A 57671-nucleotide genomic window follows, 5' to 3' on the forward strand; every position below is an offset into this window, starting at 1 on the left:
CGGCGCCGCTCGGGACGAACGGGTTGGGGTCGGCACCCCGTTCGTGTCCTTCGATGCGCTTCGCTTACTCAGGATGCTCGGATAGCCGGTGAGGAACGAGCCGAGTCGAACCACGGCCTCACCACCACCGCTCGGGGCGAACGGGTTTACTGATCCGTCCATGCCGGTACGCCCTAGGGCTTAGTGTCTTCCGCTCCGGCTGCCGGTGCGCGGTCCGGCCAGAACCGTATGCCGGGGCGGGCAAGGCCGCCGCCCAGCGCTGCAACGGTACCGTCGGCACGCCAGCAGGCGGCACCAGTCATGCCGCCGTCCTCGTCGAAGGCGATCGCGTTCATCCCGCCGCCGATGTGCGGCATCACCTTCACTTGGTGCCCGCGAAGCTCGAGCGCGCGCTTCGCGCTGCCATAGCCGCTTTCGATCTCGACCTCCTGCCCTTGCGTCCATATCCGCGGCGCTTCGACCGCTTGCTGCAGGCTCATGCCGTGGTCGATCAAGTTGACGATCGCCTGGAAGGCGGAAGGAAAGATCCGCAGGCCTCCGGGGAGGCCGAGGGCGAAGACCACGCGTCCCTCCTTCAGCACCATCATCGGCGCCATCGAGGTGGGCACCCGTTTGCCGGGCACCACCGAAAGCGCCTTGCCTGGATGGGGATCGAAGTTGCTCATGTAGTTGTTGGGAATGATCCCAGTGCCGGGCACGATGAAGCGGGCGCCGAAGAGTCCGTTGATCGTATGAGTGGCCGAAACGACGTTGCCATCGCGATCGGCCACGGTGATGTGGGTGGTATCACGGCTCTCCCTGAGCGGGTCGGGGCCGCCGACGCTGCCTCCGGCCTGCCGGATCAGCGCTCGACAGTGCGCGGCATGGTCTTTCGAGATCAGCCTTTCGACCGGCACGTCGACGAAGGCGGGATCGCCGCTATGCGCCCTGCGATCGGCGAAGGCGATGCGGATGATCTCGGCCAGCAGGTGCAGGCTCTCGGGCGTGCCGAACCCTAGCCCGCGCACATCGAAGGCCTCGATCATGTTCAGCATCTGCGTGACGTGCACGCCTGACGAGGCCGGTGGCGGCGGGCCGACGATCTCGAAGCCGCGGTAGCTGCCAATGATCGGCGCGCGCTCGATCGCCCGATAATCGCGCAGGTCCTCGAGCGTCACCCAGCCGGCGTCGGGTCCGCCGGTGGCGATTCGCTCGGCCAGCGCCGCGCCGAGCTCGCCACCGTGCAGCGCCGCTGCACCTTGACTTGCGATCAGCCGCAGGCTTTCGGCGTAGTCGCCCTGGATCAGCCTTTCGCCCGGCGCTGGCGCTCGGCCTCCGGGCAGCAGCACGGCGGCCATCGCGGGATCGAGGGCAAGCTCCGCCGCCGCCTCTCCGATCGCACCGGACAGGTAGTGGGTCACCGCGAAGCCCCGCGAGGCGAGGCGGATCGCCGGCTCGACCACATCACTCCAGGGCAGCCGGCCGAAACGCGCCTGCATATCGCACCATCCAGCGAGGTTCCCCGGTACCGCCACCGACGAGGCGCCGATCGCATTGCGCCGATCCTTGGCCTCCATGTAGTCAGCAGGCGCAGCCGATAGCGGCGTGTAGATTTCCGGGTTCATGCCCTTCGCCGCACAGGAGAGCGCATCGATGACCACGTGGCGGCCGTCGGCCAGCCGCAGGTGCGATAGCCCGCCTCCCGCGATGCCGACCATCATCGGCTCCACTACGGTCAGCGCGAGCAGCGCGGCCGCCGCTGCGTCTATGGCGTTGCCGCCCGAGGCGAGGATTTCCGACCCGGCCGCAGAGCCGAGCGGGTGGTTGGTCACGACGACGCCACCGGCACCGGAGGCGGGACGTTTTTCGCAGCTGAAGGGAAAAGGCGTGGCCATGGAGGGGTGGCGCGGGTCCATCGTCGAAGCTCCTCGGCAATCGAAGACCCCAGCATACCTCCCCGCCGGGCATTTCGGGTATCGACGCTCAGCGCGAGCGCACGCCGATCGGCGCGGCTAGCGGTAGGCGCTGCCTTCGACGTAGCGGTCGTTGAGCGCGTAGTCGCCGATCTCGAGCAGCTTGTAGGCCACCGGATCGTGCAGGGTATGGGTGCGGATATCGCGCCAGAAGCGGTCGAAGCCATAGCGGTTATGGGTGGCGCGCGCGCCCATCAGTTCGAAGATCCGGGTGCAGATCTCGAGCCCACTACGAGTAGCGTGCGCCTTGGCGATCGCCACCGCGGCGGCGGCCTCGCCGCGCTGCTCGGCCGTGAACGCCTCGCCTGCGGCGAGCAGCTCGGCCATCCGCTCGGCGGCTCGGTCGGCCAGGGCGATCATCGACTCGAGCATGATCCAGAGTTCACCGAACTGGGTTCGAATCAGTACATCCTCGCTGGCCGACGCCGCATCGGAATGCAGCCACGGCCGGGAGGAGTGATGAATGAAACGCTTGGCGGCGCGCAGGGCGCCGAGCGCGAAGCCGATGTAGAAGTTGGTGAACAGCGACTGGTTGACCGGCCCGCGAATGGTGGTGACGAAGCGCCCTCGAGAATCATCGCGCTCGAATACCAGCTCATCAGCGGCGGCGAGTACGCCCTCGAGTCCAACGCTGCCGCTCTCGCTGCGCTCGAGCCCGATCGCGTCCCAGTCCCCACCGAGGGTGATCCCCTCGCGATCGACCGGCAGCAGTGCGAAGCCCGCCTGCTGGGAGTCGCGATGCCTGACGCTAAAGGTAAGCAGGTCGGCGAACCCGCTGCCGGTGCAGAAGTGCTTGCGTCCGTCGAGCACGAAACCATCGCCTTCGGGCCGCGCCAGCACATCGTCGTCGCGAGGATTGACCACGCCGGCGAGCCACAGCCGCTGTTCGGCGATGCGCCGTTCGAGCGCATGCCAGCGCGGTGTCGGCTCGCGGCGCAGGTGAAAGGTCTGCATCAGATGATAGCCGAGCACCGCGCCCACCGAACCGTCTCCGGCGGCTACCTCGCGCACCACCCGGCAGAGTGCGGGCCAGCCCAGCCCAAGCCCGCCCCTGGAGGCCGCGATCCCGGCAGTGGACAAGCCACTGTGCTTGAGTCGCTCGATCGCCTCGAACGGCAGGCGATCTCGCGCCTCGCGCTCGCCAAGCCCCGCGGAGAACTCGGCGGCGAGCGATCGGGCCGTCTCCAGCGCCTGGGACTCGATCCGCGCCTGGTCTGTGGCATTACGCTCGATGCGATAGCCGACTTCGTCACTGCCTCGTTCGCTCATCGCGCTCCCCTTAGGATGCATACGCTGTACAGAGCGCCACCATAAGCAAAGCAGCCGCGGGTTTGAAATTCCCTTGAAGGATTACCTGATTCCATTTCCGAGCATGAACCGATAGCGGATCACGATACGATCAGACTGGAGGCGGCCGTCGGAGCCCTGCGCCTGCGCTGGTCGACGGCACTTTCGGATCGCTAGACCAAGCGCTTTTCCAAAATCTCGAAACGCAGGTCGTCGCGCAGCGGAACGCCGAAGCGCTCGTCACCGTAGGGAAAGGGCTTGTAGACACCGCTGCGGCGAAAGCCGCGGCGCTGGTACCACTCGATCAGCTCGCCCCGCTGCTCGATCACGCTGATCCGCAGCCACTCGACGCCGAGCCAATCACGCGCCAGGCACTCGGCCTCGCCGAGCAGCAGCCGGCCGATGCCCTCCCCTTGCAGGCTCGGGCGTACGGCGAAGGTGCCGAAATGGCCTTCGCCATCCGCCAAGGCCAGGTGACCACAGCCGAGCAGACGCCCATCGCGCTCAGCGACGATCACCCGGCTTCGCGGACGCTGGATGTCTCGACGCAGCAGCAGCGGGTCGAGGCGCGGGCCACCGAGCAGCGAGGCTTCAGTGGTCCAACCGCCAGCGTCGATCAGGCGATAGGCCTCGGTGACCAAGGCGACCAGCTCGGTCACATCACCCTCGGCCGCATCACGAAAGCGTGGCGCGGCGGCGCTCATTACTCTTTGACTTCCATGTACTCGCGCGCCCAGATCCGGTACTCCTCGAGCGTCGAGTACTTGGTCGAGAGCTCGGAGGCGGAGAGCTTGGAGGCGGTGACGCCGCGCTGTTCGCGCAGGCAGTCGTAGGTTGCCTTGATCGCGGCGAAATAGGCCGCATGGCCGTTGACCACCACCCGCACGCCGAGTTCGGCGAGACGCTCGAGATCACGCAGTTCCGGGTTGCCGTAGGCGATCAGCATCATCGGAATGCTCAGATGCTCCGAGACCCTGGCGAGATGGTCGATATCACGGATGCCTACCATGCAGATGCCGTCCACCCCCGCCGCCTGGTAGCGCTTGACCCGCTGGATCAGGGCGTCGTCGTCGAGCACGCCGGCATTGGTACGAGCGAAGATGGAAAGCTCAGGATCCACCCGGGCCTCGATCGCAGCGCGCAGCTTGCCGACCATCTCATCGACGCAGATCAGATCGGTGGACTTGTGGCCGAACTGCGCCGGCAGCAGGGTATCCTCGAGGGTCAGCATCGCGATGCCCGCGCGCTCGAGCTCGGTGACCGTGCGCATCACGTTGAGCGCATTGCCGTAGCCGTGGTCGGCATCGACGATCACCGGCAGCTGCGCGACGCGGCCGATCCGGGTCGCCTGTTCGACGAACTCGCTCAGGGTGATGAGCGCGAAATCAGGCGCGGCGAGCACCTGCAGCGAGGCAACGGAGCCACCGAGGATGCCGACTTCGAAGCCAAGATCAGCGGCGATGCGCGCAGACATCGGATCGAACACCGAGGCGGTGTCGTAGCAGGCATTGGAGGCAAGCAGCTGGCGGAACTGGACCCGCAGCTCGCGCTGGGAAGTGGTGGACATCTAAACCCTCCATGGAAAGGAGTGGATGCACTGCGACGCAAAGCGCAGTACGCGGGGAGCGACACTTTCCACCCGACGGTGAAACGCCATCGAACGGACGCGGGCGGAGGATGCCGGGAGGAAGCGGACGGAATCGAGTTCGAGCCCGATAGGGCGGCGGCCAGGGAACGCCCTCTGCGCGAGGCCATCCAACGCTTACCACCCCCGTCCGCCAAGCCGGATTCATCGCGCCATGATAGCTCCACGCGATGGAATCGGCGACCCGCAGGCGCCGGGATGCCACGCCCAAAACCTGACGATGCGGACCTTGGATGAAGAAGAGCGCAAGCCTGGGCAACGACGCTCCGGCGAGGAGCGAGGCTCACTCCCGCCGGAGGTCGACTGCGAGCAGCAGGCGCTCGAGCCTTTGATCTCGAATCGCCAACCGATGCAGGTCGTTCACCGTGTTGTGCAGGTACTCGCGGCAGCTGCCGAGCACCCCGCGGCCGGTACTGAGCAGTTCGACCATCTCGGCGTCGGTGAGCCGGGGGATGTAGCGCGGATGATGGGGATTGCCGACGAAGGCGATCGCCCAGGTAGGGCCCTGCTCGGTGACCAGCCGGACCCAGCGCGGCTGGTAGGCGCCGGTGAGCATCTCCCTGCGCCAGACCAGCAGCAGTTCGTGCTCGATGCCGGCCTCGGGCACGCGGATCGCCATTCCCCGGCAGGAGCCGCCGGGGACCAACGCCAGCATCAGCCCCGGCCACTGCTCGGAGCCACGGCCATGGGTGAGCTTGAGACGAAAATCGCGATGATAGCCGTAGAGCCGCGAGGTGCGGTGCTCGACCACCTCGACGCAGGGGTTCCAGATCAGCGAGCCGTAGGCGAACAGGAATACCCCATCGACCCCGCGAGCTTCCTCGGGCCGTCGCTCGAGCATGGCGCGGATCGAGTCGCGCAAGGCATCATCGTCGAACAGCGCTATATCGGGGTAGTGGCGCTCGAAGTAATGCCTGATCAGGTTGTGCTCGAGCGTCTGCCGGGTCATCGGAATGGTTTCACTCGTCGCCACGGCGGCGCTACAGCTGGTTTCTTCTCTCATCGATTGACAGCCCGGCTTGCCGGCATGCTCCTCCAAGTGACCAGGCGGAGCAGGACTCCGCGATCGCCTTCGCCATGCATGTTAGACGAAAGGCGACATGGTTCGGGCGACGAATCATTCTACGCCTAGAGACCAAGCCACCCAAGCCGCCGCGCTAGACGCGCGATCGCCGCACCAGGATCAGGTTGAGCAGGATCGCGGTGAAGGTGGCGGTGCCTATCCCATCGAGGGTGAAACCACCGATCGCCAGATGAAAATTACCGGCACCGAGCACGAGGGTCGCGGCAATCACGATCAGGTGCTTGGTATCGCCCAGGTCGACTCCGTTCTGCAGCCAGATCCGCGCGCCCGCCACTGCGATCAGGCCGAACACGACGATCGAGGTGCCGCCGAGCACCGGTCCCGGAATGGTCTGGATCAGCGCGCCAAACTTGGGTGAGAAGCCAAGCAGGATCGCGAGCAAGGCCGCCGCAACGAAGATCAGCGTCGAAAACACCCGGGTCACCGCCATTACCCCGATGTTCTCGGCATAGGTGGTCACCCCGGTGCCGCCCACCGAGCCTGACACCATCGTCGCCACACCATCGCCGAGGAACGCACGGCCGATCCAGGGGTCGAGATTACGCTCGGTCATCGCGCCCACCGCCTTGATATGGCCCAGGTTCTCCGCTACCAGGATCACCGCCACCGGGGCGATCAGCGCGATCGCGCCGAGCTCGAAACTCGGCGAGGAGAACACCGGCAGCCCCAGCCACGGCGCTTCGAACACCGGGGAGAAATCGATCGGCGTCCCCAGCCCGAAGCCGTTGGCGACCACCGCATAGACCAGATAAGCGCTCAGCAGCCCGAGCAGGATCAAAAGCCGCTGGGCGAGCCCGCGACTCCACACCGCGGCGAAGCCGATGCACAGCACGGTGACCATCGCCATCCAGCTTTCGAATGCGCTGTTCGAGACGCTCGCCACCGCCACCGGCGCGAGGTTGAGCCCGATCATGGTGACGATCGCGCCGGTCACCACCGGCGGCAGCAGTCGCTCTATCCATCCCGTTCCCAGCGCCATCACCACCAGCCCGATCAGCGCATAGACCAGGCCACAGACGATGATCCCGCCGAGCGCCAGGCCGATCTGCGGATTGGCGCCGCTGCCGGCATAGCCGGTCGCGGCGATCACCACGCCGATGAAGGCGAAGCTGGAGCCGAGATAGCTCGGCACCCGGCCACCGACGATGAGAAAGAAGATCAGCGTGCCTACACCCGACATCAGGATCGCGAGGTTGGGATCGAACCCCATCAAAAGCGGCGCGAGCACGGTCGAGCCGAACATCGCCACCGCATGCTGCACCCCCATCACCCCGGTCTGGAGCAGCGAGAGCCGCTCGTCGGGGGCAACGATCGCGCCCTCCCCGGCCCCTTTCAGCCGCCATTTCGGAAACCATCCTTCGGCCACGCCGCTTCTCCCTGATCGATTGAATATGGTGCGCCCCGATCCGCGCCTCGCATGCTCCGACGTATCTACTAGCCTGATATCCATGCGCCGCGCAGGACCATCGGGCAGGAGGCCCGCCATCGCGCGCGGCGCCTCGTGACCAACGCCAGACGATGAATGGAGGCCAGGATGCGCCACGACTACGATTATCTGATCATCGGTGCCGGCATGGTAGCCGACGCTGCCGCGCGTGGGATCCGCGAACTCGACGCCGAGGGCACCATCGGCGTGCTCGGCGAGGAGCAGGATCCACCGGTAACCCGCCCGGCGCTGTCGAAGAAGCTCTGGACCGACCCTGAATTCGGCTACGACCAGATATTCCCGGATACCAGCGGCGATACCGGGGCGGCGTTGCGCCTCGGCGTTCACGTCAGCCGTATCGACCGTGCGGCCAAACGGGTCGAGACCAGCGATGGCGGCAGCTATGGCTACGGCAAACTGCTGATCGGCACCGGCGGCGCGCCCAAGCGCCTCGAGCTGCCGGCAAGCGAAAGAGTACTCTACTATCGCACCGTCGAAGACTACCGCAAGCTGCGCGAACTGGCGGGCGAGCAGCGGCACGTGGCGGTGGTCGGCGGCGGCTTCATCGGTACCGAGCTCGCAGCCGCCCTGGTTCAAAACGGCGCCAGGACCACCTTGATCCTGCCCGAGCGGACCCTTGGCGAGTCGCAGTTCCCCGCGGCGCTGGCCGAGCGCCTCCACCAGACCTTCCTCGACCATGGGGTGGAGCTGATCGGCGGGCACGAGGTCGTGGACGGCGAGGAGCGCGGCGGCAAAGTGGTGGTGCGGCTCGACGATGGGCTCAGCATCGAAGCGGACGCGGTCGTGATCGGGCTCGGCATCACTCCCAACCAATCGCTCGCCGAGCAAGCGGGGCTTGCGGTCGATGAAGGCATCATCGTCGATGCGCGGCTCGCCACCGAGGATCCCGACATCTTCGCCGCCGGCGACGTGGCCAAGTACCCGGATGCGATCCTCGGGCGCCAGCGGGTCGAGCACGTCGACAACGCCAAGCGGATGGGCCGCTGCGCGGGCAGGATCATGGCGGGCTCGGACGAGCGCTACACCTATACGCCCTATTTCTATTCGGTGCTCTTCGATCTGGGCTACCAGGCGATCGGCCGGCTTTCGAGCCAGCTGCAGATGGCTGAAGAGTGGCTGCAAGCGCCAGCGCAAAAGGGCACGGTGTACTACCTCGACGACCACCGCTTGGTCGGCGTGCTGCTGGTCGGGTTCGACGCCGACGAGCAGGCGGAAAAACTCGATCACGCCCGGGGGCTTTTGGCCGACAAGGGCCCATTCGACCCGGACACGCTGGTCGGCAGAAAAACCGACTAGCGCTCGAGCGGCGGCCATCGGTCGGGCAATGCCTCGGCCAGCAGCCGGTCGCGCAGCCAGCCGCCGGCGATGCCCAGGCCGCGCTGGCGGTGCCAGCCGAGCTCGAGCTCCACCCAGCGCTCGAGACCGGGCGCGATCGGCGTGACCAGCTCGGGCCTTGCGGGCGAGGCGGCGATCACGTGGTCCGACATCAGCGTCCACCCCACCCCGTGCTTGACCAGTTCGAGCATCACGAAATGGCTTTCGACCCACCAGACGTCCGGCGCGATGCGCTCGGCCTGGCGCGAGCTGCGCTGCCCGCGAGTGGCGACGATCAGCTGGCGATACCGCTTCAGGTCTTCACGCTCGAAGCCCCCCGCGGCGAGCGGATGATCACGCCCACAGACCAGGCGCAGCGGCACCCGGCCGATCGGCCGGGTCTCGAGCGTGGCCAAGGGTTCGGACGGTCGGCACATCACCCCGAGATCGGCGCTGCCGGCATCGATCATCCGACCGACATCGTCGAGCAGCGGGAAGTGCAGCTCGACCTCGACGGTAGGGAATCGCGCGGCGAAATCATCCATCAAGCCGCCGATCAGCCGTTCCGGATAGAACTCGTCGATCGCCAGTCGCAGCCGTGGCTCGATCCGCTGGTCGAGCCGCCGTGCCACGCCGAGCAGATGCTCGCGCTGCTCCAGCAGGCTGAGCGCCTCGGCCAGCATCCTTCGGCCGTTGGCGGTCAGTACCGGCAGCCGCTTGCTGCGATCGAACAGCGCGAAGCCGAACTCGAGCTCCAGGTTGGCGACATGGGTACTGACCAACGATTGCGCCTTACCGAGACGCCGGGCCGCAGCGGAGAACGAGCCTGCCTCGACCGTGGTGACGAAAGCGACCAACTGCTCGTGGGTAGGATTCATCCACCGACCTTCTATCTGGATTACAGATGGATTCCAACTTTAATTCAGCTCGATGATAGATGATAGTGCCGCGCACCGCCCATCCAGGAGAGCCCGATGCGCACCACCCTCGACCGCCTGCGCCACACCCTGCTGTTCGAAGCGATCGGCATCCTCATCGTGCTGCCGCTCGGCAGCTACGCCTTCTCCCTCTCCCCCGGCCACATGGGCGTGGTCGGGATCGTAAGCGCGGTGATCGCGGCGGTCTGGAACTACCTCTACAACCTGGGCTTCGATCATGCGCTGCGCCGCTGGCGCGGCAGCCTGCACAAGGGAGTGACGATGCGGATCTTCCACGCTTTGCTGTTCGAAGCCGGCCTGCTCTCGATCCTGCAACCGCTGGCAATGCTCTATCTCGGCACCGATGCGCTCGCCGCCTTCTCGCTGGTCGCTTCGCTCGCGGTGTTCTACGTCTGCTACGCCTTCATCTACAACTGGGCCTACGACCGCCTCTTTCCGCTGCCTGCCACCGCCGCCGCCGTGCCCAGCGCCATGGCGCAGCGGCCCTGACCTCCAGCCGAGCCGAGAACGTCGCGGATCGCCAAACCTTTTTTCAGATTTAAGCCCCTCTGGTAATGCTCCTCGCCCTGATTAATGTGGGCCGCTTCTTGTCCGCCGACGAGCAGCAGCTCGCCCACCAACAACGAGGAACGACACCGCATGTCAGCTCCCGCTCCGGGTAACGCACCCGCCAGCGCCGGCTTTCGTTTGGCACTCTGGCAGCAAATCATGATCGCGCTGGCGCTCGGCCTGGTCACCGGCCAACTGCTCGGCGAGGACGCGCAGTACCTCAAGCCGATCGGCGACTTGTTCATCAACGCGATCATGATGCTGATCGTGCCGCTGATTTTCGCTTCGCTGATCCAAGGCATCACCTCGATGAGCGACCCGGCCAAGATGGGGCGGGTCGGCGGCAAGACCGCGGCGATCTACATGCTCACTACGGTGTTCGCCATTTCACTCGGCATGTTCGCGGCCTGGCTGTTCCAGCCCGGCGCCGGTACCGGCATGAGCTTCGCCGCGCAAGGGGGAGAGGCCGCCAAGGAGGCCCCCTCGCTGGCCCAGATCCTGATCGACCTGGTGCCGCGCAACCCGCTGGCGGCGATGGCCGAGGGCAACATCCTCCAGATCATCGTCTTCTCGCTGATCCTCGGCATCTCGCTGAGCCTGATCGGTGATGCGGCGGCCCCGATGGTGCGAGGCATCGACAGCCTCGCCCAGGCGATGTTCAAGATGACCAGCCTGGTCATGGCCTGCGCACCGATCGGCGTGTTCGCCCTGATCTCCTACGTGTCGGGACGCTACGGACTCGAGGTGCTGGTGCCGCTGGCGAAGATCATCGGCGTGGTCTACGTCACCTGCATCTTCCACGTGCTGGTGGTCTACTCGGGAATGGTCGCGGTATTCACTCGGCTCAATCCCTTGCGCTGGCTGCACGGCAGCATCGATGCGCTGATGGTCGGCTTCTCGACCACCTCGGGCGCCGCCACCCTGCCGGTGTCGCTGCGCTGCGCCACCAAGCACCTCGGGGTATCGAAGGGCGTCGCCAGCTTCGTGCTGCCGGTGGGCGCGACGATCAACATGGACGGCACAGCGATCTACCAGGGCGCGGTGACACTGTTCATCGCCCAGCTGATCGGCGTCGAACTGACCACCATGGACTACCTGATGATCGTGATCACCGGCACCCTGGCGACGATCGGCACCGCCGGGGTACCCGGCGCGGGGCTGATCATGCTGTCGATCATCCTGGTCCAGGTCGGGCTGCCGCTCGAGGCGGTGGCGGTGATCGCCGGCATCGATCGCATCCTCGACATGGCGAGGACCACGGTCAACGTCGCGGGCGACCTGATGACCAGCGTGGTGGTCGGTCACAGCGAGGGCGAACTCGACCGCGAAGTCTACGATACCCCGCGCATCTCCTGAGCCTCGCGGCAACCCGTCGCGAATACCGTCGTCGATGCGAGGCGGGCGTACGAAAAGGGGCACCCGTCGATCGGGTGCCCCTTCAGATTAATGACAAACCCCTTTTAGACCCAGCGACACTTTCGATCCTGGCGAGTCGAGAACCGTTTTCGCCCCAACGAACCTATCGCTCGTTTAGATGCGAGGGGCGGACCCCTCGCGCTCCCCCTTTGGGGGACGCGCCGCCACAAAAGCGCGAAACCCTGGCCGATCAATCGCTTGCCCTCGGGTCGGCGCGCATGGACGTCCCTGTCCGGGCGCGCCTTTTGCGACATCCATGTCGCAAACCCCGGTGCAATCGATTGCCGGCCAGCGCGCTCTTGGAGGCGGCTACAAAGCATCGTGGCATCTTCAAATACTTTGTCGGCAGTCTGAAGGGGCACCCGTCGGTCGGGTGCCCCTTTCAGTTGCCGTCTTCGTTGCCATCTTCCTGCGGCAGGAGAACGACCCAGTCAGACGTTGAGATAGTCGAGAATGCCTTCGGCCGCCTTGCGCCCCTCGTAGACCGCGGTGACCACCAGGTCCGAGCCGCGCACCATGTCGCCGCCGGCGAAGATCTTCTCATTGCTGGTCTGGAAGGCGAAGTGCAGCTCTTTTTTCAGGTCCTGCTCGGCGGCGACCACCCGGCCGCGCTCGTCGATCTCGACGCTGTGGTCTTCGAACCACTCGATCTCGGTCGGCTGGAAGCCGAAGGCGACGATCACCGCGTCGGCATCGAGGATCTCCTCCGACCCCGGCACCACCTCGGCGCGACGACGGCCGCGCTCGTCGGGCTCGCCCATCCGGGTGCGCACCAGCTTGACGCCGGTGGCGCGCCCTTGCGAGTCACCGATGATCGCGATCGGCTGGCGGTTGAAGAGGAACTCGACTCCCTCCTCGCGCGCGTTCTTCACCTCGCGCCTGGAGCCGGGCATGTTCTCCTCGTCGCGCCGGTAGGCGCAGGTGACCTGGGAGGCGCCCTGGCGGATCGAGGTGCGGTTGCAGTCCATCGCGGTGTCGCCGCCGCCCAGTACCACCACCCGCTTGCCCTGCATCGACACGTAGTCGGCCGGGTTGGCGTTGAAGCCGAGGTTGTAGTTGACGTTGGAGATCAGGAAGTCGAGCGCCTTGTGCACGCCGGCGAGGTTTTCGCCGGGGAAGCCACCTTCCATGTACTTGTAGGTGCCCATGCCCATGAACACCGCGTCGTACTCCTCGATGAGCTCCGCCATCTGCACGTCGCGGCCGATCTCGACGTTGAGCCGGAATTCGACCCCCATCTCCTCGAACACGCCGCGACGGCGCTTCATCACGTGCTTTTCGAGCTTGAACTCGGGAATCCCGAAGGTCAAAAGGCCGCCGATCTCGGGGTAGCGGTCGAATACCACCGGCTTGACCCCGTTGCGCACCAGGATGTCGGCGCAGGCCAGTCCCGCGGGGCCTGCGCCGATCACCGCGACCCGCTTTTCGGTCCAGACCACCTGGGACACGTCGGGGCGCCAGCCGAGCGCGAAGGCGGTATCGGTGATGTACTTCTCGATCGAGCCGATGGTCACCGCGCCGAAGCCGTCGTTGAGGGTGCAATCACCCTCGCAGAGCCGATCCTGCGGGCAGACCCTGCCGCACACCTCGGGCAGCGAGTTGGTCTTGTGCGACATCTCGGCGGCTTCGAGGATGTTGCCCTCGGCGACCAGCTTCAGCCAGTTCGGGATGTAGTTGTGCACCGGGCACTTCCACTCGCAATACGGGTTGCCGCAGTGGAGGCAGCGATGGGCCTGGCTCGCCGCCTCGGCCGGCCGGTAAGGCGCATAGATCTCGGTGAACTCGCGCGAACGGGTGCGCGCGTCCTTCTTCTCAGGGTCCTGACGACCTACGTCGAGAAACTGGAAGTCGTTTGCAAGGCGTTCTGCCATGGGAAGACTCTCCCTCATCGGTCAGGGTCCGGCGCACCGCCGCATGGCGCGGCGGTGCCGACGAATCATTCTGGGCTGCGGCTCGACTGGGCGAGCAGGCTCTTCAAGTTCGCGGCCTTCGGCTTCACCAGCCAGAAGTTGCGCAGGTAATCGTTGAATTCGTCGAGGATACGCAGGCCCCAGGCGGAGCCGGTCTCCATCACGTATTCCTGGAGCACCTCGCGCAGATGGCGGCGGTAGGCCTCCATCGTCTCGGTATTGATCCGTCGGATCTCGACCAGCTCGTGGTTGTAGCGGTCGACGAAGCCGCGGTCCTCGTCGAGCACGTAGGCGAACCCCCCGGTCATTCCCGCGCCGAAGTTGACCCCGGTGGGGCCGAGCACGCAGACCAAACCGCCGGTCATGTACTCGCAACCGTGATCGCCGACTCCCTCGACCACCGCATGGGCGCCTGAGTTGCGCACCGCGAAGCGCTCGCCGGCCTGGCCGACGGCGAAGAGCTTGCCGCCGGTGGCGCCATACAGGCAGGTGTTGCCGATGATCGAGGTCTTCTGGCTTTCGAAGCGGCTGCCAGCGGGCGGCGTGAGCACCAGCTTGCCGCCGTTCATGCCCTTGCCGACGTAGTCGTTGGCGTCGCCTTCGAGATACATCTCGAGGCCGCGCGCGTTCCACACCCCGAAGCTCTGGCCAGCGATTCCCGTGAGCCGGACCTTGAGCGGGGAAGACTCGAGCCCCGCCTCGCCATAGCGCCGGGCGATCTCGCCTGAGACCCTGGCACCGATCGAGCGGTCGCAGTTGGTCACCCTGAACGAGAACTCGCCGCCCTCGCCCGACTCGATCGCCGCCATCATCGCGCCGAGCATCTCTTCGTTCTTCGCCCCCGGGTCGTGCGGCTCGTTGCGGCGCGTGGTGCAGAACTGCGGCGCCGCTGGGTCGACGAAGTCGTTGGCGAGCAGGTCGTCGAGCACGATGCGCTGCTGGGCGCGGGTCTCGCCCTCGATTCGCTCGAGCAGGTCGGTGCGGCCGATCAGATCGGTGAGCTTGCGCACCCCGAGGCTCGCCAGCAGTTCGCGCACCTCCTCCGCGATGAAGTGGAAGTAGTGCTTGACCATATCGACGGTGCCGCGGAAATGCTCATCGCGCAGCCGGCCATCCTGGGTCGCGACCCCGGTGGCGCAGTTGTTGAGATGGCAGATCTTGAGGTACTTGCAGCCGAGCGCGACCATCGGCGCGGTACCGAAGCCGAAGCTCTCGGCACCGAGGATCGCCGCCTTGATCACGTCGAGCCCGGTCTTGAGGCCGCCGTCGGTCTGCAGCCGGATCTTGTGCCGCAGTCCATTGGCGCGCAGCGCCTGATGCACCTCGGGCAGGCCGAGTTCCCAGGGCGAACCGGCATGCTTGATCGAGGTCAGCGGACTCGCCGCAGTGCCGCCGTCGTAGCCGGAGACGGTGATCAGGTCGGCATAGGCCTTGGCCACGCCGGTGGCGATGGTGCCGATACCGGGTTCGGAGACCAGCTTGACCGAGACCTGGGCACGCGGATTGACCTGCTTGAGATCGAAGATCAGCTGGGCGAGATCCTCGATCGAGTAGATGTCATGGTGCGGCGGCGGCGAGATCAGCGTCACCCCCGGCACCGCGTAGCGCAGCCGCGCGATCAGCCCATTGACCTTGCTGCCCGGCAGCTGGCCGCCCTCGCCCGGCTTGGCGCCCTGGGCGACCTTGATCTGCATGACCTCGGCGCTGGCGAGATAGGCCGGGGTGACGCCGAAGCGCCCGGAGGCGATCTGCTTGATCTTCGAATTGCGGATCGTGCCGTAGCGCACCGGGTCCTCGCCGCCCTCGCCGGAGTTGGAACGCCCGCCGGTTTCGTTCATCGCCTGGGCCAGCGCTTCGTGGGCCTCGGGCGAAAGCGCGCCGAGCGACATCCCGGCGCTGTCGAAACGCAGCAGCAGCGCCTCGATCGGCTCGACCTCCTCCAGCGCGATCGGCTCCAGGCCGTCTTTGAGCTTGAGCAGGTCGCGAATCGTCGCCACCGGCCGCTCGTTGACCAAGCGGGCGAATTTCTTCCATTTCTGGTAATCGCCCTGCTGCACCGCCTGCTGCAACGCCATGACCACATCGGGGTTGTAGGCGTGGTACTCGTAGCCGTGGACGTACTTGAGCAGGCCACCCTGGCGGATCTGCTTGCGCTTGATCCGCGCGTCCTGGGCGAGCAGCTGCTGCTGGAGCTGCAGCTCGGCGAAGCCGGCACCCTGGATGCGCGACGCCATCCCCGGGAAGCAGAGATCGATCACCTCCTGGTGCAAACCCACGCCTTCGAACAGCAGCGAGCCGCGATAGGAGGCGATGTGCGAGATCCCCATCTTGGAAAGGATCTTGAGCAGCCCCTTCTGCAGCCCCTTACGGTAGTTCTCGCGCCCCTCGGCCGGGTCGCCGGTGAGCTCGCCGGTGCGATGCATGTCGGCCATCACCTGGTAGGCGAGATACGGATAGACCGCGGTGGCACCCGCGCCGAACAGCACCGCCATCTGGTGGGCATCGCGGGCGAAGCCGGTCTCGACGATCAGGTTGACCCTGGGCCGCAGCGCCAGCTTGCCGAGCGCCGCGTGCACCGCCCCGATACCGAGCGCGGCGTGGATCGGCAGTTGCCCCTCGCGCATCTCGGCATCGCTCAGCACCAGCATGACCTTGCCCTCGCGCGCAGCGGTGATCGCTTCCTCGCACAGCGCCTCGATCGCCTGGCGGAGCCCGAGTCGCTCCGGGTCGTACCAAAGCGAGAGCTCCTTGCTCTGGAACGCGGGATCCTCCTGGGTGGTCAGCGCGGTGAACTTGCGCGGCGAGAGGATCGGCGTGGTCAGGATCAGCCGGTTGGCATGATCCGGCGTAGCGGCGAAGACGTTGCGCTCGGCGCCGAGACAGGTCTCGAGCGACATCACGATCGCTTCGCGCAGCGGATCGATCGGCGGATTGGTGACCTGGGCGAACTTCTGGCGAAAGAAGTCGGTGACCAGCCGCGGCTGGCGCGACAGCACCGCCATCGGCGCATCGTCGCCCATCGAGCCGACCGCCTCCTGGCCGCTCTCGGCGAGCGGGCGCAGCAGCTGGTCGCGCTCCTCGAAGCTGACCAGGAACATCTTCTGGTAGCTGAGCAGCTTGTCGCTGTCCATCGGCACGAAGCGGGCCAGCTCGGTCAGCGCCGACTCGAGATAGTGGGCGTTCTCGCGCAGCCAGCGCTTGTACGGATAGGCCGACTTCAGCCGGTCGTCGACATCGCTGGTGTGCAGCACCTCGCCGGTGTGGGTGTCGACCGCGAGGATCTGCCCCGGACCGACGCGGCCCTTGGCGATCACGCTCTCGGGTGCGTAGCCGTGCACCCCGATCTCGGAGGCGAGCGTGATGTAGCCGTTGTCGGTGATCACCCAGCGCGCCGGACGCAGCCCGTTGCGATCGAGGGTACAGACGGCGTGACGGCCGTCGGTGATCACGATGCCCGCGGGGCCGTCCCAGGCCTCCATGTGCATCGAGTTGAATTCGTAGAACGCGCGCAGGTCGGCGTCCATGGTCTGCACGTTCTGCCACGCCGGCGGCACCATCAGCCGGATCGCGCGATGCAGCTCCATGCCGCCGGTGAGCAGCACCTCGAGCATGTTGTCCATGCTCATCGAGTCGGAGCCTTCGGCGCTGACGATCTGGTCGAACTCGCCGAGGCCAGGCAGCAGCTCGCTCTTGAAACTCTGGCGCCGTGCGTTGGCCCAGCTACGGTTGGCCTCGACGGTATTGATCTCGCCGTTGTGGGCCAGAAAGCGGAAAGGCTGGGCCAGCGGCCAGCGAGGCGCGGTATTGGTCGAGAAACGCTGGTGGAAGACGCAGATCGAGGTGCGCATCCGCGCATCGCTCAGATCGCGATAGAACGCCGGCAGGTCGGCCGGCATCATCAGGCCCTTGTAGGAAACCACCTTGGCCGACAGCGAGCAGACGTAGAACTCGGAATCCGAAGCCAGGCGTACCTCGGCGTGCCGGCGCGCCATATAGAGGTCGACCGCGAACAGCGCATCATCGTCGCGGCTCTGCGCGGGGCCGACGAACACCTGTCGGATACGCGGCTGGCAAGCGAGGGCGATCGGGCCGCAGACGCTCGGGTCCACCGGAACTTCACGCCAGCCGTAGAGCTCGAGCCCACGCGCGGCGAGCTCGGCGTCGAGCGTCGCGCGCGCCGCACTTTCACGAGCATCGTCATCGGCGAAGAAGACGGTACCGACCGCGAAGCGTTCGCCAAGTGTGACCCCGAGCTCTTCACGAGCGGTCTCACGCATGAACACGTCGGGCATCCGGAACAGCAGACCGCAGCCATCGCCGGTCTTGCCGTCGGAGTTGATCCCACCGCGGTGCGTCATGCAGGCCAGTGATTCGATCGCCGTATTGAGCAGATCGAAACTCTCCTCACCCTGCATGTGGGCGATAAGGCCAAAGCCACAGTTGTCGCGAAACTCACTGGGACGATGAAGACCTCTCATCATGAAGTGCCTCTCGAGGTGCTTGTATCCAGTTTCTGACGAAGATATATTGATCTGTTTTGTCATTCCCCCGACATAGAATTCGGGCGGTAAGCACCCGGCCACAGGTGGGTGAACGGGCCAGCGAGCATAGCGAGGTTCAGGAACGGGGCGCAATACGTCACTCCCCTTCAAATTCACGCTAAGCGACTGATATCGCGCTGCATTTTCTCCCTTTTCGGAGAAAAAACCCTTATCCTTTCATACGTTTGCGCAATGGATGAGAATGATTCCATCGAGTTGTGGAACGGCGTTCTTTAACTCAAAAAGCCATGCCGATTTTGCATGGGCCATGCAAATTTAGACGATCACCATCGTCAAGTCGCACCAAGGCGAGATGGAAATCCCGCCGCTCGCACCAAGTTGATGCAATTTTTGGCACCGAACTGCGCCCTGCTTGCGCCTCGCCGCTTCCCATCCGCAGGGTCATCGCCCCCAACCTGGGCACCGGAACGCCGAAGGCGCCAGGCTCCCCGTGGGAAGCCGGCGCCTTCGAGACAGGCTTGGGAGAGCGCGCTCAGAACAGCCCGAACAGCGCGCCGAGCCCGAGCAGATAGAGACTGAACAGCCAGATGATCGGGAAGGAGAACCTGAGGTGCTGGCCCATCTGCACCCCGGCAAGCCCCACCGCCAGCCATACCGCCGGCGCGAAGGGACTGACGAAGGTGCCCGCGTTGTTGCCGATCGCCATCGCGTAGACCACCGAGCGGGGGTCTACACCGGCCGGCGCGGTGACTTCCTGCACCACCGGCAGCAGCGCGAAATAGTATGCGTCGGTACTGGTCAGCATATCGAGCGGCACGCCGAAGATCCCGACCACCACATGCAGCCAGGCGATCGATTCCCGCGGCAGGGTATTGGCGAGATCGTTGGCGATCGAGGTCAGCATCCCCCCATCCGAGAGGATACCGAGGAAAGCCCCCGCGGCGCCGATGATCGCCGCCATGTTGAGCGCCTGGGGCGCATGCTTCTTGATCGCAGCGGCCTGGTCCGCGGGGCGCGGCAGGTTGACCGCGAAGGCGGCGCCGAGGGCGAGCATGAAGGTGTAAGCCGGTGCTAGCCATCCCATCGCCAGCACCGCCACCACCGTGATCACGATAGCCAGGTTGATCCAGAAGTGCCGAGGCAGGCCCACCTCCGGGATGCCCGGCTCTTCGTCGTCACCGAACTGCGCCTGCACCCGGCGCTGAATCCGCTTGAACTCGGGCAGGCGACGGGGTTCGCTGGCGGCATGGGCGGCCACGGTCGGCTGCATCGTCATCGCACGATGGCTCGATGGTTCACCATGCTGGGCGCGAATCAGCCGCTGCTCCCGCCAGCCGAACAGCGCGGCGAGCGCCATGGCGCCGATCATTCCGGCCAGCTGCACCGGGATCAGCGCATGCCAGAGCTCGGTGGGGTCGACCCCGGTGACCGCGCCAGCACGCCCGATCGGCCCGCCCCAGGGCACCATGTTCATCACCCCCATCGACATCGACATCAGCAACAGCAGCAAGAGTGGGCGCATGCCGAGGCGCTGGTAGAGCGGCAGCAGCGCGGGTATCACGATCAGAAAGGTCGCAGCGCCAGAACCATCGAGGTGAACGATGGCGGCGAGCAGCGTGGTCATCACCGCGACGGCGATCACATTGCCGCGAGTGAGCTTGATCACCCCGCGCACGATCGGATCGAACAGACCGCGCTCCTTCATGATGCTGAAGAACAGGATCGCGAACATGAACATGAAGGCGACGTTGGCCACCCGGGTGACGCCGGACTGGAAGAAATCGGATATTTCGCTGAGCGAATAGCCCGCCGCCAGCGCCCCGGCGAAGGGAATCGCAGTCAGCGCCACCAGCGGACTGAGCTTTTCGGTGATCAAGGTGGCGACGATCGCCACGATGACGATGAGGCCAATGATGGTGAGCACGGTGAGACTCCTCTCAAGATCGAGACGCTGCGGTCGAGGCCATGACAGGGTCAACGATCGACGCCCTGTTCTTGTAATACCGCCGGCGCGGTGAACGGGCTGGAGGATAGAGAGTCGCCGATGAGCGAGCAAAAGGGCGAAACGGCAGGCGAACGGCGGAATCTACGCTGTTGGTCGAATATCGAGGGAACCGGATGGAGCCGGTTCGCAGAGGATCGAGATTGTTGAAATTAATAAAATGTTAAAAAATTTATGAAACCAGCATTCCGACTAGACCAAAGGACAACAGCGACGATGGTCGCATTGCGCATCCATCGCCGCACGCTTGCAGCGCTTCAGCCAATCGAGTCGCCACGCTGGCGAGCCAGGGTGGCGCGAGGGTAGGCCTTCAGCATCTCACCCAGCAGCGCTTCGTCGACGTTCGCCTCGACCCGCGCCTGTCCGAGCCGGTCGAGCAGCACCAGGCGCAGCCCGGCATCGAGCACCTTCTTGTCGAGCCTCATCAGCTCGAGGAACCGTTCGCTGCTCATTCCCTCCGGCGCATGGACCGGCAGGCCGGCGGCGCGCAGCAGCGTCTCCACCCGAGCCAGCGCGGCGGCGTCGAGATCGTTGAGCCGGGCTGACAGGGTCGCGGCCATCATCATTCCGCTCGCCACCGCTTCTCCGTGCAGCCAGCGCCCGTAGCCCTGGTCGGTCTCGATCGCGTGACCGAAGGTATGGCCCAGGTTGAGCAGCGCACGCACGCCCTGCTCGGTCTCGTCTTCGGCGACGATCTCGGCCTTCACCGCACAGCTGCGCAGGATCGCCTCGGTCAGCGCCTGGGCGTCGAGGGCGCGCAGCGCTTCGACGTTGTCCTCGAGCCAGGAGAGGAACTCGAGATCGCGGATCAGTCCGTACTTGATCACCTCGGCGAGCCCGGCCGAAAGTTCGCGCGGCGGCAGGCTCTCGAGGGTGGCGGTGTCGATGATCACCGCGCGGGGCTGCCAGAACGCGCCGATCATGTTCTTGCCGCGTGGATGGTTGACCCCGGTCTTCCCTCCCACCGAGGAGTCGACCTGGGAAAGCAGCGTGGTGGGCATCTGGATGAAAGCGATGCCGCGCTGGTAGCAGGCCGCGGCGAAACCGGCCATGTCGCCGATCACCCCTCCGCCGAGCGCGATGATGGTGGCGCGCCGGTTGAACCGCGCGGCGAGCAGCCCGTCCCAGATCCGCTCGACGCAATCGATGGTCTTGTACTGCTCGCCGTCGGGGAGAATCGTCTCGGCGAGCCGATAGTCGCCAAGCTGGGCCTTGACCCGCTCGAGATAGAGCGCCGCGACCGTCTCATTGGTGACGATCATCACCTGGCGTCCGGCGATGTAGGGCGCATAGAGATCACCGCGATCGATCAGCCCCGGCCCTACGTGGATCGGATAGCTGCGCTCGTCGAGCTCGACCATCAGGGTCTGCATGGAAATTCCTCGATACTGGCGCGGACGCACGGAGCATAGGCGTCCGGATGGAGTGGAATGAGCGAGCGGGGCTTGACGCGCAAGGGCTCAGCCCCGTGCGTCGACCAGATCATCCTGGAGATGGAGCTGACGGCGGATATCGTTGACCACGCTCCTCGGGCTGCGCCGCTCGGTGCTGATCACCAGATCGGCGGTGGCGCGATAGAGCGGCTCGCGCACCTCGAACAGCTCGCGCAGCTTGCGGCCCGGGTCCTCGCACTGCAGCAGCGGCCGGTTGCGGTCCCGCGCGGTGCGCTTGAGCTGCTGCTCGACCGAGGTGCGCAGGAAGATCACCGTACCGCGCTCGCGCAGCAGCCGGCGGCTTTCGGGATGGGTGACCGCGCCACCGCCGGTGGCGAGCACGACGCCCTGCTGGGTGGAAAGATCGTCGATGACCTGGGCCTCGCGAGCGCGAAAGCCCGCCTCGCCCTCGACATCGAAGATCCATGGGATATCGCAGCCGCAGCGCCGTTCGATCTCGTGATCGCTGTCGAAGAACGGCCGCTGCAGCTCAGCGGCCAGCAAACGACCGATGGTGCTCTTGCCGGTCCCCATCGGACCGATGAGAAATATGTTGAGTGAATCCCGCATCAGCGTGCCGCTCGTTGGTCCTCGATGATGTTCGGCGTGATGAACACCAGCAGCTCGACTCGCTCCCGTGCCCGCTCCGCACGCCTGAACAACCCGCCGAGCAGAGGCAGATCGCCAAGCCATGGCAGCTTGTACAGCTCATTCGCCTGCTCGCTGGTCAGGATACCGCCAAGTACCACCGTTTCGCCATTATCGACCAGCACTTGAGTACTGATTCGACTGGTGTCTATCGCGGGGAGGCCATTGAAGCGATCGCCCGCGACGCTATCGTTCTGTACGTCGACCGACATCCGAATGCGCCCGTCCGGGGTCAACTGGGGCAAGACCTCGAGGGCGAGCACCGCGTCACGAAAACTTGTGCTGGTCGAACCATAAGCGCCCGACTCCTGGTAGGGCACCTCCTGGCCTTGGCGGATCATCGCCGGCTCCCGGTCGAGGGTCATCACCCGCGGCTGCGACAAGGTATGGCTCATCCCCTCGCGCTCGAGGGCGTTGAGCTCCAGCGCCAGCAGTACGTTGCTGTTGATCAACCCCACCGTGAAGGTACCCTGCGGCGACGCCGTGCCACCGAGCTCGAAACCTAGCCCGAGGAAGGGGCCGCTCCCTTCGCTCCCTGGGCTGAAGCCTCGCCGTTCGCTCGCGATCCCCTCGCTGAACGCTCGCCCGATGCCGGCCTCCCCCCAGCGAATGCCAAGCTGGCGCGAGACCCGTTCGCGAGCGATCACGATCCTCGCCTCGATCTGCACCTGCCGCAGCGGCACATCGAGCTCGGCCAGCGCCCGCCTGATCCCGGCCAGCCGAGTCGGCGTATCCTGCACCAGCAGCATATTGGTGCGGGCGTCGAAGCCGATCCATCCCCGCGGTGAGAGCAGGCCCGCGCCACCGCCGCCCTCGAGCAGCGATGCCACGTCCTCCGCGCGGGCATAGTCGACCTTGAGCATATCCAGCGCGAGCGCCTGCTCGTCCCCCGCCGGGCGCGCCTCGCGCGCGACGATGGCCTCGATCGCCGCCGCCGGAGCGACCAGCAGCGCATCGCCATGGCGGCGGCTGGACAGCCCTTGCCCCTCGAGCACCAGCGCCAGCGCACGCGACCAGGGGATCGATTCGAGACGCAGGGTCAACTCGCCCTCGACGCCGTCGGCGACCACCAGATCGACGCCGCCGGCCTCGGCGAGCAGCGAGAGCGCCGCGCGCACCGGCAGCCGCTGGAAATCCAGGCTGACCGGCGTATCCCCCCCCGAGGGCGGGGCGACCACGACACGCTCGACATTGACCGGCAGCGGGCGCTCGGCAGCGGCCTCGGCAACCACCGGCGCGGAGCCGGGCTCGAGCACCACCTCGATCCGCCGACCGTGGCGCTCCACCCGGTACCCATGGGGTCTGGCCAGTTCCAGCAGCAAACGCACGCCTCCTGGCGGCGTCGATATCTCCAGCGGCCCGACCCCTGGCACCGCATGGGCGGGCGCTCTTCCCTCGAGCAGCGTGCGCGCGCCGGGCAGCGTGAACATCAGCCGCGGCGGCTGGCCGAGCGAAAGCCCATTGATCTCGCTGGCCTCGTCATCGAACTCGAGCACCATGCGCGCATCACCGCTAGCTGGCTCGATCGAAAGCCGCGCATCGACCAGCTCACTCGCCCAAGTTATCGTCGGCGCGAACGTGAAAGCGCAGAAGAGCAGCAGGATTCCCAGTCTCATCGCTGCGGCTCCGCACCGAGCAGGCGCAGTACTCGCTCTCCCTCCCCTCGTTCAGCCACCTCGCCGGGTAGCTCGAGGGTCAGCCCCATGGCATCGAACGCCACCACCTTGGCCCGCTCCTCGCCGATCGCATCACCGACGGCGACGCGTACCACGCGGCCTTCCGCGGTCTCGACCAGCGCGAATCGACCGTGCCGGTCGCTCAGCACACCGCGAGGAACAAGCTGTCGCACCGAGAACCCCGCCATCGACGCCGGCGGTATGCCGATCTCCTCCACTGCGCCTCGAAAGGGGTCGTGTCTCAGTGCCGCATCGAGGCGCTGTGCGAATGCGTCATCGCTGATCTTCATCGATACCGGCGGGAGAGCCGCGACACTCACCTGCTCATGTGCCACTGGCCCGGGGCCGTCGCCACAGCCGCAAAGCGCCACGATGGCTGCCCAGGCCGAGCCGCGTCTCAGCGGCCTCATTGCGAGGGCCCCGGTTCGGCGTCGGGATGCCAGCCGAGCTCGAGGCGCAGCGCCAGCCTCGTAACGGCACCGCCCTCCGCGGTATCCAGCGCACGGCGCAGTTCGAAGTCGCCGGGCGAGACGGCGCCCAGTGCGGAGGGCGCGAGCATGAACGCGACCAGCGGCGCGAAGTCGCCCTCGAGGCTCAATTCGATCAGCGGGCGCCTCCCCTCTCCGAGCGGCGCGAGCCGCGTGATCTCAAGGCCCCGCTCAAGGGCGAGGGCAGAGAGTGCCTCGAGCGGCCGCGCCGGCACCGCGAACGCCTGGTTTAAGGCTCGGCGGTACTCGGCGATCTCCTGCTCCTGCTCGCGCAGCAGCGTCAACCGCTCGAGCGCCGCTCGGTCTCCAAGCCGCTGCTCCAACGCCCGCTCCAGCGCTGTGCGAGAAGCAAACAGCGCATCTAGCCCGGGTGCGATCCATAGCGCCCCGCTGAGCGCCAGGGCGAGGAAAAATCCCCCCCCCACCGCCACGGCCCATAGCCACCGGGGCCAGAACAGCGGATCGAACGGCTCCCAGCGACAGCCGGGCAGGGCACCCACGCGCCAGCGCGAGATGCTGGTCATCCGACCACCTCCTGCGTGCTTGGCACCTCCTCCACCGGCTCCCCCACCAGCCCGGGCAGCTCGAGTTCGAGCCGGCACCAGCCGCCCTCCGCCCCAGGCCGATGCTCGATCAGCCGGGCCGATGCCACCTGAGGCAGGCCGCCGAGACGCGCCAGCGCCAGATTGGCGGCTACCAGCGTCCCTTGCGCCTCCAACCGCAGCAGCCGGCCACGGCGTTCGATCCGCTCGAGCCTGAGCCCCTCCGTGCCGAGCCAGGACAGCGCCGCCCAGAGCTCGACCCAGCCATCACGCACCGCGAGCCACTGCTCGAGCGATCGATGCCGCTGCGCGAGCATCGCTCGCTGGCGCTCGATCGCCGTCAGCTCGGCAAGCGTTGCGGTCAACTCGATGCGTTCGAGCGCGAGCTCCTCCACCCGGCTCTCCCAGCGCTCGCGCTGCAGCGAGAGCCAGCCCGCCAGCGAGGCGCCCAGCGACAAGGCCAGCACACCCGCCACTGCGCACCAGGCGCAAAGACGCAACCGGGCTCTGCGGCGCATGGGCTCTCGCCAGGGGCGTAGATCCACATCGTTCCAGGCGCTCATCGCCAGCCTCTCACCGCCAGCGCATAGGCGAGCGCCAGCCGAGCGTCGCCGTCATCGCGGCGACCCGGCCAGGTACCGATGGCCCGCGGCTCATATGGCGCGACTCGACGCCCGAGCGCCTCACTCAGACCGACGGGGTCCGACGACGCCCAGCCTTCGCCCGCGAGCCAAAGCCTTACCGGCGGCGCATCGCCCCACGTGGAAGGCAGCCAGTCGACCAGAGCCTGCCTGGGATCGGCCCCGGCCAGGTCGTTGGCAAGCCGAAGACCATCTCGCACCAGCCAAAGGCGCTGGCCATCACGATAGAGCAGGGCATCCGCCGGGGTGCGCTCGACCAGGCGCGAGAGGGCGAACAGGTCGACGTCCATCGCCGCGACCTCGAGACCGAGCCCGGCGAATTCACCCAGCCGCGCCTCGAGCTCGCTAGGGCGGCAGGCCACCAGCCGCCAGGAAAGCCGCTGCGGAACTCCGCTGCGAAAATCGATGTCATCAGCAAGGCAGAAATCGAACACCGGCGGTTCATCGAGGGTCGCGGCCAGCCTGCCCAGCCGCGCGCGGAGGTGCCTTTCCACTTCGCCAGGGCTGAGCCCTGCGGGCAGTTCGATGCGCTGTTCGAGCAGTCGCTCGGCGTCCAGCGCGGTGACCACGCGACGGGCGCGCGGGGAAAGTCGCTCGAGCAGCCGCTCGAGCGCAGGGCGTGCGCTGTGCTCGTCCGGGCGACGCGGCTCCACCCCTGTGCGGGTTACGCTCATGCCGCGGCGCCGGGGCTCCAGCTCGACCAGCGCCACCGCGCGTTCGCCGAGGGAGATTCCAAGCCGGGGCGAGCGGGCGGGAAGCGCCTGCCCAGAGGCCAGAAAGGTGCAGACGCGTGCCACCCAGTGCGCTAAGGTAACCGGTCGCAACAAGCCGACATGGTTTATCACTGGCCCCTCCTGAGGGCGCTACTTATAATGCGCCACGTTTGTGGTTGTTCACCTGTCACGACCTCGATGAGCCGGCTCGCACCGGTATCCGCCGCGATTCCCATGCCGCTCGCGTCTTTCGCGACGACCGTTTCAAGCTCGTCGCCACCCACTTCGGATGGGCCGTTCTAAATGAAGTTGATCAAACGCACCTTGTTTCATCTTTTCTGGCTGCTGATTGCCTTAACGGCCGCGGGACTGCTCGCTGTAGCCGCGGCGGCGATCTATTTCGTCCCAAGCCTCCCCGATGTGAATTCACTGCAGAACTATCAGCTGGCGACGCCGCTGCGGGTCTACAGCCAGGATGGCAAGCTGATCGGTGAGTACGGAGAGCAGCGTCGACAGATCGTCGACTTCGATGAGGTACCCGCGGATCTGGTCAATGCGATCGTCGCCGCCGAGGACCAGGATTTCTTCAGCCACCCGGGTATCGACCCCAGGGGGCTTGCACGTGCGGCGATGGAGCTTGCCGCGAGCGGCAGCATCCGCTCCGGGGGCAGCACCATCACCATGCAGGTGGCGCGCAACTATCTGCTCACCCTGGATCAGACCTTCACCCGCAAGATCCGTGAGATCCTGCTGGCGCTGCAGATGGAGCGGATCCTGACCAAGGAGCAGATCTTCGAGCTCTACGTGAACAAGATCTATCTCGGCCAGGGCGCCTATGGGGTCGGCTCGGCGGCGCAGATCTACTTCAACAAGCCGCTCTCGCAGCTGACCCTGCCCGAGGCGGCGACCATCGCGGGACTGCCGAAGGCACCCTCGAGCCTCAACCCGATCGCCAACCCCGAGCGCTCGCTGATCCGCCGCAACTGGATCCTGCTGCGCATGCAGCAGCTCGGCTACGTCAGCAACGAGCAGTACCAGCAAGCGGTGCAGGCGCCGATCCAGATCCAGCGCTCGCGCACCGAGCTGCAGCTCCAAGCGCAGTACGTGGCGGAAATGGCCCGCCAGTATGCGATCTCTCGCTTCGGCGACAGGGCCTACACCGATGGCTACTCGATCACCACGACGCTCGACAGCCGCACCCAGAACCAGGCGCGAGATGCGCTGATCGATGGGCTGGTCGCTTATGACGCGCGCCACGGCTGGCGCGGTCCCGAGCAGAGCGGGATTCCCTCGACCTTGGCCGAGGCGCAGGAGCGCACCGACCGGCGCGGGCTCGAGGAGGAGCTCGCCGCCTCGCCCGAGGTGGCCCAGACCGCCCGCCAAGCGGCCGAGCGCAGCTCGACCCGGGTGGAGGGCATCGAAGAGGATGTCTCCAACTGGCTGAGGGTGCTCGGCAGTACGCCCAACGTGGGGCCGCTCGAACCAGCGATCGTGATCGACGTCCAGGGTCAGCAGATGCGCGTGCTGCGACGCAATGGCCAGGTGGAGACGATCGGCTGGGACGAGCTCAAGTGGGCTGCGCCCTACCGCAGCGTGCGCGCCCGCGGGGCATCGCCGACCCAGGCCGCCCAGATCGCCGCGCGCGGCGATCTGGTGCGGGTCGTGGCCAACGGGCAGGGCAATAGCGAGCGCTGGCGGCTCTCCCAGACGCCCCAGATCGAAGGTGCGATCGTGGTACTCGATCCACGCACCGGGGCGATCCGCGCGCTGCAGGGCGGTTTCAGCTTCGCCAAGAGCAGCTTCAACCGCGCCACCCAGGCACGCCGCCAGCCCGGCTCGAGCTTCAAGCCGTTCATCTACCTGTCCGCGCTGGAACAGGGCAACATGACGCCCGCAACGGTGATCAACGATGCGCCGATCGTCCAGCAGGAGCTCAGCGGCGACGTCTGGCGCCCGGAGAACGACACCCGTTCCTTCCTCGGCCCGACCCGGCTGCGCGAAGGGCTCTATCGCTCGCGCAACCTGGTGACCATCCGCGCACTGCAGGCGACCGGGCTCGACAATACCCTGGATATGCTCGAGCGCATGGGCTTCAACCGCGCGCAGCTGCCCAACGGTTTGTCACTGGCGCTGGGCAGCGCCTCGCTGACACCGCTCGAGATCGCCCGCGGCTACGCCGAAATCGCCAACGGCGGGTTCAAGGTGCTGCCCTGGTACATCGCCAGGATCACCCAGGGCGAGGACCAGACCAACCTGCTCGATGAGCCGAACCCACCCGCGGCCTGCCCCGAGTGCGATCCGTTCGAAAGCACGGTGGAGATCGATGGCCGCACCTATCCGATCGCCGAGCGAGTCGCCGATGGCGCGTCGGTGTACATGCTTCAGGATATGATGCGCGACGTGATCAGACGGGGCACCGGCCGAGCGGCGCTGTCGATCGGACGCGACGACCTGGCCGGCAAGACCGGCACCTCGAACGATCAGCGCGACACCTGGTTCTCAGGCTTCAACGGCGCGCTGGTCGCGACCGTCTGGGTCGGAATGGACGACAACTCGAGCACCGGCGAGTACGGCGCCCAGGCGGCGCTGCCGATCTGGACCCAGTTCATGGGCCAGGCGCTACAGGGCATGTCGCCGCAGTTCCTGCCACGCCCCGAGAACGTGGTCAGCGCCCGGATCGATCCACAGAGCGGCCGACGCCTGCGCGACAACGACCCAGGCGGGATCAGCGAGATTTTCCGCGCCGACAATCTGCCCCCCTACCAAGAGCCTTCGGTACGGCCCGATCTGGAGAATGAGTCGGGCTCGCAAGGCACCGGCTCCTATGACGCCATCTTCTGAACCAAGCGGGGCGCCCTGCGGGCGCCCCAGAACCGCTCTGCCATCGCGCTGCACCGTCAGTCCCAAGCTACCGAGCCCCTCGGTACCGGCATGGGCGAGCGCCGCGCTCGCACTCACCATCGCCCTGCTGTCCTTGCCCGCCGAGGCACAGATCGAGGACTTCTCGACGCTGCTCGATCCCGCCCTGGCGGAGGAGGACTTCGAGGGCAACCTCCAGTTCGGCTTCATCAACCGCACCGGTAACGACGACAGCTCGTCGCTCAATGGGCGCACGAACCTGACCTGGTACCGGGACCGCTGGTCGTACAATCTCTATGCTTCCGCCGACAGCGCGCGCAGCGGTGACGAGAGCACCGCCGAGCGCTACGTCGGCGCGGCCCGCACGCGCTACAACCTCGCCGAAGACAACTATGTGTTCGGCCAGCTGCGGCTGAACGTCGATCGCTTCAGCGGTTACGACAACCAGCTTTCGCTGGCCGGCGGCTACGGGCGCCAGCTGGTCGATACGCGACCTCACTCGCTATCGGTGGAGATCGGTCCCGGCATACGCCGGGACAAGATTCGCAACGGCGACGTCGACTACCGGGCGCTGGCGTACGCCGGCTTCAACTATGGCTATCGCCTCTCCGATACCGCCCGCTTCGAACAAGGGTTCGCCACCGAAGCCGCCGGCGACGACCTCACCCTGCGCAGCGAAACATCGTCGAGTCTTTCGATCAACGCCGACTTCTCCCTGCGCCTGGCCTATCTCGTCGAGCACAACAGCGATCCGCCCGACGATGCCGAGTATCGCACCGATACCACGACCACGATGTCGATCGTCTACGGGCTCTAGAAGGTTGGCGGCGGACCGGCATGGTTCGACTCAAGATGTTTCCGAGCGTCCTGAGCGAGCCGAAGGACACGAACGGCCCAACGAGCCCGTTCGTCCCGAGCGGCGCCATACGCGCCAAGGTCGAGTTCCAGCTCGGCAACTGGGGGCGCCAGTCGAGGGATCGTGCGGCGGCGCTAAGGCTGTGGTTCGACTCGGCTCGTTCCTCGCCGGCTCACCACGAGCGGATGTGGGGGATGCCGGGCCTTCGCGCCAATTTCCAACCCGTTCGTCCCGAGCGGCGCCATACGCGCCAAGGTCGAGTTCCAGCTCGGCAATGGGGGCGCCAGTCGAGGGATCGAGCGGCGGCGATGAGGCTGTGGTTCGACTCGGCTCGTTCCTCGCCGGCTCACCACAAGCGGATGTGGGGGATGCCGGGCCTTCGCGCCAATTCCCAACCCGTTCGTCCCAAGCGGCGCCGATACGCGCCAAGGTCGAGTTCCAGCTCGGCAACTGGGGACGCCAGTCGAGGGATCGTGCGGCGGCACTAAGGCCGTGGTTCGACTGCCCTCGCGCCCCGGGCACTGACCTTGAACGGTTGGGAATGCAGGGCCTTCGCGCCAACTCCCTACCCGTTCGTCCCGAGAGGAGCGAAGCGACGTCGAGGGATCGGGCGGCTCGAGCGGCCCTTCCTCGGCCGCTCTCCAGTGCAGCGGTCTAGTCCGCCCACCAGGCGTTGAGTTCGTCCAGCACCTCAGCGTCGATGCCATGGCCGAGCGACGGGTGAAGGCTCCACTGGGTCGTCGCGCCCTGCCGCTCGAGCCAGCGCGCGGTGCGCTCGCCGTGCTGCGGCGGTACCCTCGCATCCGCATCGCCATGGATCACCAGCACCTTGGCGCCGTCGAGCTCGACGCGGCGAGTGTCGTCGACCAGGAAGCCCGAGAGCAGCGCAGCTCCGTCGAAGCGCTCGGGCGCTTCGATCAGCACCTCGGCGGCCATCGCCGCGCCCTGGCTGAAGCCGAGCAGGTAGAGCCGCGAAGGAGCGAGCCCCTGCTCTGCCAGCGCCTCGTCGATGGTCGCGAGCACCGCTTCGCGGCCCTCGGCGACGTCCTGCTCGAGCCCAGGACCGAAACCCTCGACCACGGTGCCTTCGAACCAGCGATAACGCTGCGCGGAAAGCTCGAACGGCGCCCGCACGGCGAGCATCCGCCATCCCTCGGGGAGATGTTCGGCCAGCGGCAGCAGGTCACGCTCGTTGGTACCGAGGCCATGCAGGGCGACCACCAGCGGCGCGTCCGCGCGCCCCTCTGCCGGCGCCAGGCGATAGGCCAGGCCGGTCTGCGCCCATGCGCTGAAAGCGAGCGGCAAGAGGAGAATCAGTAGCATGGCGGCGAAGCGAGGATAGCGGCGATACATGGCATCCAGTGCGAGCTCGGTGAGAGTCCTTCGAGCCTCTCACGCCCTGCCCGGATTCGCCTTGGCTGGCGCTGAAACGCCAGGACCCGCCACGAGGGCGGGTCCTGGACGATGATGCTTGGGTGAAGCGTCGCGATGACGCTTCGGGCGGGGCCTCAGCCGCGCTTCACCGCTGCACCGAAACGCTTGTTGAAGCGCTCGACGCGACCACCGGTGGTCGCCTGCTTCTGCTTGCCGGTGTAGAACGGGTGGCAGTTGGAGCAGACGTCCAGGTTCAGCGACTCGTTGGAGGTGCTGCCGATTTCGAAGCTGGCACCGCAAGAGCAGCTGGCGGAGATGGTCTGGTACTGGGGATGAATCGAAGCTTTCATGTGAGACCTCGCTTGGCATGCCGCCACCCGGTCAAGTCAGATTGCGCGTGAATGAGTCGCGCCTTGCCAGGTACCGCATGCGAAATGGAAGATGTACGACCTTCGCCGGCCGCCGTGACGACGCTCATCGCGGCGAGCATCCGGGTCGAGCGCATCACCCGAGGGCGGACGCGCTGAAGACGAAGGCGCATATTCTAGCAGCTTCGAGTCTGGAGGCCAATCGTTGGTCGAACCCCGCAATACCCCGTCCCCTCACGCCTCACCTTCGGTGCTGCGCGTGGCGCTGCCCACGCCACTGCGGCGCGTGTTCGACTATCTCCCCGGCCGGGAGCGCCCCGCCGCCGGCTGGGTGCCAGGGCTCAGGGTGCGGGTCCCGTTCGGCCGCCGCGAGATGGTCGGCGTGGTGGTCGAGGTCGCGGCGGACAGCGACTTCGAGCTCGCCAAGCTCAAGCCGATCGCCGCGCTGATCGACCAGACCCCGCTACCCGAGGAGTGGCTATGGCTGTGTCGCTTCACCGCCCGCTACTACCAGCATTCGCTCGGTGACACGCTGGCCCACGCGATGCCGGCGCTGCTGCGCCAGGGGCGTCCGCTCGAAGCGCGCACCCGGGAGCGCTGGCGCTGCACCCCCAAGGGCGCAGCCCTGGACCCCGCCACGCTGCGCCAGGCCAAGCGGCAGGGCGAACTGCTCGGGCTGCTCCAGCAGCACACTGCGGGCCTGGTCGGCTCCGCGGTGCTCGCCCATGGCTTTGCCCGGCCACAGCTCGAGGGGCTGCGCGCCAAGGGCCTGGTCGAGTGCGAGGAGGAGCCGCTGACCCGGGCGGTCCAGCCCGGCACCCCGACCCTCGCCGAGCCTTCGCTGACCCTCAACCGCGAACAGGGCGAGGCGCTGGCTGCGCTGCACGAGGGGCTCGGGCGTTTCTCGCCGAGCCTGCTCCACGGCGTCACCGGCAGCGGCAAGACCGAGGTCTACCTGCAACTGATCGAGGCGGTGCTCGACCGCGGCGGCCAGGCGCTGGTACTGGTGCCCGAAATAGGGCTGACCCCGCAGACCCTCGAGCGCTTTCGCCGCCGCTTCAGCGTGCCGGTGGTGATGATCCATTCGGGCGTCAGCGACGGCGAGCGCCTCGACGTCTGGGAGGCCGCGCGCTCGGGCCGTGCGCGAGTGGTGGTCGGCACCCGCTCGGCGATCTTCACCCCGATGGAGAAGCTCGGCGCGATCATCGTCGATGAGGAGCACGACGCCTCGTTCAAACAGCAGGAGGGGCTGCGCTACAGCGCCCGCGACCTCGCCGTGGTCCGCGCCCGCCGCGAGCAGCTGCCGGTGGTGCTCGGCAGCGCCACTCCTTCGCTCGAAAGCCTCGCCCACGCAGGCCGTGGCCACTATCGCCACCTGAAGCTCAATCGCCGCGCCGGCAGCGCATCGTTCGCCCGCCTCGAACTCGTCGACCTGCGGATCAAGCGCCGCGAGGGCGGCCTCGGCCAGGAATCGATCGAGGCGATCAAGACCCAGCTCGATGCGGGCCACCAGGTGCTGGTGTTCATCAATCGCCGCGGGTTCGCCCCGACCCTCTCATGCCAGCAGTGCGGCCATATCTTCGACTGTCCAAGCTGCGATGCGCGCATGACCCTGCACCGCCAGCCTCCCCGGTTGGTCTGCCACCACTGCGATCACCAGGCTCCCCTGCCGGATGCCTGCCCGAAGTGCGCAAGCGGCGACCTGCGCCCGCTCGGCGCCGGCACCGAGCGCACCGAGGAGACCCTCCAGGCGCGCTTCCCGGACGCCCGCATCCTGCGTATCGACCGCGACAGCACCCGGCGCAAGGACGCACTCAGCGACGCGCTCGACGAGGTGCGCAGCGCCCGCCCCTGCATCCTGGTCGGCACCCAGATGCTGGCCAAGGGCCATCACTTCCCCCACGTCACCCTGGTGGTGGTGGTCAACGCCGACGGCGGGCTCTACAGCAGCGATTTTCGCGCCCTCGAGCAGAGCGCCCAGCTGCTGGTCCAGGTCGCAGGACGGGCCGGGCGCGCGGCACTGCCTGGACGGGTACTGATCCAGACCATGCACCCTGACGACCCCAACCTGCGTCTGCTGGCAAGCCAGGGCTACGACGTGCTCGCCGAACGCCTGCTCGACGAGCGCCGTGCCGCGGGCCTGCCGCCGTTTCGTTTCATCGCGCTGCTGCGCGCCGAGGCCGCCGACCAGGCAAGCGTCGAGGCCTTGCTGGCGCAGGGGGCCGAGCAGCTTCGTGGCTGGCTCATTGAGCGCGAACTGCCGGTCGACTGCCTCGGTCCGGTACCTGCGCCGATGGAGCGCCGCCAGAACCGCTACCATGCCCAGCTGATGCTCGCCGCCGATCGCCGCAGCCAGCTCCATGAGGCGGCCGCCTGGCTGGTGGCCTGGCTCGAGGGCGCACCGCTCGCGCGCAAGGTGCGCTGGTCGATCGATATCGATCCGCTGAGCCTGAGCTGAGCCCGGTGCCTTTTCGTCCACACGCGCCTGCCGACTTGAGACACCCCAGGGGGTGGACCATAATGCTGCGTTCATCCACGATGCACCGGTAGCGATCCCCCGGGCGCATCGCACTCGCAGATTCCCGCCGCCGCTGCCCGGATTCGATGGTGCTCCATCGCCGCGGCGCACGGCCACTCCAGCACAGCAACGGTCACCTTCGATGAAAGAGACGCTCCTCGAGCTCCTCACCCAAGCCCTTTCCACGCTCAAGAGCGAGGGCGTAATCCCCCAGGACCACGAGGTCGAGATCAAGCTCGATGCGACGCGCGACAAGGCCCACGGCGACTACGCCTGCAACCTGGCGATGATCCTTGCCAAACCGGCGAGGATGGCACCGCGCCAGCTCGCCGACAGGCTGATCGCGGCACTGCCGGACTCGCCCGCGGTTAGCAAGGTGGAGATCGCAGGCCCGGGTTTCATCAACTTCTTCGCCGCGACCGCGGCGGCGGCGCAGATCATCGAGCGCGTGATCGAGTCGGGCGAGCGCTTCGGCCGCAGCGACTTCGGCCAGGGCGAAAGCGTCCAGGTCGAGTTCGTCTCCGCCAACCCGACCGGACCGCTGCACGTCGGCCACGGCCGCGGCGCGGTGGTCGGCGACTGCATCGCGCGGCTGCTCGAGGCCACCGGCCACCGCGTCACCCGCGAGTTCTACTACAACGACGCCGGCGCCCAGATCACCAACCTCGAACGCTCGGTATCGGCGCGGATCAAGGGTCTCGAACCCAGCGACCCGGCCTGGCCGGAAGACGGCTACCGCGGCGACTACATCGCCGACATCGCCCACGCCTACCGCCAGGGCGAGACGGTGGTCGCCGACGATCGCCGGGTCACCGCCAAGGCCGATCCCGAAGATCGCGAGGCGATCCGCGAATTCGCCGTCGCCTACCTGCGCCGCGAGCAGGACCTCGACCTCAAGGCCTTCGACGTGCCGTTCGACGTCTACTTCCTCGAGTCCTCGCTCTACTCCGAAGGCAAGGTCGCGGCTACCGTCGAGCGCCTGATCGAAGGCGGCCACACCTTCGAGGCGGATGGCGCGCTGTGGCTGCGCACCACCGACTTCGGCGACGACAAGGACCGGGTGATGCGCAAGCGTGACGGCGACTACACCTACTTCGTCCCCGACGTCGCCTATCACCTCGACAAATGGCGCCGCGGCTTCACCACCGTGATCGACGAGCAGGGCGCCGACCACCACTCCACCGTCACCCGCGTGCGCGCTGGGCTCCAGGCGCTCGGGGTGGGCATTCCAGCAGGATGGCCCGAGTACGTGCTGCACCAGATGGTCACGGTGATGCGCGGCGGCGAGGAGGTGAAACTCTCCAAGCGCGCCGGCAGCTACGTCACCCTGCGCGATCTGATCGATGAGGTCGGGCGCGACGCGACGCGCTACTTCCTGGTCGCGCGCCGGGTCGATTCGCAGCTGACCTTCGACATCGATCTGGCCCGCGCGCAGTCGAACGACAACCCGGTCTACTACCTGCAATACGCCCATGCGCGGCTTTGCAGCGTGCTGAAGCGCGCCGAGACCCAGGGAACCCCCTTCGACCAGGCGCTCGGCCTGGCCAATCTCGGCCTGCTCGAGGATCCTCGCGAGAAGGACCTGCTCAATCGCCTCGCCGCTTTCCCCGAGCAGGTCGCCCGCGCGGCCAAAAGCCGCGAGCCGCACCAGATCGCCCAGTACCTGCAGGAGCTGGCCGCCGAATTCCACACCTGCTACAACGCGGTCAAGGTAATGGTCGATGAGCCCGACATGCGCAATGCGCGCCTCGCCCTCGCCCTCGCCGTACGCCAGGTACTGCGCAACGGCCTCGGCCTGTTGGGCCTCGATGCACCGGAGGAGATGTAATGCCGCCACGCCAGAACAGCGCCTCGCGGCGCGCAGCACCGCGCAGGACGCAGGGTGCCAAGCGCGGCGCGTCGAAAAGCTCGGGGGGCGGCATGCGCATTCCCGGCTGGCTATGGGCGATCGGCGGCATCATCGCCGGGTTCTTCATCGCCAAGCACTTCCTCGCCAATGAGCCCAGCGACTCCCAGGGCGGCATGGCGGCGATCGTCACCCGGCCGGTGCCCAGCGAGCCGCAGGGCCAGAGCGCCGAGCAGTCGCCAAGCGCTTCCCAGCAAGCAGGACAGCCCTCGGCACCCCAGGCGCAGCAGGAGGGCGGCGAAGACCCGGCGAACAACATGCCGACCTTCGAGTTCTACACCCTGCTGCCCGAGTCGGAGGTGATCGCTCCTTCGGCGCCTTCGGCACCCGCCGCCGCGCCCCAGGCGCCGCCGGCCGCCACGCCGAGCCAGAGCGCCAGCCGCGAGCCGGCGCAGCCGAGCACGCGGACGCCGCCCGCCGCCCCCAGCGCGCCGAGCAGCAGCGCGCCCGCCAGCGCCCAGGGCGGTGCCAGCTACATGCTCCAGGCCGCCTCGTTCCGCTCCCAGGCGGACGCCAATACCATGGCGGGCCGCTTTCGCGACCTTGGCCTGGTGACCCAGGTCAGCCAGGTCAAGACCGGCGACGGCACCACTTGGTATCGCGTCCAGGCCGGCCCCTACAGCGACCAGGCCGAGCTCGCCCGCGCCCGTGGCCTGATGCAGGCGCGCGGCGTCGACCCGCTGATGATCCGCCAGCGCTGATCCCTGCGCCGCGCCACACTGGTGCGGTGCGGCGCAGGAGAGCCGGTCTATCCTCACGAGTAGCCTTTCGGGATCGCGCGAACGGAGCTCCTCGATGCCATACGCCATGACGCCCTTCATCAAAAGCGCCGCCGGCGCCCCGCCGACGCTGTTCGCCACCGAGGCGGCGGGGCTTGACTGGCTCGCCGCGGCGGGGGGCGCCGAGGTGGTCGAGGTGCTCGACGTCGCCCCCGATCGCCTCAGCCTGGCGCGGCTCGATACCAGCGACGCCACCGCAGCCAGCGCCGAGGCCTTCGGCCGTGCACTGCTGGTCACCCACCGCGCCGGCGCTCCAGCCTTCGGCGCGCCACCACCCCAGGCGCCCGGTCCCCATGGCTTCATCGGCCCGACCGGGGCACCGCTGCCGATGCGCTACGGCGACTGGCCGGAGTGGGGAGCCTTCTTCGCCGAGGCGAGGATCACCCCCTACCTGCGCCTGGCCCAGGATGCCGGTGCCATCGACCAGGCCGGCAGCGAGACGATCGAACGGCTGTCCTCACGGCTCGCCGCCGGTGAGTTCGACGACGGCGAGGCGCCGTCCCGGCTCCACGGCGACCTGTGGAGCGGCAACCTGCTCTGGTGCCGCCAGGGCTGCGTGATGATCGACCCCGCCGCCCACGGCGGCCATTTTCTCGATGACCTGGCGATGCTGGCGCTGTTCGGCGCACCGATGCTCGAGCGCATCCACGGCGCCTATGCCGAGGCCGCCGGACTCGACGCAGGCTGGCGGCAGCGCCTCGCCCTCCACCAGCTCTATCCGCTGCTGGTGCACGCGGTGCTGTTCGGCGGCGGCTACGCGGCGCGTGCGGTGAAGATCGCCAAGCGGTTCGGCTAGCACGGCCGCGCCCTTGATTTCATCACCGGGTGCCCGCACCTAGCCCGTTACATTCGCGAGAAAGACTCGCACGGCGCCGACGGATCGACACTTCAACCGGCGGGAGTGCGCCGTGATTCACGCCCGCCGACGTTCACATTCACCCGTTTTCGGTTTCGTCCGAAGCAGACGAGAGAATTCCATGACCACGATCGTATCGGTGCGCCGCAATGGCCAAGTCGCCCTGGCCGGGGACGGCCAGGTTTCCCTTGGCAATACCGTGATGAAGGGCAATGCGTCCAAGGTCCGGCGCTTCCACAAAGGGCAGGTGCTGGCCGGCTTCGCCGGCGGTACCGCCGACGCCTTCACCCTGTTCGAGCGCTTCGAGGCCCAGCTCGAGAAGAATTCGGGCAACCTGACCAGGGCCGCGGTGGAGCTGGCCAAGGAATGGCGCACCGACCGGGCGCTGCGCCGGCTCGAGGCGATGCTCGCGGTCGCCGACCGCACCGCCTCGCTGATCATCACCGGCACCGGCGACGTGCTCGAACCCGAGCATGGCATCATCACCATCGGCTCGGGCGGCCACTATGCCAACGCCGCCGCCCGCGCCCTGCTCGAGAACACGGAGCTCACGGCCCGCGAGATCACCGAGAAGAGTCTCAACATCGCCGCCGACATCTGCGTGTTCACCAACCACAACATCACCCTCGAGGCGCTGGACTGATCCCATGGCACAGATGACTCCCCGTGAAATCGTACATGCCCTCGACCAGCACATCGTCGGCCAGGCCGAGGCCAAGCGCGCGGTCGCGATCGCGCTGCGCAACCGCTGGCGGAGGATGCAGCTCGATCCCGAACTGCGCGCCGAGGTGACGCCGAAGAACATCCTGATGATCGGCCCGACCGGGGTCGGCAAGACCGAGATCGCCCGCCGCTTGGCGAAACTCGCAGGCGCCCCCTTCCTCAAGGTCGAGGCGACCAAGTTCACCGAGGTGGGCTACGTCGGCCGGGACGTCGAGTCGATCATCCGCGACCTGGTCGAGATGGCGATGAAGCTGGTGCGCGAGCAGGCCAAGACCCGGGTGCGCAACAAGGCCGAGGACCTCGCCGAGGAACGGATCCTCGATGCGCTGCTGCCGCCGGCCCGAGGCTCCGAGTACGACAGCGGCGCGAGCCGCGACAGCTCGACCCGCCAGGTGTTTCGCAAGAAGCTGCGCGAGGGCTCGCTCGACGACAAGGAGATCGAGATCGAGCTGGTCCCGGCGAGCCAGGGCATGGACATCATGACCCCGCCGGGCATGGAGGAGATGGCGAGCCAGCTGCAGAGCATGTTCTCCAACCTCAACAAGCAAAAGCGCGAGACCCGCAAGCTCAGCGTCGGCGAGGCGCGCAAGCTGGTGGTCGAGGAGGAAGCCTCGAAGCTGGTCAACGACGATGACCTCAAGAGCCGCGCGCTGGAGGCGGTGGAGCAGAACGGCATCGTCTTCATCGACGAGATCGACAAGGTCGCCAAGCGCGGCGAAAGCGGCGGCACCGACGTCTCCCGCGAGGGGGTGCAGCGCGACTTGCTGCCGCTGATCGAGGGGTCGACGGTGTCGACCAAGTACGGGATGGTCAAGACCGACCACATCCTGTTCATCGCCTCGGGCGCCTTCCATCTTTCCAAGCCGTCGGACCTGATCCCCGAGCTGCAGGGGCGGCTGCCGATCCGGGTCGAGCTCTCGGCGCTGACGCCCAACGATTTCGAGCGCATCCTCACTGAGCCTTCCGCCTCGCTGACGCACCAGTACCAGGCACTGCTGCGCACCGAGGGCCTCGAGATCGAGTTCACCAGCGATGGCATCAAGCGGATCGCCGAAATCGCCTACCAGGTCAACGAAGGCACCGAGAACATCGGCGCCCGCCGCCTGCATACGGTGATGGAACGGCTGCTCGAAGAACCGCTCTACGTCGGTGGCGAGATGGAAAAACAGCTGATCGACGGCGCGTACGTCGACCAGCGCCTCGGCGAACTGGCCCGCGACGAGGATCTTTCCCGCTACATCCTCTAAGGCGTGCCAACCGGCCCCGCGCCTCCCTGCGCGGGGCGCGGTCGTTAAGCCTAAGGCCTGAGCGCATTTGCCGTGCCTGGCGCGACGCGTGTCTAATGCTCGACACGCGCCTTTAGCCGACCGGGCCAACCTCGCACCGTGCAGGAGCATCATCATGAACCTCGATCCACGCGAGCGCTTCGATCGACTCGCCCGGCCACCCGCGCCTATTCCCGTCCATGTGCACTATCATCGCGGGCCGCGGCTGGTAGAGCTGGTCTATGACGCAGGCGAACTGCGCGACACCGAGGCCGCGCGACTCGAAAGCCAGGGCGTCGGCGAGCGCCGCCAGGAGCAGTTGCACTACCGGCTGCCCGTCGAGCTGCTCAGGGTGTTCTCGCCCTCCGCCGAGGTTCGCGGCCACAGTCCCGACCAGGCAGTGCTGCAGACGGGCAAACGCGACGTCTCGCTGCTCGACATCGAGTCGGTCGGCAACTATGCGCTCAAGCTCAGCTTCGACGACGGCCATGACAGCGGGCTCTACACCTGGGCCTTTCTGTTCGAGCTGGCGCTGCACCAGGAGGCCTGGTGGCGCCACTACCTCAAGGAGCTCGAGGACGCTGGCGCCTCACGCGTACCGCCCGGCATCCAGATCAAGCAGCTCTAGGGCGCGTTGACACGCCCCGACCTCATCCTTTGGCCTTAGGCCCATTCCCTCGCGGGCTGGAGCGGTTAGACTCGATTCAAACATTCATTTGAATCGGGCCCCTGCATGAGCGAACGCGCCACACTCCAGACCTCCGAGCTGATCCTCGACGCCGCCGAGGCGATCTTCGCTGCCGACGGCGACACCAACGCCTCCCTGCGAGCCATCACCGCCAAGGCGGGCGTCAACATCGCCGCGGTGAACTACCACTTCGGTTCCAAGGATGCATTGATCCGCGCAGTGCTCGAGCGGCGCATGGGGATGCTCAACCAGGAGCGCCTGCGCCTGCTCGACGCGCTGGAGGCTGCCGACGAGCCGCCGCGCCCGTCGCAGATCGTCGACGCCTACTTCGGCACCCTGGTGCGTTTCGCCAGCAGCCGGGATCCCCATGCCCGCGCCTTCACCGTGCTGATCGAACGCATCGTGACCGATCCCTCCGAGTTCACCCGCGCGATCGTCGCCGAACAGTTCGCCCACGTGCTCGAACGCTATCGCGAGGCCTTCTACCGAGCGATGCCCCAGGTTCCCCGGGCGGAAGTGACTTGGCGCTTCCAGTTCATGCTCGGCGCCACTTCCTATGCGCTGCTCGGCACGCGTCACCTCGGCCCACTGTTCGGCGTCGAGGAGCCCCAGCAGCGGGCGCTCGACCTGCTGCTGCCGCGGCTGATGAGCTTCTTGCTCGGCGGCCTGCGTGCTCCGCTGCCTGAGTCCGACCAGCAGGACCGGCCCACCTGAGGAGAACACCGATGTCCACCTGGATGATCGTGCTGGCTTCGCTACTACTGATCGCGATCGCACTACCCGCGCTGGTGCTCGGCGTCGCGCCGCTGCGCCGCCGCCTGGTGGTGCGCCCCGCCTTCGACGCCTTTCGCACCAGGATGCCGTCGATTTCGGCTACCGAGCGGGCGGCGCTCGAGGCTGGCACGGTGTGGTGGGAAGGCGAGCTGTTCGCTGGCGACCCCGACTGGAAGCGGCTGCACGACGTGCCTCTACCGATGCTCAGCGGGCCGGAGCGGCGCTTCATCGAGGACAAGGTCCCCGCGCTCTGCGCGCTGGTCGACGACTGGGAGGTCACTGCCGAGCGCCAAGACCTGCCACCGCAGGCGTGGGCGTACATCAAGCGCGAGGGCTTCCTCGGCATGATCGTGCCCAGGCGCTACGGCGGGCTGGAGTTTTCCGCCTACGCCCACTCCGAAGTCGTCAGCCGCCTGTCGACTCGCAGCTCAGCGCTCGCGGTCAGCGTGATGGTGCCCAACTCGCTCGGCCCGGCGGAGCTGCTGCTGCATTACGGCACCGAGGCCCAGAAGGACCACTACCTGCCGCGCCTGGCGCGTGGCGACGAGATTCCCGCCTTCGCCCTGACCAGCCCGTGGGCCGGGTCGGATGCGGCCTCTATTCCCGACCATGGGGTGGTCTGCTGGGGAGAGTGGCAGGGCGAACGGGTGCTCGGAATGAAAGTCAGCTGGGACAAGCGCTACATCACCCTGGCGCCGGTGTGCACGCTGCTGGGGCTTGCCTTCCAGCTGCACGACCCGCAGCGCCTGCTCGGCGAGCAGGAAAACCTCGGCATCACCTGTGCGCTGGTGCCGCGGGATCATCCCGGGGTCGAGCTGGGGCGGCGCCATCGACCGCTCGACGCCATGTTCATGAACGGCCCGACCCGGGGTAGCGAAGTATTCATGCCACTCGATTTCATCATCGGCGGGGCGCCGATGGCGGGCCAGGGCTGGCGGATGCTGATGGAGTGCCTCGCCGCCGGGCGGGCGATCTCGCTGCCCTCCGCCAATGCGGCGATGGCGCAGTTCACCGCCCGTACGGTGGGGGCGTATGCGCGGGTACGCAGCCAGTTCCGCACTCCTATCGGGCGCTTCGAAGGGGTCGAGGAGGCGTTGGCGCGCATCGCAGGGCTTACCTACACCGCCGACGCCGCGCGCAGCATGACCGCGGGCGCAATCGACCTCGGCGAGCGCCCCGCGGTGGTCTCGGCGATCGTCAAGTACCACGTCACCGAGCTGACCCGCCAGGTGGTCAACGACGGCATGGACGTGATCGGCGGCAAGGGAATCTGCCTCGGGCCTTCGAACTTCCTCGGCCGCGCCTACCAGCAGCTGCCGATCGGGATCACCGTCGAGGGCGCCAATATCCTCACCCGCAGCCTGATCATCTTCGGCCAGGGGGCGATCCGCTGCCATCCCCACATCCTCGACGAGATGAAGGCCGTCGAGGACGAAGACCGCGAGCGCGGCTACGCCGCTTTCGAAGTGGCCTTCGAGCGCCATCTCCGGCTGATCCTCGCCAACCTCGCGCGCAGCCTCGGCCGCGGCTTGAGCGGCGCCCGGCTGGTCAGGGTGCGCGCCGACGTCGCAAACGAAATGCTGCCCTACTATCGCCAGCTGTCACGCTTCTCCAGCGCCTTCTCGCTGCTCGCCGATGCCTCGATGATCAGCCTCGGTGCCGCGCTCAAGCGACGCGAACGGCTCTCCTCGAGGCTGGGCGATGCGCTTTCGCAGCTCTACCTCGCCTCCTGCGTTCTCAAGCGTTTCGAAGACCAAGGACGCAACGCCGAGGACGCACCGCTGGCCCACTGGGCGCTGCAGGATGCGCTCTACAAGCTCGAGCGCGCGCTCGATGAAGCGCTCGCCAACTTTCCCAACCGCACACTCGCCGTCCTGCTGCGCCCGCTGGTGCTGCCTCTAGGTCGCCGCCGCCGTCCACCGTCGGACGCGCTCTCGCATCGCGCGGCCGCGCTGCTGCTCGCCCCAGGGGACGGCCGAGACCGGCTCACCGCCTGCTGCCACCTGCCCAACGATGAACACCAGGCCGTCGGCGCGCTCGAACAGGCATTGGCGGCAGCGCTCGCCGCCGAGCCGGTGGAGGCGAAGCTGCGTGAGCTCGAACGCCGGGGCGTATTCGCCGGGCAGCCGCGCGCCAACGTTCGCGACCTGCCCGGTCTGGCTTTCGAGCTCGGCCATCTCGACGCCGACGAGCATGCGCTGCTCGCGCGCCGGGACGAGCTGCGCGACAGGGCGATCCGGGTCGACGACTTCGCCTTCGATCTCGCCCCCGAGCGCGCCGCGCCAGCGCCTGCGAGCACTGCCACCGCCCTTGCCGACGACGCCTGAAACGCCTGAGGAGAGACGATGGAATTCGAACCGATCTACGTAGTCGATGGAGCCAGGACGCCGTTCCTGCGCGCCCGCAATGCGCCGGGTCCGTTCTCCGCCGCGGATCTCGCCGTCCAGGCAGGCAGGATGCTGCTCGCCCGCCACCCTGCGCTCGAGCACCGAATCGATGAGGTGATCATCGGCTGCGCCTCGCCCTCTGCCGACGAGGTCAACATCGCCCGGGTGATCGCTCTGCGTCTTGGCCTCGCCGAGCGCATTCCCGCCTGGACGGTGATGCGCAACTGCGCCTCGGGGATGCAGGCGCTGGACAGCGCGATCGCCAATCTCCAGCGCGGTCGCGCCGAAGTGGTGCTGGCCGGCGGGGTGGACGCGCTGTCGCGGGCACCCGTTCTGTTCTCGGATGCGATGGTCAAGTGGCTCTCGCACTGGTATGCGGCCAAGGGCGTGGGCCAGCGGCTCGCGACGCTCAGGCGCTTGCGCCCGGCGCAGCTGGCCCCGGTGATCGGCCTGCTCAAGGGGCTCACCGACCCGGTGGTGGGGCTCTCGATGGGCCAGACCGCCGAGAACCTCGCCCACCGCTTCGGCATCGATCGTACCGCGATGGACCGCTACGCCGCGCGCAGCCACCGTCGCGTCCTCGAGGCGCGCACCCGCGCTGCCTTCGACGCTGAGACGGTGGCGCTGGTCAGCAGCGATGGTCGGATCCACGCCGAGGACGACGGCGTGCGCGACGATTCGAGCGAAGAGCGCCTGGCCAAGCTGCGCCCGGTGTTCGACAAACCATGGGGCAACGTCACCGCCGGCAACAGCTCGCAGGTCACCGACGGTGCCGCGCTGCTGCTGCTGGCCTCGGAGCGGGCGGTGGAGCGCCTGGGGCTCGCGCCGCTCGGGCGGATCACCGACAGCCAGTGGGCCGGACTCTCCCCCGAGCGGATGGGCCTCGGTCCGGTACAGGCGGCGACCCCCATCCTCGAGCGCCACGGCCTCGGGCTCAATGAGCTCGACCTGTGGGAGATCAACGAAGCCTTCGCCGCCCAGGTGCTGGCCTGCCAGGCCGCCTGGGAGGACCCGGACTACTGCGAGTCGGCCCTCGGCACGCCCGCCTGGGGCCGCCTCGATGACGCCCGGCTCAACGTCGACGGCGGCGCGATCGCGATCGGCCACCCGGTCGGCGCTTCGGGTGCGCGAATCGTGCTCCACCTGCTCCATGCCCTCGCCGAACGGAACCTCTCACGCGGCATGGCATCGATCTGCATCGGCGGCGGCCAGGGCGGCGCGATGCTGGTGGAAAACCTCAAACGCACGGAGGTTGCGCGATGAACGCGATCGAACGCGGCGACTGGCGGCTCGAGCGCGACGCCGATGACCTGGTCTGGCTGACCCTCGACTGCCCCGACCGAGCGGTCAATACGCTCTCCCAGAGCGTGCTCGCCCAGCTCGACGCGACCCTCGATGCGCTGGATGCATCGAAGCCCAAGGGGCTGGTGATCCGCTCGGGAAAATCCACCGGGTTCATCGTCGGTGCCGACATCGGGGAGTTCGCGGCGCTCGAGAGCGCCGACCAGGCACAGCGGATCATCGAGCGCGGCTGGCGTCTGTTCGAGCGGATCAGCGCGCTGCGCTATCCGACGCTTGCGCTGATCGACGGCCACTGCCTCGGCGGCGGGCTCGAACTGGCGCTCGCCTGCCGCTACCGGCTGGCGGTCGATCGTCCCAGTGCGCGGCTCGGCCTGCCCGAGGTAATGCTCGGGATATTCCCCGGCTGGGGTGGGGTCAAGCGCCTGCCCCGGCTGATCGGCGCCCCCGAAGCCCTGGCGATGATGCTGAGCGGGCGCACGGTTGATCCCCGCCGCGCCGAGCGGCTGGGCCTGGTCGATGCGCGGGTTCCCGAACGCATCGCCGAGCACGCCGCCGCGCAGCTCGTCCGCTCGGGGCGCCCAGCCGCGCGAGCCGGCCACCTCCTGCGCCTGCTCGAAAGCGCGCCGTTCAGGCAATTGGTCGCAGCCAAGGCGCGGCGCGACGTCGAGGCCAAGGACCCCGACCGCCACTATCCAGCGCCGCGCACGATTCTCGAACTGTGGGAGCGCCACGACGGCGATCCACTGATCGAGCCAACGCTGGTCGGGCGCCTGTTCGGCTCCGCGGTGGCGGCCAACCTGATCCGCGTCTTCCATCTCCAGGAGCGGCTCAAGGGCTTCGCCCGCCAGGGCGACGCCCGGGATATCCGCGACGTCCACGTGGTCGGTGCCGGGGTGATGGGCGGCGACATCGCCGCCTGGTGCGCGCTGAAGGGTTTCCGGGTCACCCTCCAGGACCAGCAGATCGAGCGCATCGCACCGGCGATAGCTCGCGCCGCCAAGCTCTATGGCCGACGTTTGAAGCGCGATCACCGCGCGATTCGCGACGCCATGGACCGCCTGATCCCCGACCCCGATGGTGCGGGCGTCGCCCGCGCCGACCTGGTGATCGAAGCGATCGGCGAGACGCTGGAGGCCAAGCGCGATCTCTATCGTGCGCTCGAGCCCCTGATCAAACCAGGCGCCCTGCTCGCCACCAATACCTCGAGTCTCGATCTCACCGCGCTGCGTGAAGGGCTGAGCGAGCCCGAACGCCTGGTGGGCATCCATTTCTTCAATCCGGTGGCGAAGATGCCATTGGTCGAGGTGATCCATGCCGGAGACGGCGCCAGCGACGAGACGAGGCGCGCCTGCGCCTTCGTCGGCGCCCTCGACAAGCTGCCGCTGCCAGTGAGGAGCACGCCGGGCTTTCTGGTCAACGCGGTGCTCGCGCCCTACCTGCTCGAGGCGATGCGAGTCCACGACGAGGGGGTCGCCGCCGAGATCATCGACGCGGCGATGGTCGCCTTCGGCATGCCGATGGGGCCGCTGGAACTGGCCGATACCGTCGGCCTCGACATCGTTCGCGACGCAGGCCGCGGGCTCACCGATGGCGCCGCCGCGCCGCGCTGTCTCGAACAGCACCTGGCGCAGGGGCAATTGGGCAAGAAGAGCGGACGGGGCTTCTATAGCTGGCAGGACGGCAAACCCGCCAAGGGCAAGCCTGATGACGCGCCCGACGGGCTCGCGCTGCGCATCGTTCGCCCCTTGATAGAGCGCACCCGCGCCCAGCTCGCCGCCGGCATAGTCGAGGATGCGGACCTGGCCGATGCCGGGGTGATCTTCGGTACCGGCTATGCGCCATTCAGCGGCGGGCCGTTGAGCGACGAGCGATTGGCACCGAGCGCCACCGGCGCCGGTGCGACGATGAGAGATGACCGATAGGCATGCGAGGAGCGCGACGATGAACACACCCTGGCTCGAAAGCTACCCTCCCGGCGTACCGGCCGAGATCGACGTCACCCGCTTCGACTCGCTGGTCGACATGTTCGATCAGGCCTGCGAGCGCTACGCCCCTCGCCAGGCCTACGTCTGCATGGGCACGGCCATCGACTATCGTCGCCTTTCGGCACTCTCGAACGACTTCGCCGCCTGGCTGCAAGCGCATGGCATGGGCAAGGGCGACCGGATCGCGCTGATGATGCCCAACCTTTTGCAGTATCCGGTGGTGCTGTTCGGTGCGCTTCGCGCAGGCTGCGTGGTGGTCAACTGCAACCCGCTCTACACCACCGATGAACTCGAGCACAAGCTGGTCGACGCCGAAGCGCGGATGATCGTGATCGCCGAGAACTTCGCCCATACGCTGGACAAGGCCGGCTCGCTGTCGCGCCTGGACGAAGTGATCGTCACCCGGCTGGGCGAGCTGCTCGGCCCGGTCAAGGGCCGGCTGGTGGACTTCACCGTGCGCCGGGTGAAGAAACTGGTGCCGGCCTGGCAGCTGCCCGGCCATCGCCGGCTCGACGAGGTACTCGCCGAAGGCAGGCGCCATAGGTTCACCCCGGTGACGCTCGGCCAGGACGACCTCGCTTGCCTGCAGTACACAGGCGGCACCACCGGTGTCGCCAAGGGTGCGATGCTCAGCCACGGCAATCTGATCGCCAACGTAGTGCAGGCGAGCGCATGGGTGCGCGGCGGCGTGCGCGAGGGCGCAGAGCTGATGGTCACTGCGCTGCCGCTCTATCACATCTTCGCCCTGACCGCGAACTGCCTGGTATTCCTGCACCTGGGCGCGACCAACCTGCTGATCACCAACCCACGCGACATCCCGACCTTCGTCAAGACCTTGAAACGCTATCCGTTCAGCTGCATGACCGGGGTCAACACCCTGTTCAATGCGCTGCTCAACCATCCCGACTTCGCACGCCTGGACTTTTCCCACCTGAAAGTGGTGCTCGGCGGTGGGATGGCCGTGCAGGGCAGCGTCGCCGAGCGCTGGCAACAGGTCACCGGCAAGCCGATCACCCAGGCCTATGGACTCACCGAGACCTCACCCGCGGTGACGATCAATCCGATCGTCGAGCCGCCGCTGCCGTTCAGTGGCTCGATCGGCCTGCCGATCCCATCCACCGAGGTACGGATCCGCAACGAACAGGGGGAGGATCTCGGTATCGACCAGGTCGGCGAACTCTGCGTGCGTGGTCCCCAGGTGATCTCGGGCTACTGGAAGCATCCCGAGGAGCAGGCCCATGCGTTCTTCTCCGACGGTTTCCTGCGCACCGGCGACATCGCGCGGATGGATGCCAAGGGATTTTTCTTCCTGGTCGAGCGCAAGAAGGACATGATCCTGGTCTCGGGCTTCAACGTTTACCCCAACGAAGTGGAAGAGGTCGCGACCCGCCATCCCGGGGTCAGCGAGGCGGCGGCGGTGGGCGTTGCCGACGAGCTTTCCGGCGAGCGGGTCAAGCTGTTCGTGATCCGGCGCGATCCCGATCTCACCCAAGAGATGCTGATCGAGCACTGCCGCCAGCATCTCTCGGGCTACAAGGTGCCGCGGCAGATCGAATTCCGCGACGATTTGCCGCGCACCAACGTCGGCAAGATCCTGCGTCGCGAACTGCGCTCCCCTCCCTCGTCGTCGGCCGCCGCGGTGGAGGAGAAGATCCCCGATTGAGCCCGAATGAGGCGATCGCCGATCGCAGACCGTCCGCCGCGACGAAAGACAAGCCCGGCCCACGGCGCTACACTTCCCCCCTTGCGATGCGCCCCCAGTGGGCGTGCGGCCTTGGCGCTGCGCCAAGGCCGGCGACGCCTTCGCTCGCCGATTGATACTCAACGCCGTCGGGGCCACCCCCGACTCGCTACGCCATAGGGGAAGGGCATGGAGAAACGCACCACTGATTTCGGCTTCCAGGACGTTCCCATCGAGGAGAAAGCCGGTCGGGTCGCCGACGTCTTCCACTCGGTCGCCCGCCGCTACGACGTGATGAACGACCTGATGTCGATGGGCATCCATCGCCTGTGGAAGCGCGTCACCCTGGAACGCTCCGGCGTGCGCCGGGGCAACAGCGTGCTCGACATCGCCGGCGGCACCGGCGATCTGACCAAGAAGTTCGCCAGCCGCGTAGGCCCCACCGGGCGCGTGGTGCTCGCCGACATCAACGCCTCGATGCTCAACGTCGGCCGCGACAAGCTGATCGACGAAGGCATCGGCCACCAGGTCGAGTACGTGCAGGCCAATGCGGAAGCGCTGCCGTTTCCCGACAATACCTTCGACTGCATCACCATCGCCTTCGGCCTGCGCAACGTCACCGACAAGGACAAGGCGCTGCGCTCGATGACCCGGGTGCTGAAGCCGGGCGGACGGCTCCTGGTACTGGAGTTCTCCAAGCCGACCAACGCACTGTTCGAGAAGGTCTACGACCAGTACTCGTTCCAGGTGCTGCCGCGCATCGGCAAGCTGGTCGCCAACGATGCCGACTCCTATCGCTATCTGGCCGAGTCGATCCGCATGCACCCCGACCAGGAGACGCTCAAGGCGATGATGGAAGCGGCCGGGCTGGACCGGGTCGAGTACACCAACATGACCGCCGGCGTCGTCGCCCTGCACCGCGGCGTCAAGCTTTGAGCCGCGCCTCTCGGCCGTCCCGCACGTTTTCCATTTCGCCGACGAGAACCCGATGACGCTGCTCGCTCCCTTCGCGCTCGCCTGCATCGAGACCACCCTGAACCGGCTGCTGGATCGTGACCCGGCAGCCGCCCCACGGCTGGGTGCGCTCGATGGCCGGCGCGTGCTGCTGCGCCTGGAGCGGCCTTCGCTGCTGCTGCTGGTCCATATCCAGCGCGATGGCCTGAACCTCGCCCAGCTGGTCGACGCCGAGGAAGGAGACGCCGATGCGGTGGTCGAGCTCGACCTCGACGCGCTCGGTGCGCTGGCCGTGGGCGAGTCGGTCGACAAGCTGATGTTCGAAGGGCGACTGGCGGTGCGCGGCGATATCCAGCTGCTTCACCAGGTCCGCACCCTGCTGCTCGATCTCGACGTCGACTGGGAGGGCGGACTCGCCGAACTGGTCGGTGAGACGCCTGCCCAAGCGCTGGCGCTCGGCATCCGCCGGCTGGCGGCGTTCGGCGTGCGCAGCGGCCGCGAGCTGCGGGAGGACCTGCGCGAGTACGCGTTCGAGGAGGGGCGGCTGCTCGCTGGCCGCGACCAGCTCGCCGTGGCCCGGGAGCAGCTGACCCTGCTCGAGATCAGCATCGATCGCCTCCAGGCACGCTTGGCTCGAATCGAACGGCTCCTCGATGAGCGTCATGGCGGGGGGAGCGCGTGCTGAAACTCTGGCGTCTGGTCCGTATCCTCTGGGTGATCGCGCGGTTTCGACTCGATGGGCTGGTACCGGTCGAGCGCCTGCCGGCGAGCGCGCGCTTCGTCTTTCGGCTGATGCCGCTGTGGCTGTTCCCGAGGGGCAGCGAGAGCCGCGGCGCGCGGTTGAGACTGGCCCTGGAGACGCTGGGGCCGATCTACGTCAAGTTCGGCCAGATGCTCTCGACCCGTCGCGACCTGCTGCCCCCGGACATCGCGCTCGAGCTGAAGAAACTGCAGGACCAGGTGCCGCCGTTTCCGAGCGAACTCGCCCGGGCCACGGTCGAGAGCGAGCTCGGCGCCAGCGTCGAGACGCTGTTCGCCAAGTTCGATCCTACCCCGCTGGCGTCCGCCTCGATCGCCCAGGTCCATGCGGCGACCCTGCACGATGGCGCCGAGGTGGTGGTCAAGATCATCCGGCCTGGAATCGACAGGGTGATGCGCAGCGACATCGACCTGATGTTCACCTTCGCCCGCCTGCTGATGCTGGTGCCGGAGATGCGCCGGCTGCGCCCGGTCGAAGTGGTCGACGACTACCGCGCATCGCTGTTCGACGAGCTCGACCTGCACAAGGAAGCCGCCAACACCTCGCAGTTGAAGCGCAACTTCAAGCACTCGCCGCTGCTCTACGTGCCTGCGATCCACTGGAGCATGACCCGGCGCAGCGTGATGGTACAAGAGCGTATCTACGGCATCCCGGTCGCCGATGTCGAGGCCCTGCGCGAAGCCGGGGTCGACCTGCGCAAGCTCGCCGAACGCGGGGTGGAGATCTTCTTCACCCAGGTGTTCCGCGACAACTTCTTCCATGCCGACATGCACCCGGGCAACATCTTCGTCTCCCGCGAGACACCCGAGGACCCGCGCTACATCGCGATCGACTGCGGCATCGTCGGCAGCCTCACCCGCGAAGACCAGGACTACCTGGCCCGCAACATCCTCGCCTTCTTCCACCAGGACTACTACGAAGTCGCCACCTTGCACATCGAGTCGGGCTGGGTCGGCGAAGGTACCCGGGCCAATGAGTTCGCCGCCGCGGTGCGCGCGGTGTGCGAGCCGCTGCTGGAAAAGCCGCTCAAGGACATCTCCTTCGGCCAGGCGCTGCTCGGGCTGTTCCAGACCGCGCAGCGATTCAACATGGAAGTCCAGCCGCAGTTGGTGCTGCTGCAGAAGACCTTGCTCAACATCGAGGGCCTCGGCCGCACGCTCTACCCCGAACTCGACCTGTGGCACACCGCCAAACCCTATCTTGAGAACTGGATGAAGGAGCGCGCGGGACCGCGGGGCTTCTGGGAGTCGCTCAAACGCCAAGCGCCGGACCTGGCCTATCGGCTACCTGAGCTGCCGGTGCTCGCGCACCAGGTGATGCGCCGCTCGGAAGCCGAAGAGCGCCAGCGCCGCCAGCAGAGCGAGACGATGGGCACGCTGCAGCGCAGCCTGCGCGGCTTCAGGCGCCGCTCTCGCCAGGTGCGCGCGGGCCTGCTGCTGGTGGCCGGCGCGGTCTTCTGGCAGCCGCTGTGGGGCTGGGCGTCGCAGCAGCACTGGGGCGTGCTGGTGGCCAGCGGTGTCGGTCTGCTGCTGATCCTTTGGCGCTGAGCCAATTCGACGGCGCCGCGCATGGTAAAGTGCATCCGCGCTGCGCTAGACTTGAGACCAGACCCAACGCTCGATCGTGCCGAGTAGCGAGCATGATCGATGCCTTCGCAGGGCGTCGATGTCCTGCCACCGCACCACGGACAAGCATCACCGATGAACGATACTCTCGAGCGGCTCGCGCAGGTTCTCTCCGAACGGCGCCACGGCGATGCGCAGAGCTCCTACGTCGCGAGCCTCCACCAGCGCGGATTGAACAAGATCCTCGAAAAGGTCGGCGAGGAGTCGACCGAGCTGATCCTCGCCGCCAAGGAGCTCGAAGCGGCGGACGCTTCTCGGCTCGAGACCGCCCGCCTCGAGCTGGTCAAGGAAACCGCGGACCTGTGGTTTCACTCCCTGGTCACGCTTTCGCACCTGGGCCTCGGTCACCGCGACGTACTCGCCGAACTCGAACGCCGTTTCGGTGTCTCGGGACTCGAGGAGAAAGCCTCGCGAAGCGCGCACAGCCAGTGATCGGCATCCCTTGCCCAAGAGAAGCCATACCAAGCGCAATCACATTTGGGTTCTGGGCTGATCCAGCTCCCTCTTCCTGGAGAATCACGATATGTTAGGTGGAATCAGTATCTGGCAGCTGCTGATCGTACTTGGGATCATCGTCCTGGTCTTCGGCACCAAGAAGCTTCGCAACATCGGCGGCGACCTCGGCGGCGCGGTGAAGGGCTTCAAGCAGGCGATGAACGACGACGACAAGAAAGACGCCAGCACCCAGTCCCGGGTTGGCCATGAGGACGGCAACACCTTCCATGGCGAGGCGGTGCACAAGGAAGAGCGCGACGAAACCCGGCACGACTCGCGGAAGTAAGCGCCGATGTTCAACTTCAGCTTCGGCGAACTGCTGGTGATCGGGGTGATCGCCCTGCTGGTGCTCGGCCCAGACAAACTACCTGGCGCCGCGCGTACCGCGGGGGTGTGGATCGGCAAGATCAAACGCACCGTCGGCAACCTGCAGCACGAGATCACCTCCCAGCTCGAGGCGGAGGACCTGCGCCGCGAGCTGAGCAAGCAGGGCAAGCGGATCGACGGCGGAGTGAGCCGTGCCCGCAAGGGCTTCGAACGGTTCACCTCGGAGTTCAATGGCGCGGCCTCCTCGTCATCGCGCCAGCCGCCGCTCCCTCCTTCTCGCCCCGAGCCCCCACCGGCGCCAGCCGAAGTGCGCGCAGCCCCCCTGCCGCCGCTGCGCCCGCCCTCGCGTCCGGTGATCGCCCGCGCCGCCCTCGATGCCCCGTTGCCGTCTCCAGAGCGCGCCACCGAGGCGCCGACCGGCACGCCGATCGAGTCGTCCATGGATTCATCTCCTTCGAGCAACCAGCGGAATGACTGACGTGTCCAGAGACTCCGATCCACGGCCCGAAGAAGAGCAGCAGCAGGCGCCGCTGCTCGATCACCTGATCGAGCTGCGCTCGCGGCTGATTCGCGCGCTGCTCGCGGTGCTGGTGGTATTCCTCTGCCTCTACCCGTTCTCCAACACCCTCTACACCTTCGTTGCCGAACCGCTGATGGCACTGCTGCCGGCGGGATCGCAGATGATCGCCACCGAGGTCACTTCGCCGTTCCTCGCGCCGCTGAAGCTGACCCTGATCGTCGCCTTCTTCATCGCGGTACCCTACGTGCTCTACCAGGTCTGGGCCTTCGTCGCGCCAGGCCTTTACAGTTCGGAAAAACGTCTGGCGTTGCCGCTTCTCGCCTCCAGCGTGATCCTCTTCTATGCGGGCGCCGCGTTCGCCTACTACGTGGTCTTTCCGCTGATGTTCGCCTTCTTCACCGGCACTGCCCCAGCGGGCGTGCAGGTGATGACTGACATCAGCGCCTATCTCTCGTTCGTGCTCAAGCTGTTCATCGCCTTCGGCATCGCCTTCGAGATTCCGATCGCCACTTTCCTGCTGATCCTCACCGGTGCGGTGACGGTCAAGGACCTGGCGGCCAAGCGCGGCTACGTGGTGATCGGCTGTTTCGTCATCGGCATGCTGCTGACCCCGCCCGACGTGCTGTCGCAGACGCTGCTGGCGATTCCGATGTGGATATTGTTCGAGGCAGGCTTGCTGGCCGGTCGCTTGGTGAAGCGCCAGCGCGGCGGCCGGGGCACCGCCCCGGACGAAGGCGAAGAGCAGAACCCCTCCTGAACCGACAGTGCGCCGGGGAGCCCCTCGGCGCACTGAGTACCACTCCCTAGGCTTCCAATTCCCGCGCCCCGATCAGCTTGCCTTGCGCTGCGCCCAGAGATGGCCTGGCAGCGCGCGCAGTACGCCGAGCCAGGGAATCTGACGGGGATCGTCCTGTTCGCAGTTGAGCCCTACCAGCGACTCCAGCGGCCCGGCTACGCGGAACAGCAGCCGGCGCGCCTGGCGTGACAGTGGGTCCTCGCGCCGGAACAGCCGGCAGATCTCGTTGGTGGCCCGATAAAGCGGCCACGCGGTGGCATGGGCGCGGCGAGAGACCCGCTCGAGCACCTGCCCGTCGCTGAACTCCTCGCCCTGCTGCCGCGCGGCGAGCAGCTCGGCAACCAGGGAGCGTGCGTTGATCAGGCCCAGGTTCAATCCATGGGCGGTGATCGGCAGCATGCCCACCGCGGCATCGCCGAGCAGCACGGCACGCTCGACGTGAAAGTGCTCGGCATAGTGGCTGGCCAGCGGCACGTCGAAGCGCCGGGACTCGAGCCGGATCTCCCCCAGCTCGTCGCCGAGCAGCTCGCCAAGCCAGGCGGTGAAGGCCTGGTCGTCGAGCGCCTTGAGCCGCTCGGCCTCGCTCCAAGGCAGCATCAGCGCAAGCGAACTGCGACCGGCGCAGAGCGGCAGCGTGGCGACGCAGCCTCCCGCCTCGAAGCGCTGGACGGTCCAGCCGTCGTGGTCTCGCGAATGAGCGACCCGGCAGCAGAGCATGCGCAGCGCGTAGTCATGCTGCCGTATGCCAATGCCCAGCAGCGCGCGCAGCGGTGAACGGCGCCCGTCGGCGACGGCGACGAGCTTCGCCTCGACGCATCTGCCGTCGTCGAGGGTCAGCCGGGCACCGCGCGCGTCTCGCTCCACCGCCACCGGCTTGGCACCGAGATACTCGACCACGCCCCGACGCCCGCTCAGCGCTCGGAAGGCGAGTTCGCGCAGCCGATGCTCCGGGACGAAGGCGCCAATCGAGGCCTCCCCAGGGGCAGGCGCGAAATCGAGGCTGCTATCGGTGAGCCGATCGACCACGCGGGCACCACGGATCGGTGAGCGCTCCTGCTCGCTCAGCCCTTGGATCACGCCGAGCGACTCGAGCCAGCGCAGGCTGGCGCTAGAAATCGCCACGTCACGCCCGTCGAACTCCCCCGCGGCCAGATCATCGGCGGACTGCGGATCGATCACCGCAACGCTGAGCCCGCCCTCGAGCGCGGCAAGCGCGGTGCAGAGGCCGACGCTTCCAAGCCCGACGACGGCAAGATCGACCTGGTTTTCGCTACTCATCCCGAGCCTCCTCATTCAGGGCCGCGCGGTGCGCGGCGGATTAGGCGGCTACCAGCTGCCGGTATTTTCCATCGATGCCCAGGGCTCGGCCGGCGCGAGTGGCTCGCCACGCTGAAGCAGTTCGATCGAGATACCGTCGGGGGATCTCACGAACGCCATATGGCCATCACGCGGCGGGCGGTTGATGACCACCCCGGCGTCGACGAACTTCTGGCACAGCGCGTAGATGTCGTCGACCCGATAGGCCAGGTGACCGAAGTTGCGACCGCCCTGGTACTCTTCCGGGTCCCAGTTGTAGGTCAGCTCCAGCTCGGGTGCCTGGAATTCACTTGAACTCCCCAGATCGCTGGGCGCGGCGAGGAAAACGAGGGTGAAACGTCCCTTTTCGTTCTCCTTGCGGCGGACCTCCTCGAGGCCGAGCAAGTCGCAGTAGAACGCGAGCGACGCATCGATATCTTTGACTCGCACCATGGTGTGCAGGTATTGCATGCTCCTCTCCTTGGAAAGTGGCCTTGGAAAGTGGCCGTGGAAAGCTTGGCCGTGGAAAGCTTGGCCGGCGGTGAAAAACCACACGTCATGGCAGATGGCACGCCTACGAGGCCATGGGCCAGCTGGTGTAGATGCTGTCATAATCGCGCTTTTCAAGCCGCAGGGCGAATGCCATCGGCCGCAAGCGACTTCGGAGCATGGATGAGCGATTACTGCCTTAGCGCCATCGACCACCCTTGGCATGGCCCCTATCACGACCGCGAGTACGGCTTTCCCTTGAACGACGATGACGCCCTGTTCGAACGCCTGGTTCTCGAGATCAATCAGGCCGGGCTCTCCTGGCTTACGGTGCTGAAAAAGCGCGCGGCCTTCCGCGCCGCTTTCGATGACTTCCAGGTCGATCGCGTCGCCGCCTACGGCGACGCCGAGCGCCAGCGGCTGCTGGGGGACGCCGGCATCATTCGCAATCGGCTCAAGATCGAAGCGACGATCCACAACGCCCGCGTGATTCTCGCGCTGCGCGAAAGCCACGGCGGCTTCAAGGCCTGGCTCGATGCCCATCATCCGCTACCGCTCGCCGACTGGGTCAAGCTGTTCAAGCGCCACTTCCGCTTCACTGGCCCGGAAATCGTCAACGAACTGCTGATGAGCACGGGCTATCTCCCAGGCGCCCACCATCCCGACTGCCCGGCCTATGCCAAGGCGCTGGCCGCCGAGCCGCCCTGGGCGCTCACACGCTGAGCAGAGGCCCCGGCCAGCCGGAGAACGGGCCACCGGACACACGGCGGTAAGCTGAAGATCGACGACTTGCGCCGCAGTCATCGCTCGACGAGTCTTGTCGATCGTCTCACCCATAGGATTCAACGATGGACTCGATCACCCAGGCCGTTCTCGGTGGCAGCATCGGCGCCACCGTACTCGGCCGACGCCTAGGTCGTCGCGCGGTGCTGCTCGGCATGGCGATAGCGACACTGCCCGACCTCGACGTAATGCTCGACGCAGGCGACCCGATCGCCAACTACAGCGAGCATCGTGGCATCACCCATTCGCTTCTGACCCTGCCCCCTTTCGCCGCGCTGTGCGCCGTCCTGGCCTGGTGGATCGGCTGCCGTCGGAGCCGGGGGCGCGACACGCCACCGATCCCGCTGGCACGATGGGGGTGGTTCTTCGTCCTGGCGCTGGTCACCCATCCGTTGATCGATGCCTTCACCACCTACGGCACCCAGCTGCTGTGGCCGCTGGCTCCGCCACCGACCAGCTGGAGCTCGATCGCGATCATCGATCCGCTCTACACCCTGCCGCTGCTCGTGGCGGTGATCCTGGTGCTGTGCCGGGGAAGCCGTTCGCTGCGCGCAGCGCCGATCGCGCTCGGACTCTCGACGCTCTACCTGGGGCTCGCCCTGGTGCTCAAAGGCTGGGTGGTCTCTCAAGTCACACCGGTGCTGATCGAGCACCGCCTGCAGGACCGCCCGATGCTGGTCCAGCCGGTAATGCCGACCAGCCTGGTCTGGCAGCTGGTGATCAGCGACGGCGAGCGCTATCACCAGGCCTACGTCAGCGTCTTCGACCGTAAGGACCAGATTCGCTTCGATACCTTCTCACGCGGCGCGCAGCTCGAAGACGCGGCGCTGGCGACCCCTGGTGGACGACGCCTGGCCTGGTTCGCCGGTCCTTTCATCGGCTATCGGGAAGACCAAGGGAGGCTTTGGGCCAGCGACCTGCGGGTTGGCATGCCTGGCATCGAAGTCTTCAGCTTCGCCATCGCCCAGCGCGACGCCGAGGGGGAGTGGCAGGCCTTGGCGACTTCACAGCAGGCCCCCATGGCGCGCCCGGGCTCGGCCCAACTCTCCTCGCTGGCGCGCCGGCTGTTCGACGACGATGCGCTTTGCGCGGCGGACAACGGTGGACGGACGCGTCTC

Annotated in this window: 47 protein-coding genes (1 of these 47 running past the window's edge); 26 read left to right on the forward strand and 21 right to left on the reverse strand. The window is 67.1% G+C overall.

All coding sequences use genetic code 11. The annotated features are described in order from the left end of the window. Positions 1-173: 173 nt before the first annotated feature. The 6 genes from ggt to Q376_RS0105105 form a co-directional block, all read right to left on the reverse strand. Entirely contained in the window at positions 174-1895 is a 1722-nt protein-coding gene (gene ggt / locus Q376_RS0105080; protein WP_155834159.1) for a gamma-glutamyltransferase, read from the reverse strand. A 96-nt stretch (positions 1896-1991) separates the two neighbouring features. Beyond that, positions 1992-3221: an acyl-CoA dehydrogenase family protein gene (locus Q376_RS0105085; protein WP_081803403.1), complete on the reverse strand. Its 1230-nt coding sequence runs from the start codon at positions 3219-3221 to the stop codon at positions 1992-1994. A gap of 191 nt (positions 3222-3412) precedes the next feature. Beyond that, positions 3413-3943 carry a GNAT family N-acetyltransferase gene (locus tag Q376_RS0105090; RefSeq protein ID WP_027349402.1) on the reverse strand — a complete coding sequence of 177 codons (531 nt, stop codon included), beginning with the start codon at positions 3941-3943 and terminating at the stop codon, positions 3413-3415. After that, entirely contained in the window at positions 3943-4806 is an 864-nt protein-coding gene (locus Q376_RS0105095; RefSeq protein ID WP_027349403.1) for an isocitrate lyase/PEP mutase family protein, read from the reverse strand. Before Q376_RS0105095 ends, Q376_RS0105090 begins: the two co-directional genes overlap by 1 nt. 361 nt (positions 4807-5167) lie before the next feature. After that, entirely contained in the window at positions 5168-5887 is a 720-nt protein-coding gene (locus Q376_RS21475) for a gamma-glutamylcyclotransferase (RefSeq protein ID WP_081803404.1), read from the reverse strand. A 154-nt stretch (positions 5888-6041) separates the two neighbouring features. Next, a complete protein-coding gene (locus Q376_RS0105105) occupies positions 6042-7334 on the reverse strand; it encodes a solute carrier family 23 protein (protein ID WP_027349404.1) in 1293 nt (430 codons plus the stop codon). A gap of 168 nt (positions 7335-7502) precedes the next feature. Here Q376_RS0105105 and Q376_RS0105110 point away from each other — a divergent pair, with 168 nt between their 5' ends. After that, positions 7503-8711: an NAD(P)/FAD-dependent oxidoreductase gene (locus Q376_RS0105110; RefSeq protein WP_043446365.1), complete on the forward strand. Its 1209-nt coding sequence runs from the start codon at positions 7503-7505 to the stop codon at positions 8709-8711. Here Q376_RS0105110 and Q376_RS0105115 read toward each other — a convergent pair. Then, complete coding sequence (locus Q376_RS0105115) at positions 8708-9607, reverse strand: LysR family transcriptional regulator (protein WP_027349406.1); 900 nt, start codon at positions 9605-9607, stop codon at positions 8708-8710. The two genes, Q376_RS0105110 and Q376_RS0105115, sit on opposite strands and share 4 nt — an antisense overlap. Positions 9608-9703: 96 nt before the next feature. Here Q376_RS0105115 and Q376_RS0105120 point away from each other — a divergent pair, with 96 nt between their 5' ends. Then, entirely contained in the window at positions 9704-10156 is a 453-nt protein-coding gene (locus Q376_RS0105120) for a PACE efflux transporter (protein ID WP_027349407.1), read from the forward strand. Positions 10157-10306: 150 nt separating this feature from the next. After that, positions 10307-11572, forward strand: coding sequence for a dicarboxylate/amino acid:cation symporter (locus Q376_RS0105125; protein ID WP_027349408.1), 1266 nt, complete (start codon positions 10307-10309; stop codon positions 11570-11572). 491 nt (positions 11573-12063) lie between these two features. Here the strand turns inward: Q376_RS0105125 and Q376_RS0105130 are convergent, their stop codons facing one another. From Q376_RS0105130 to pilM, 10 genes are all read right to left on the reverse strand, one after another. Continuing rightward, positions 12064-13503, reverse strand: a complete 1440-nt coding sequence (locus Q376_RS0105130) for an FAD-dependent oxidoreductase (protein ID WP_027349409.1) — start codon at positions 13501-13503, stop codon at positions 12064-12066. Positions 13504-13568: 65 nt separating this feature from the next. Next, positions 13569-18023 (reverse strand): glutamate synthase large subunit, encoded by a 4455-nt coding sequence (gene gltB / locus Q376_RS0105135; protein ID WP_027349410.1) that lies wholly within the window; start codon positions 18021-18023, stop codon positions 13569-13571. 553 nt (positions 18024-18576) lie between these two features. After that, entirely contained in the window at positions 18577-19968 is a 1392-nt protein-coding gene (locus Q376_RS0105140; RefSeq protein ID WP_027349411.1) for a CitMHS family transporter, read from the reverse strand. Between the two features lie 335 nt (positions 19969-20303). Continuing rightward, the gene (aroB, locus tag Q376_RS25315; protein WP_052364967.1) at positions 20304-21419 is read right to left on the reverse strand and encodes a 3-dehydroquinate synthase; all 1116 of its coding nucleotides are present in this window, start codon (positions 21417-21419) and stop codon (positions 20304-20306) included. A gap of 87 nt (positions 21420-21506) precedes the next feature. After that, positions 21507-22049 (reverse strand): shikimate kinase AroK, encoded by a 543-nt coding sequence (aroK, locus tag Q376_RS25320; RefSeq protein ID WP_027349412.1) that lies wholly within the window; start codon positions 22047-22049, stop codon positions 21507-21509. Beyond that, a complete protein-coding gene (pilQ, locus tag Q376_RS21485) occupies positions 22049-23743 on the reverse strand; it encodes a type IV pilus secretin PilQ (protein ID WP_052364968.1) in 1695 nt (564 codons plus the stop codon). Before pilQ ends, aroK begins: the two co-directional genes overlap by 1 nt. Further along, positions 23740-24213 carry a pilus assembly protein PilP gene (locus Q376_RS0105160; protein WP_155834161.1) on the reverse strand — a complete coding sequence of 158 codons (474 nt, stop codon included), beginning with the start codon at positions 24211-24213 and terminating at the stop codon, positions 23740-23742. Before Q376_RS0105160 ends, pilQ begins: the two co-directional genes overlap by 4 nt. Next, on the reverse strand, positions 24210-24815 hold the full coding sequence (locus Q376_RS0105165; RefSeq protein WP_027349414.1) for a hypothetical protein: 606 nt from the start codon (positions 24813-24815) through the stop codon (positions 24210-24212). Before Q376_RS0105165 ends, Q376_RS0105160 begins: the two co-directional genes overlap by 4 nt. Next, positions 24812-25351, reverse strand: coding sequence for a hypothetical protein (locus Q376_RS24670; protein WP_027349415.1), 540 nt, complete (start codon positions 25349-25351; stop codon positions 24812-24814). Before Q376_RS24670 ends, Q376_RS0105165 begins: the two co-directional genes overlap by 4 nt. 41 nt (positions 25352-25392) lie before the next feature. After that, complete coding sequence (gene pilM, locus Q376_RS0105175) at positions 25393-26271, reverse strand: type IV pilus biogenesis protein PilM (RefSeq protein WP_162177882.1); 879 nt, start codon at positions 26269-26271, stop codon at positions 25393-25395. Positions 26272-26490: 219 nt separating this feature from the next. On the opposite strand from pilM, the gene Q376_RS0105180 reads away from it, so the two are divergent. Next, positions 26491-29028, forward strand: coding sequence for a penicillin-binding protein 1A (locus tag Q376_RS0105180; protein WP_027349417.1), 2538 nt, complete (start codon positions 26491-26493; stop codon positions 29026-29028). Then, positions 29012-29863, forward strand: a complete 852-nt coding sequence (locus tag Q376_RS0105185) for a DUF481 domain-containing protein (RefSeq protein ID WP_052364969.1) — start codon at positions 29012-29014, stop codon at positions 29861-29863. Before Q376_RS0105180 ends, Q376_RS0105185 begins: the two co-directional genes overlap by 17 nt. 693 nt (positions 29864-30556) lie before the next feature. On the opposite strand, the gene Q376_RS23920 is transcribed toward Q376_RS0105185, so the two are convergent. Next, a complete protein-coding gene (locus tag Q376_RS23920) occupies positions 30557-31225 on the reverse strand; it encodes an alpha/beta hydrolase (protein ID WP_162177883.1) in 669 nt (222 codons plus the stop codon). A gap of 185 nt (positions 31226-31410) precedes the next feature. Continuing rightward, positions 31411-31626, reverse strand: a complete 216-nt coding sequence (gene rpmE / locus Q376_RS0105195) for a 50S ribosomal protein L31 (protein ID WP_027349420.1) — start codon at positions 31624-31626, stop codon at positions 31411-31413. A gap of 223 nt (positions 31627-31849) precedes the next feature. Here rpmE and Q376_RS0105200 point away from each other — a divergent pair, with 223 nt between their 5' ends. The 19 genes from Q376_RS0105200 (at position 31850) to tatC (ending at position 53946) form a co-directional block, all read left to right on the forward strand. Beyond that, positions 31850-34102, forward strand: a complete 2253-nt coding sequence (locus Q376_RS0105200) for a primosomal protein N' (RefSeq protein ID WP_081803409.1) — start codon at positions 31850-31852, stop codon at positions 34100-34102. A 202-nt stretch (positions 34103-34304) separates the two neighbouring features. Further along, entirely contained in the window at positions 34305-35990 is a 1686-nt protein-coding gene (gene argS / locus Q376_RS0105205; RefSeq protein WP_027349422.1) for an arginine--tRNA ligase, read from the forward strand. Further along, a complete protein-coding gene (locus Q376_RS0105210) occupies positions 35990-36769 on the forward strand; it encodes an SPOR domain-containing protein (protein ID WP_027349423.1) in 780 nt (259 codons plus the stop codon). The genes argS and Q376_RS0105210 overlap by 1 nt, the downstream gene beginning before the upstream one ends. A 94-nt stretch (positions 36770-36863) precedes the next feature. Further along, positions 36864-37643 (forward strand): fructosamine kinase family protein, encoded by a 780-nt coding sequence (locus tag Q376_RS0105215; RefSeq protein ID WP_211266601.1) that lies wholly within the window; start codon positions 36864-36866, stop codon positions 37641-37643. 181 nt (positions 37644-37824) lie between these two features. Then, on the forward strand, positions 37825-38346 hold the full coding sequence (gene hslV / locus Q376_RS0105220; RefSeq protein WP_027349425.1) for an ATP-dependent protease subunit HslV: 522 nt from the start codon (positions 37825-37827) through the stop codon (positions 38344-38346). A gap of 4 nt (positions 38347-38350) precedes the next feature. Then, entirely contained in the window at positions 38351-39673 is a 1323-nt protein-coding gene (gene hslU / locus Q376_RS0105225) for an ATP-dependent protease ATPase subunit HslU (protein WP_027349426.1), read from the forward strand. A 154-nt stretch (positions 39674-39827) separates the two neighbouring features. Further along, positions 39828-40319 (forward strand): gamma-butyrobetaine hydroxylase family protein, encoded by a 492-nt coding sequence (locus Q376_RS0105230; RefSeq protein WP_052364970.1) that lies wholly within the window; start codon positions 39828-39830, stop codon positions 40317-40319. Positions 40320-40424: 105 nt separating this feature from the next. After that, the gene (locus Q376_RS0105235) at positions 40425-41093 is read left to right on the forward strand and encodes a TetR/AcrR family transcriptional regulator (protein ID WP_027349428.1); all 669 of its coding nucleotides are present in this window, start codon (positions 40425-40427) and stop codon (positions 41091-41093) included. An 11-nt stretch (positions 41094-41104) separates the two neighbouring features. Further along, positions 41105-43480: an acyl-CoA dehydrogenase gene (locus Q376_RS21495; protein ID WP_052364971.1), complete on the forward strand. Its 2376-nt coding sequence runs from the start codon at positions 41105-41107 to the stop codon at positions 43478-43480. Between the two features lie 18 nt (positions 43481-43498). Next, complete coding sequence (locus Q376_RS0105245; protein WP_027349429.1) at positions 43499-44803, forward strand: acetyl-CoA C-acetyltransferase; 1305 nt, start codon at positions 43499-43501, stop codon at positions 44801-44803. Beyond that, entirely contained in the window at positions 44800-46764 is a 1965-nt protein-coding gene (locus tag Q376_RS21500) for a 3-hydroxyacyl-CoA dehydrogenase NAD-binding domain-containing protein (protein WP_052364972.1), read from the forward strand. Before Q376_RS0105245 ends, Q376_RS21500 begins: the two co-directional genes overlap by 4 nt. Before the next feature lie 19 nt (positions 46765-46783). Further along, entirely contained in the window at positions 46784-48490 is a 1707-nt protein-coding gene (locus tag Q376_RS0105255) for an AMP-binding protein (protein WP_027349430.1), read from the forward strand. Between the two features lie 207 nt (positions 48491-48697). Next, positions 48698-49444 (forward strand): bifunctional demethylmenaquinone methyltransferase/2-methoxy-6-polyprenyl-1,4-benzoquinol methylase UbiE, encoded by a 747-nt coding sequence (ubiE, locus tag Q376_RS0105260; RefSeq protein WP_027349431.1) that lies wholly within the window; start codon positions 48698-48700, stop codon positions 49442-49444. A 52-nt stretch (positions 49445-49496) separates the two neighbouring features. Then, complete coding sequence (locus Q376_RS0105265; protein WP_027349432.1) at positions 49497-50147, forward strand: ubiquinone biosynthesis accessory factor UbiJ; 651 nt, start codon at positions 49497-49499, stop codon at positions 50145-50147. Further along, positions 50144-51769: a ubiquinone biosynthesis regulatory protein kinase UbiB gene (ubiB, locus tag Q376_RS0105270; RefSeq protein WP_027349433.1), complete on the forward strand. Its 1626-nt coding sequence runs from the start codon at positions 50144-50146 to the stop codon at positions 51767-51769. Before Q376_RS0105265 ends, ubiB begins: the two co-directional genes overlap by 4 nt. Before the next feature lie 153 nt (positions 51770-51922). Beyond that, complete coding sequence (locus tag Q376_RS0105275; RefSeq protein ID WP_027349434.1) at positions 51923-52279, forward strand: phosphoribosyl-ATP diphosphatase; 357 nt, start codon at positions 51923-51925, stop codon at positions 52277-52279. A gap of 91 nt (positions 52280-52370) precedes the next feature. Beyond that, positions 52371-52628, forward strand: a complete 258-nt coding sequence (gene tatA, locus Q376_RS0105280) for a Sec-independent protein translocase subunit TatA (protein WP_027349435.1) — start codon at positions 52371-52373, stop codon at positions 52626-52628. 6 nt (positions 52629-52634) lie between these two features. Then, complete coding sequence (gene tatB / locus Q376_RS25150) at positions 52635-53147, forward strand: Sec-independent protein translocase protein TatB (RefSeq protein WP_052364973.1); 513 nt, start codon at positions 52635-52637, stop codon at positions 53145-53147. A 1-nt stretch (position 53148) separates the two neighbouring features. Beyond that, the gene (gene tatC / locus Q376_RS0105290; protein ID WP_027349436.1) at positions 53149-53946 is read left to right on the forward strand and encodes a twin-arginine translocase subunit TatC; all 798 of its coding nucleotides are present in this window, start codon (positions 53149-53151) and stop codon (positions 53944-53946) included. A 72-nt stretch (positions 53947-54018) separates the two neighbouring features. On the opposite strand, the gene Q376_RS21510 is transcribed toward tatC, so the two are convergent. Next, positions 54019-55263 (reverse strand): FAD-dependent monooxygenase, encoded by a 1245-nt coding sequence (locus Q376_RS21510; RefSeq protein WP_052364974.1) that lies wholly within the window; start codon positions 55261-55263, stop codon positions 54019-54021. Positions 55264-55311: 48 nt separating this feature from the next. Further along, a complete protein-coding gene (locus tag Q376_RS0105300; RefSeq protein ID WP_027349437.1) occupies positions 55312-55752 on the reverse strand; it encodes a VOC family protein in 441 nt (146 codons plus the stop codon). Positions 55753-55953: 201 nt separating this feature from the next. Between Q376_RS0105300 and Q376_RS0105310 the strand changes: the two genes are divergently transcribed. Both Q376_RS0105310 and Q376_RS21515 read left to right on the forward strand, forming a co-directional pair. Next, complete coding sequence (locus Q376_RS0105310; protein WP_027349438.1) at positions 55954-56493, forward strand: DNA-3-methyladenine glycosylase I; 540 nt, start codon at positions 55954-55956, stop codon at positions 56491-56493. A gap of 125 nt (positions 56494-56618) precedes the next feature. Continuing rightward, positions 56619-57671 carry the 5' portion of a metal-dependent hydrolase gene (locus Q376_RS21515; protein ID WP_052364975.1) on the forward strand. Its footprint extends 36 nt past the window's final position, so the window shows 1053 of its 1089 coding nt (coding positions 1-1053); it begins with the start codon at positions 56619-56621; its stop codon lies off the right edge, out of view.

The sequence above is a fragment of the Halotalea alkalilenta DSM 17697 genome, assembly GCF_000621205.1.
Taxonomy (GTDB): domain Bacteria; phylum Pseudomonadota; class Gammaproteobacteria; order Pseudomonadales; family Halomonadaceae; genus Halotalea; species Halotalea alkalilenta.

What these genes read in the sequence shown, in the direction of transcription:
- Q376_RS0105310 (WP_027349438.1), top strand. Translation starts at nt 55,954, where the DNA reads ATGAGCGATTACTGCCTTAGCGCCATCGACCACCCTTGGCATGGCCCC.
- Q376_RS0105110 (WP_043446365.1), top strand. Translation starts at nt 7,503, where the DNA reads ATGCGCCACGACTACGATTATCTGATCATCGGTGCCGGCATGGTAGCC.
- Q376_RS0105085 (WP_081803403.1), bottom strand. Translation starts at nt 3,221, where the DNA reads ATGAGCGAACGAGGCAGTGACGAAGTCGGCTATCGCATCGAGCGTAAT.
- Q376_RS0105125 (WP_027349408.1), top strand. Translation starts at nt 10,307, where the DNA reads ATGTCAGCTCCCGCTCCGGGTAACGCACCCGCCAGCGCCGGCTTTCGT.
- Q376_RS21475 (WP_081803404.1), bottom strand. Translation starts at nt 5,887, where the DNA reads ATGAGAGAAGAAACCAGCTGTAGCGCCGCCGTGGCGACGAGTGAAACC.
- ubiE (WP_027349431.1), top strand. Translation starts at nt 48,698, where the DNA reads ATGGAGAAACGCACCACTGATTTCGGCTTCCAGGACGTTCCCATCGAG.
- Q376_RS0105130 (WP_027349409.1), bottom strand. Translation starts at nt 13,503, where the DNA reads ATGGCAGAACGCCTTGCAAACGACTTCCAGTTTCTCGACGTAGGTCGT.
- Q376_RS0105275 (WP_027349434.1), top strand. Translation starts at nt 51,923, where the DNA reads ATGAACGATACTCTCGAGCGGCTCGCGCAGGTTCTCTCCGAACGGCGC.
- Q376_RS0105265 (WP_027349432.1), top strand. Translation starts at nt 49,497, where the DNA reads ATGACGCTGCTCGCTCCCTTCGCGCTCGCCTGCATCGAGACCACCCTG.
- Q376_RS0105230 (WP_052364970.1), top strand. Translation starts at nt 39,828, where the DNA reads ATGAACCTCGATCCACGCGAGCGCTTCGATCGACTCGCCCGGCCACCC.
- Q376_RS0105245 (WP_027349429.1), top strand. Translation starts at nt 43,499, where the DNA reads ATGGAATTCGAACCGATCTACGTAGTCGATGGAGCCAGGACGCCGTTC.
- Q376_RS0105165 (WP_027349414.1), bottom strand. Translation starts at nt 24,815, where the DNA reads ATGACCAGCATCTCGCGCTGGCGCGTGGGTGCCCTGCCCGGCTGTCGC.
- gltB (WP_027349410.1), bottom strand. Translation starts at nt 18,023, where the DNA reads ATGATGAGAGGTCTTCATCGTCCCAGTGAGTTTCGCGACAACTGTGGC.
- Q376_RS0105235 (WP_027349428.1), top strand. Translation starts at nt 40,425, where the DNA reads ATGAGCGAACGCGCCACACTCCAGACCTCCGAGCTGATCCTCGACGCC.
- hslV (WP_027349425.1), top strand. Translation starts at nt 37,825, where the DNA reads ATGACCACGATCGTATCGGTGCGCCGCAATGGCCAAGTCGCCCTGGCC.
- Q376_RS0105210 (WP_027349423.1), top strand. Translation starts at nt 35,990, where the DNA reads ATGCCGCCACGCCAGAACAGCGCCTCGCGGCGCGCAGCACCGCGCAGG.
- Q376_RS0105300 (WP_027349437.1), bottom strand. Translation starts at nt 55,752, where the DNA reads ATGCAATACCTGCACACCATGGTGCGAGTCAAAGATATCGATGCGTCG.
- Q376_RS0105090 (WP_027349402.1), bottom strand. Translation starts at nt 3,943, where the DNA reads ATGAGCGCCGCCGCGCCACGCTTTCGTGATGCGGCCGAGGGTGATGTG.
- Q376_RS0105160 (WP_155834161.1), bottom strand. Translation starts at nt 24,213, where the DNA reads ATGAGGCCGCTGAGACGCGGCTCGGCCTGGGCAGCCATCGTGGCGCTT.
- Q376_RS21495 (WP_052364971.1), top strand. Translation starts at nt 41,105, where the DNA reads ATGTCCACCTGGATGATCGTGCTGGCTTCGCTACTACTGATCGCGATC.
- Q376_RS23920 (WP_162177883.1), bottom strand. Translation starts at nt 31,225, where the DNA reads ATGCTACTGATTCTCCTCTTGCCGCTCGCTTTCAGCGCATGGGCGCAG.
- Q376_RS0105180 (WP_027349417.1), top strand. Translation starts at nt 26,491, where the DNA reads ATGAAGTTGATCAAACGCACCTTGTTTCATCTTTTCTGGCTGCTGATT.
- Q376_RS0105095 (WP_027349403.1), bottom strand. Translation starts at nt 4,806, where the DNA reads ATGTCCACCACTTCCCAGCGCGAGCTGCGGGTCCAGTTCCGCCAGCTG.
- argS (WP_027349422.1), top strand. Translation starts at nt 34,305, where the DNA reads ATGAAAGAGACGCTCCTCGAGCTCCTCACCCAAGCCCTTTCCACGCTC.
- ggt (WP_155834159.1), bottom strand. Translation starts at nt 1,895, where the DNA reads ATGGACCCGCGCCACCCCTCCATGGCCACGCCTTTTCCCTTCAGCTGC.
- Q376_RS21500 (WP_052364972.1), top strand. Translation starts at nt 44,800, where the DNA reads ATGAACGCGATCGAACGCGGCGACTGGCGGCTCGAGCGCGACGCCGAT.
- aroK (WP_027349412.1), bottom strand. Translation starts at nt 22,049, where the DNA reads ATGCGGGATTCACTCAACATATTTCTCATCGGTCCGATGGGGACCGGC.
- aroB (WP_052364967.1), bottom strand. Translation starts at nt 21,419, where the DNA reads ATGCAGACCCTGATGGTCGAGCTCGACGAGCGCAGCTATCCGATCCAC.
- Q376_RS0105115 (WP_027349406.1), bottom strand. Translation starts at nt 9,607, where the DNA reads ATGAATCCTACCCACGAGCAGTTGGTCGCTTTCGTCACCACGGTCGAG.
- rpmE (WP_027349420.1), bottom strand. Translation starts at nt 31,626, where the DNA reads ATGAAAGCTTCGATTCATCCCCAGTACCAGACCATCTCCGCCAGCTGC.
- pilQ (WP_052364968.1), bottom strand. Translation starts at nt 23,743, where the DNA reads ATGAGACTGGGAATCCTGCTGCTCTTCTGCGCTTTCACGTTCGCGCCG.
- Q376_RS0105185 (WP_052364969.1), top strand. Translation starts at nt 29,012, where the DNA reads ATGACGCCATCTTCTGAACCAAGCGGGGCGCCCTGCGGGCGCCCCAGA.
- Q376_RS24670 (WP_027349415.1), bottom strand. Translation starts at nt 25,351, where the DNA reads ATGCGCCGCAGAGCCCGGTTGCGTCTTTGCGCCTGGTGCGCAGTGGCG.
- tatA (WP_027349435.1), top strand. Translation starts at nt 52,371, where the DNA reads ATGTTAGGTGGAATCAGTATCTGGCAGCTGCTGATCGTACTTGGGATC.
- Q376_RS0105215 (WP_211266601.1), top strand. Translation starts at nt 36,864, where the DNA reads ATGCCATACGCCATGACGCCCTTCATCAAAAGCGCCGCCGGCGCCCCG.
- Q376_RS0105255 (WP_027349430.1), top strand. Translation starts at nt 46,784, where the DNA reads ATGAACACACCCTGGCTCGAAAGCTACCCTCCCGGCGTACCGGCCGAG.
- Q376_RS21510 (WP_052364974.1), bottom strand. Translation starts at nt 55,263, where the DNA reads ATGAGTAGCGAAAACCAGGTCGATCTTGCCGTCGTCGGGCTTGGAAGC.
- tatB (WP_052364973.1), top strand. Translation starts at nt 52,635, where the DNA reads ATGTTCAACTTCAGCTTCGGCGAACTGCTGGTGATCGGGGTGATCGCC.
- hslU (WP_027349426.1), top strand. Translation starts at nt 38,351, where the DNA reads ATGGCACAGATGACTCCCCGTGAAATCGTACATGCCCTCGACCAGCAC.
- Q376_RS0105120 (WP_027349407.1), top strand. Translation starts at nt 9,704, where the DNA reads ATGCGCACCACCCTCGACCGCCTGCGCCACACCCTGCTGTTCGAAGCG.